This window comes from Paenacidovorax caeni, from assembly GCF_001298675.1.
Taxonomy (GTDB): Bacteria; Pseudomonadota; Gammaproteobacteria; order Burkholderiales; family Burkholderiaceae_C; genus Paenacidovorax; species Paenacidovorax caeni.
Genome location: NZ_CYIG01000005.1, coordinates 1 through 57538 on the forward strand (window position 1 = coordinate 1; position 57538 = coordinate 57538).

General features: G+C 67.8%; 42 protein-coding genes (1 of these 42 cut by a window edge). 14 read left to right on the top strand and 28 right to left on the bottom strand.

The features are described 5' to 3' along the window. A partial coding sequence (locus BN2503_RS02695; RefSeq protein ID WP_020207122.1) for a Tn3 family transposase occupies window positions 1-928 on the top strand: 928 nt, incomplete at its 5' end. Between the two features lie 267 nt (window positions 929-1195). Here the strand turns inward: BN2503_RS02695 and pssA are convergent. The 4 genes from pssA to BN2503_RS02715 form a co-directional block, all read right to left on the bottom strand. Next, window positions 1196-1816: a CDP-diacylglycerol--serine O-phosphatidyltransferase gene (gene pssA, locus BN2503_RS02700; protein WP_054255110.1), complete on the bottom strand. Its 621-nt coding sequence runs from the start codon at window positions 1814-1816 to the stop codon at window positions 1196-1198. A gap of 7 nt (window positions 1817-1823) precedes the next feature. After that, window positions 1824-3908, bottom strand: a complete 2085-nt coding sequence (locus BN2503_RS02705) for an acetoacetate--CoA ligase (RefSeq protein ID WP_054255265.1) — start codon at window positions 3906-3908, stop codon at window positions 1824-1826. A gap of 118 nt (window positions 3909-4026) precedes the next feature. Beyond that, window positions 4027-5445: an FAD-binding oxidoreductase gene (locus tag BN2503_RS02710; RefSeq protein ID WP_054255111.1), complete on the bottom strand. Its 1419-nt coding sequence runs from the start codon at window positions 5443-5445 to the stop codon at window positions 4027-4029. Between the two features lie 131 nt (window positions 5446-5576). Continuing rightward, window positions 5577-5789 carry a hypothetical protein gene (locus BN2503_RS02715; RefSeq protein ID WP_054255112.1) on the bottom strand — a complete coding sequence of 71 codons (213 nt, stop codon included), beginning with the start codon at window positions 5787-5789 and terminating at the stop codon, window positions 5577-5579. Window positions 5790-5980: 191 nt separating this feature from the next. Between BN2503_RS02715 and BN2503_RS02720 the strand changes: the two genes are divergently transcribed. Next, window positions 5981-6550 (top strand): cob(I)yrinic acid a,c-diamide adenosyltransferase, encoded by a 570-nt coding sequence (locus BN2503_RS02720; protein WP_054255113.1) that lies wholly within the window; start codon window positions 5981-5983, stop codon window positions 6548-6550. Window positions 6551-6714: 164 nt separating this feature from the next. Here BN2503_RS02720 and BN2503_RS02725 read toward each other — a convergent pair whose 3' ends face one another. Next, window positions 6715-7140 (bottom strand): hotdog fold thioesterase, encoded by a 426-nt coding sequence (locus BN2503_RS02725; protein ID WP_054255114.1) that lies wholly within the window; start codon window positions 7138-7140, stop codon window positions 6715-6717. 158 nt (window positions 7141-7298) lie between these two features. On the opposite strand from BN2503_RS02725, the gene BN2503_RS02730 reads away from it, so the two are divergent. Continuing rightward, on the top strand, window positions 7299-8435 hold the full coding sequence (locus tag BN2503_RS02730) for an ABC transporter substrate-binding protein (protein WP_054255115.1): 1137 nt from the start codon (window positions 7299-7301) through the stop codon (window positions 8433-8435). Window positions 8436-8497: 62 nt separating this feature from the next. Here the strand turns inward: BN2503_RS02730 and scpC are convergent, their stop codons facing one another. From scpC to ubiM, 6 genes are all read right to left on the bottom strand, one after another. Then, window positions 8498-10012, bottom strand: a complete 1515-nt coding sequence (gene scpC / locus BN2503_RS02735) for a succinyl-CoA:acetate CoA-transferase ScpC (protein ID WP_054255266.1) — start codon at window positions 10010-10012, stop codon at window positions 8498-8500. A 167-nt stretch (window positions 10013-10179) separates the two neighbouring features. After that, complete coding sequence (locus BN2503_RS02740) at window positions 10180-11466, bottom strand: solute carrier family 23 protein (protein WP_054255116.1); 1287 nt, start codon at window positions 11464-11466, stop codon at window positions 10180-10182. Between the two features lie 203 nt (window positions 11467-11669). Then, window positions 11670-12968 carry a methyl-accepting chemotaxis protein gene (locus BN2503_RS02745; RefSeq protein WP_054255117.1) on the bottom strand — a complete coding sequence of 433 codons (1299 nt, stop codon included), beginning with the start codon at window positions 12966-12968 and terminating at the stop codon, window positions 11670-11672. Window positions 12969-13064: 96 nt separating this feature from the next. Next, complete coding sequence (locus tag BN2503_RS02750; protein WP_175537904.1) at window positions 13065-14981, bottom strand: B12-binding domain-containing radical SAM protein; 1917 nt, start codon at window positions 14979-14981, stop codon at window positions 13065-13067. A 22-nt stretch (window positions 14982-15003) separates the two neighbouring features. After that, a complete protein-coding gene (locus BN2503_RS02755) occupies window positions 15004-16017 on the bottom strand; it encodes a sensor domain-containing diguanylate cyclase (protein ID WP_054255118.1) in 1014 nt (337 codons plus the stop codon). Between the two features lie 13 nt (window positions 16018-16030). Further along, complete coding sequence (gene ubiM / locus BN2503_RS02760; protein WP_054255119.1) at window positions 16031-17284, bottom strand: 5-demethoxyubiquinol-8 5-hydroxylase UbiM; 1254 nt, start codon at window positions 17282-17284, stop codon at window positions 16031-16033. Between the two features lie 554 nt (window positions 17285-17838). Here ubiM and dsrO point away from each other — a divergent pair. The 3 genes from dsrO (at window position 17839) to BN2503_RS02775 (ending at window position 22974) form a co-directional block, all read left to right on the top strand. Continuing rightward, entirely contained in the window at window positions 17839-18615 is a 777-nt protein-coding gene (gene dsrO / locus BN2503_RS02765) for a sulfate reduction electron transfer complex DsrMKJOP subunit DsrO (protein ID WP_054255120.1), read from the top strand. A 17-nt stretch (window positions 18616-18632) separates the two neighbouring features. Beyond that, window positions 18633-19679 carry an NrfD/PsrC family molybdoenzyme membrane anchor subunit gene (gene nrfD, locus BN2503_RS02770; RefSeq protein WP_054255121.1) on the top strand — a complete coding sequence of 349 codons (1047 nt, stop codon included), beginning with the start codon at window positions 18633-18635 and terminating at the stop codon, window positions 19677-19679. Between the two features lie 100 nt (window positions 19680-19779). Beyond that, window positions 19780-22974, top strand: a complete 3195-nt coding sequence (locus BN2503_RS02775; protein WP_054255268.1) for a tetrathionate reductase subunit A — start codon at window positions 19780-19782, stop codon at window positions 22972-22974. Between the two features lie 263 nt (window positions 22975-23237). On the opposite strand, the gene BN2503_RS02780 is transcribed toward BN2503_RS02775, so the two are convergent. The 3 genes from BN2503_RS02780 to BN2503_RS02790 all read right to left on the bottom strand — a co-directional run bounded on the left by BN2503_RS02780 (window position 23238) and on the right by BN2503_RS02790 (window position 31088). Further along, window positions 23238-26180 (bottom strand): DNA methyltransferase, encoded by a 2943-nt coding sequence (locus BN2503_RS02780; protein WP_054255122.1) that lies wholly within the window; start codon window positions 26178-26180, stop codon window positions 23238-23240. A gap of 643 nt (window positions 26181-26823) precedes the next feature. After that, complete coding sequence (locus BN2503_RS02785; protein ID WP_054255269.1) at window positions 26824-29406, bottom strand: ATP-dependent DNA helicase; 2583 nt, start codon at window positions 29404-29406, stop codon at window positions 26824-26826. After that, on the bottom strand, window positions 29403-31088 hold the full coding sequence (locus BN2503_RS02790) for a VRR-NUC domain-containing protein (protein WP_054255123.1): 1686 nt from the start codon (window positions 31086-31088) through the stop codon (window positions 29403-29405). The genes BN2503_RS02785 and BN2503_RS02790 overlap by 4 nt, the downstream gene beginning before the upstream one ends. Window positions 31089-31197: 109 nt before the next feature. On the opposite strand from BN2503_RS02790, the gene BN2503_RS02795 reads away from it, so the two are divergent. The 4 genes from BN2503_RS02795 to mnmA all read left to right on the top strand — a co-directional run bounded on the left by BN2503_RS02795 (window position 31198) and on the right by mnmA (window position 35086). Then, a complete protein-coding gene (locus BN2503_RS02795; RefSeq protein WP_054255124.1) occupies window positions 31198-31875 on the top strand; it encodes a response regulator in 678 nt (225 codons plus the stop codon). Then, entirely contained in the window at window positions 31872-33308 is a 1437-nt protein-coding gene (locus BN2503_RS02800; protein WP_054255125.1) for an ATP-binding protein, read from the top strand. The genes BN2503_RS02795 and BN2503_RS02800 overlap by 4 nt, the downstream gene beginning before the upstream one ends. Window positions 33309-33427: 119 nt before the next feature. After that, the gene (locus BN2503_RS02805; protein ID WP_054255270.1) at window positions 33428-33937 is read left to right on the top strand and encodes an NUDIX hydrolase; all 510 of its coding nucleotides are present in this window, start codon (window positions 33428-33430) and stop codon (window positions 33935-33937) included. Between the two features lie 24 nt (window positions 33938-33961). Beyond that, window positions 33962-35086 (top strand): tRNA 2-thiouridine(34) synthase MnmA, encoded by a 1125-nt coding sequence (mnmA, locus tag BN2503_RS02810; protein ID WP_054255126.1) that lies wholly within the window; start codon window positions 33962-33964, stop codon window positions 35084-35086. Between the two features lie 195 nt (window positions 35087-35281). Here the strand turns inward: mnmA and ssb are convergent, their stop codons facing one another. Beyond that, window positions 35282-35824, bottom strand: coding sequence for a single-stranded DNA-binding protein (gene ssb / locus BN2503_RS02815; RefSeq protein WP_054255127.1), 543 nt, complete (start codon window positions 35822-35824; stop codon window positions 35282-35284). A 166-nt stretch (window positions 35825-35990) separates the two neighbouring features. Further along, window positions 35991-37163, bottom strand: a complete 1173-nt coding sequence (locus tag BN2503_RS02820; RefSeq protein WP_054255128.1) for an MFS transporter — start codon at window positions 37161-37163, stop codon at window positions 35991-35993. A 209-nt stretch (window positions 37164-37372) separates the two neighbouring features. Between BN2503_RS02820 and uvrA the strand changes: the two genes are divergently transcribed. Next, window positions 37373-40387 (top strand): excinuclease ABC subunit UvrA, encoded by a 3015-nt coding sequence (gene uvrA / locus BN2503_RS02825; RefSeq protein WP_233494997.1) that lies wholly within the window; start codon window positions 37373-37375, stop codon window positions 40385-40387. A gap of 92 nt (window positions 40388-40479) precedes the next feature. On the opposite strand, the gene BN2503_RS02830 is transcribed toward uvrA, so the two are convergent. Next, entirely contained in the window at window positions 40480-42441 is a 1962-nt protein-coding gene (locus BN2503_RS02830; RefSeq protein ID WP_054255130.1) for a methyl-accepting chemotaxis protein, read from the bottom strand. A gap of 198 nt (window positions 42442-42639) precedes the next feature. On the opposite strand from BN2503_RS02830, the gene BN2503_RS02835 reads away from it, so the two are divergent. Beyond that, window positions 42640-43779: an NAD(P)/FAD-dependent oxidoreductase gene (locus tag BN2503_RS02835; protein WP_054255131.1), complete on the top strand. Its 1140-nt coding sequence runs from the start codon at window positions 42640-42642 to the stop codon at window positions 43777-43779. A 1-nt stretch (window position 43780) separates the two neighbouring features. Here BN2503_RS02835 and pyrF read toward each other — a convergent pair whose 3' ends face one another. The 8 genes from pyrF to def all read right to left on the bottom strand — a co-directional run bounded on the left by pyrF (window position 43781) and on the right by def (window position 50061). Then, window positions 43781-44605 (bottom strand): orotidine-5'-phosphate decarboxylase, encoded by an 825-nt coding sequence (pyrF, locus tag BN2503_RS02840; RefSeq protein ID WP_054255132.1) that lies wholly within the window; start codon window positions 44603-44605, stop codon window positions 43781-43783. A gap of 121 nt (window positions 44606-44726) precedes the next feature. Next, on the bottom strand, window positions 44727-45287 hold the full coding sequence (locus tag BN2503_RS02845; RefSeq protein WP_054255133.1) for a FlgO family outer membrane protein: 561 nt from the start codon (window positions 45285-45287) through the stop codon (window positions 44727-44729). Then, complete coding sequence (locus tag BN2503_RS02850; protein WP_054255134.1) at window positions 45284-45967, bottom strand: hypothetical protein; 684 nt, start codon at window positions 45965-45967, stop codon at window positions 45284-45286. Before BN2503_RS02850 ends, BN2503_RS02845 begins: the two co-directional genes overlap by 4 nt. A 213-nt stretch (window positions 45968-46180) precedes the next feature. Further along, on the bottom strand, window positions 46181-47374 hold the full coding sequence (locus BN2503_RS02855) for a phosphoglycerate kinase (RefSeq protein WP_054255135.1): 1194 nt from the start codon (window positions 47372-47374) through the stop codon (window positions 46181-46183). Between the two features lie 71 nt (window positions 47375-47445). Then, window positions 47446-47781 carry an AzlD domain-containing protein gene (locus BN2503_RS02860; RefSeq protein WP_054255136.1) on the bottom strand — a complete coding sequence of 112 codons (336 nt, stop codon included), beginning with the start codon at window positions 47779-47781 and terminating at the stop codon, window positions 47446-47448. Beyond that, on the bottom strand, window positions 47781-48593 hold the full coding sequence (locus tag BN2503_RS02865; protein WP_054255137.1) for an AzlC family ABC transporter permease: 813 nt from the start codon (window positions 48591-48593) through the stop codon (window positions 47781-47783). The genes BN2503_RS02860 and BN2503_RS02865 overlap by 1 nt, the downstream gene beginning before the upstream one ends. Continuing rightward, window positions 48590-49552, bottom strand: a complete 963-nt coding sequence (gene fmt, locus BN2503_RS02870; protein ID WP_054255138.1) for a methionyl-tRNA formyltransferase — start codon at window positions 49550-49552, stop codon at window positions 48590-48592. The genes BN2503_RS02865 and fmt overlap by 4 nt, the downstream gene beginning before the upstream one ends. Continuing rightward, window positions 49549-50061 carry a peptide deformylase gene (gene def / locus BN2503_RS02875; RefSeq protein ID WP_054255139.1) on the bottom strand — a complete coding sequence of 171 codons (513 nt, stop codon included), beginning with the start codon at window positions 50059-50061 and terminating at the stop codon, window positions 49549-49551. The genes fmt and def overlap by 4 nt, the downstream gene beginning before the upstream one ends. Window positions 50062-50251: 190 nt before the next feature. Here def and BN2503_RS02880 point away from each other — a divergent pair, with 190 nt between their 5' ends. Both BN2503_RS02880 and dprA read left to right on the top strand, forming a co-directional pair. After that, window positions 50252-51472, top strand: coding sequence for a LysM peptidoglycan-binding domain-containing protein (locus BN2503_RS02880; RefSeq protein ID WP_082366480.1), 1221 nt, complete (start codon window positions 50252-50254; stop codon window positions 51470-51472). Window positions 51473-51490: 18 nt separating this feature from the next. Further along, on the top strand, window positions 51491-52627 hold the full coding sequence (dprA, locus tag BN2503_RS02885; protein ID WP_054255141.1) for a DNA-processing protein DprA: 1137 nt from the start codon (window positions 51491-51493) through the stop codon (window positions 52625-52627). On the opposite strand, the gene BN2503_RS02890 is transcribed toward dprA, so the two are convergent. The 3 genes in view from BN2503_RS02890 to secD are tightly spaced (at most 26 nt apart) and all read right to left on the bottom strand, a layout consistent with a single transcriptional unit that may run on beyond the window. Continuing rightward, on the bottom strand, window positions 52620-54962 hold the full coding sequence (locus BN2503_RS02890; protein WP_054255142.1) for a DUF1631 family protein: 2343 nt from the start codon (window positions 54960-54962) through the stop codon (window positions 52620-52622). The two genes, dprA and BN2503_RS02890, sit on opposite strands and share 8 nt — an antisense overlap. A 26-nt stretch (window positions 54963-54988) precedes the next feature. Further along, window positions 54989-55945: a protein translocase subunit SecF gene (gene secF, locus BN2503_RS02895; RefSeq protein ID WP_054255143.1), complete on the bottom strand. Its 957-nt coding sequence runs from the start codon at window positions 55943-55945 to the stop codon at window positions 54989-54991. A gap of 14 nt (window positions 55946-55959) precedes the next feature. Next, on the bottom strand, window positions 55960-57538 hold the 3' portion of the coding sequence (secD, locus tag BN2503_RS02900) for a protein translocase subunit SecD (RefSeq protein ID WP_054255144.1). Its footprint extends 323 nt past the window's final position; only the last 1579 of its 1902 coding nucleotides appear in the window; its start codon lies off the right edge, out of view; it ends in the stop codon at window positions 55960-55962.

The following is a 57538-nucleotide window of genomic DNA, read 5'->3' on the forward strand; positions in this document are numbered from 1 at the left end:
CATGATGAGCATGGAGACCACCAAACGGGTGTGGCAAGCCCGGCTTGATCCTCGGCGCAACACACCTTCCATTGGAATCTACTCCCATGTAAAAGACCGGTGGGGCATCTTCCATGCGCAGCCCTTTGTGCTCAATGAGCGCCAGGCGGGCGTGGCCATTGAAGGTGTCATCCGCCAAGAAAAGCTGGAGACCAGCCAGCTTGCTGTGGATACCCATGGCTACACCGACTTTGCCATGTCACATGCCCGTTTGCTTGGTTTTGATCTTTGCCCGCGGTTGAAGGAACTCAAACAGCGCCACCTCTTTGTGCCACGCGGCACCAAAGTGCCCGCAGAAATCGCTGCGGTGTGCGAAGCCAATGTCGACGTCGCTTTGATCGAAAAGCATTGGGATAGTCTGGTGCACCTGGCAGCCTCGGTCATGAGCGGACATGCCAGTGCGGTGGCAGCTCTTGCGCGGTTCGGTTCTGCCGCCCAGGGCGATCCAATCTATGAGGCTGGCGTGCAATTGGGGCGGTTGCTGCGTACGGCGTTTTTGGCTGACTACTTTGTCAAGGACGCTTTCAGGAACGAGTTGCGCCGGGTGCTCAATCGGGGCGAGGCTGTTAACGCCCTCAAGCGCGCCATTTATACCGGCCGGATCAGCCCGGCGCAGGCCAAACGTGTCGATGAAATGCAGGCTGTGGCCGATGCGTTGAGCCTGATGGCCAACATCGTGATGGCGTGGAATACCTCACAGATGCAGGCGGTCCTGGATCGCTGGTCGAACCGCCGCCAGGTCATTCCACCGGAACTGATCGGGAAGATTGCGCCCACCAGGCTGGAGAGCATCAACTTGCGGGGTGTGTTTCGCTTCCCGGTTGACCGCTATGCTGACCAAATCCTGCCTTCGCGGCCAAATGCATCGATAACTGGCACCAATGGATGAAACCGACCACGGTTTGACGCCACGAATCGCAGATTTGAAAGTGAACAGGAAAGTCAATGAAATCAACGATCTACCAACACCACCTCCGCGCCAGTGCTAGCTTTTCGTACCGTCACTTATTGCACTGAAAACGAGGAGACCCCACGATGCACCCGTGACCATGAAAAATTCTGCCGCCGCCTCCGGCATGCCCGCCGCTGGTGATCGCGTAAATCATGTTCAGCCCTTTGCTATCAAGCGCCAGCAGCTCCATTAAAGAGAGCAAAGTCAGAACTTCGGGATGCGGATGCGGCTGATCATCAGCGCACCCGAGAGCGCGAACAGCAGCACCAGCGGGTGCAGCGTGAAGCCGCCGAGCATCACCTTGCCCAGCCAGAGCTGCTCGCGCACCGCGCCCGTGCCGGCGGCGAGCGCCAGCAGCCCCACCAGCACGATGGAGGTGGGGATGGGCGTGCCCTCGAAGTACTTGACCTTGCCGCTGTCGTCGGACAGGGTTTCGGCGGTGACGTTGAAGCGCGCCAGGCGCGATACGCCGCAGGCCACGAAGAAGGCCAGCACCACGCGGTCGTACAGCCCCTGCATGCCGCAGCCGTAGGCGATGACGGCGGGCGCCACGCCGAACGAGATCACGTCGGCCAGCGAGTCCAGCTCGCGCCCCATGGCCGAGCTTTTCTGGCGCCAGCGCGCGATGCGACCGTCGAGCACGTCGAACACCAGCGCCGCCAGCACCAGCGCGCAGGCGTAGAAAACGTGGCGCACGTCATGGTGCTCGATGTAGCTGAGGGTGGAAAACAGCGCCCCCACGCCGCACACCGCGTTGCCGAGCGTGAACCAGTCCGCGAGGTGGAACTCGCGGATCATCGAAAAGCGTTTCGGGGCGGGACTCATCCAGCCATTATGGAACTGTGCTCCTGGCGGTGCCCCCGGCGGCGCGGCGCGCGGCGAAGTCCACGTACCACGGCAGGCAGCCGGGGTTGGCCATGGCGTCGCGGTTGACCACTTTCTCCAGCGGCTGGCCCAGCAGCAGCTTCTTGATGGGCAGCTCCTGCTTCTTGCCGCTGAGGGTGCGTGGCACTTCGGGCACCTGCAGGATGTCGTCGGGCACGAAGCGTGGGCTGAGTGCCGTGCGGATGGCGCTGGCGATGCGCGCGCGCAGCGCGTCGTCGAACAGCACGCCCGGGCGCAGCACCACGAACAGCGGCATGTAGCTTTCGCGCCCGAGGTATTCCAGATCGACCACCAGGCTGTCGAGCACCTCGGGCAGGCCCTCCACGGCGCTGTAAATCTCGCTCGTGCCCATGCGCAGGCCGTGGCGGTTGATGGTGGCATCGCTGCGGCCATAGATGGTGCAGCCGCCCTGCGTGCCAATCTTCAGCCAGTCGCCGTGGCGCCACACCGCGCCCATCTCCGCCGGGCCGTCGCCGCCCCCAGGCTGGCGGCCGTGGCCTGGGGGGTACATGTCGAAGTAACTCGCCAGGTAGCGGCTGCCGTCCGTGTCGCCCCACAGGTACAGCGGCATGGATGGAATAGGCTGCGTGCACACCAGTTCGCCCACGGCGTCGTGCACGGGGCGGCCCTGTTCGTCCCAGGATTCGACGGCGGCGCCGAGCATGCGGCACTGCATTTCGCCCGGCACCATGGGCAGTTCGCGGTGGCCGCCGATGAAGGCGCCGCAAAAGTCGGTGCCGCCCGAGAGGTTGTTCCACCAGATATCTGGCGTGCCCAACGTGGCGAACTGCGCCGTGCCCCACGCCTGCACCTCGGGTGCCAGCGGCGAGCCGGTGCTGCCGAGCCAGCGCACGCGGCCCAGGTCGCCGCAGTCGGCCAGCTGCAGCCCGGCCTTCATGCAGTTGGCGTAAAAGGCCGCACCCGCGCCGAAGCAGGTCACGCCGGTCTCGGCGGCGAAGCGCCAGAGTACGCCCCAATCCGGGTGCTCCTTGCTGCCACCGGGGTTGCCGTCGTAGATCACGCAGGTGGTGCCGCCCAGCAGGCCGGCGACCTGGGCGTTCCACATCACCCAGCCGGTGGAGCTGTACCAGTGGTAGCGTTCGCCGAAGGAGTTGGGGGCATAGCTGGCGCCCACGTCGTTGTGCAGGGACTTGAGCTGCAGCGCCACCAGGATCATGCCGCCGTGGCCGTGCACGATGGGCTTGGGCAACCCGGTGGTGCCGCTGGAGTAGACGATCCACAGCGGGTGGTCGAACGGCAACCACAGCGGCTCAAAGGCTGCGACTTCGGCATCGTTTCGGGCTGTAGCGCTTGCGTAGCTTGCGCCATCAGCTATTTTTTTAGAAGCATCCAGGTTGTTCACCAGCAGCACGTGCTGTACCGTGGGCAGGGCTGCGCGCAGCTCGGCCAGCACGTCCATGCGGTCGATGTCGCGCCCGCCGTAGGTCACGCCATCGGCTGCGATCAGCACCTTGGGCGCAATCTGGCGGAAGCGGTCGAGCACGGCGTGCGTGCCCATGTCGGGGGCGCACACGCTCCACACCGCGCCCAGGCTGACCGTGGCCAGGAAGGCGACGACGGTCTCGGGAATGTTGGGCAGGTAGGCCGCCACGCGGTCGCCCGGCTGCACGCCTTGCGCGCGCAGGTGCAGCGCCAGCGCCGCCACCTGGCGGCGCAGCTCGGGCCACGCCAGTTCGCGCTGCAGGCCCTTTTCGTTGCGGCTGACCAGCGCGGGCTGGCCCGCCGCATGGGCCGGTGCCACATGGCGCAGCACCTGGCGCGCGTAGTTCACCTGCGCGCCGGGAAACCACTCGGCGCCCGGCATGCGGTTGCGCGCCAGCACGGCGCGGTGCGGGGTCGGGGATTCGATGGCGAAGTAGTCCCACACGCTTTGCCAGAAGGCATCGAGCTCGGTCACCGACCAGCGCCACAGCGCGTCATAGCTGGCGAATTCGAGCCCGTGGCGCTGGCGCAGCCAGTCCTGGTACAGGCGCAGTTGGGGAACGTAAGGGGGTGTTGTGCTTGTCTCCATGGGGCGCAGCGTAGCGCGCACGTCCCCATGGCGACGTCACCCGGTTGACAGGGCGCGCGCCGCGCGCAGCGGGCGGCGTGCGCGGACAGGGCGGGCGGGCCGAGGCCCGCCATGGCGCCTACCGTGCCGGGCGTGTGAAGATCTTCCCGGGGTTCAGAATGTTCTGCGGGTCCAGCGCCTGCTTGATGGCCCGCATCATGGCCACGGCCCCTTCCCCGGCCTCTTCCTGCAGGAAGTCCATCTTGTGGATGCCCACGCCGTGCTCGCCGGTGCAGGTGCCTTGCATGCGCAGCGCGCGCGCCACGAGCTGGTGGTTGAGCTGCTCGGCGCGTGTGCGCTCGTCGGGGCTGTCGGGGTCGATCAGGTAGCCGAAGTGGAAGTTGCCGTCGCCCACGTGGCCCACCAGGAAGTACGGGATGCCGCTGGCATCGGCTTCGGCCACCGAGTCCAGCAGGCAGTCGGCCAGGCGGCTGATGGGTACGCAGGTGTCGGTGCTGATGGCCTTGCAGCCGGGGCGGCTCTGCACCGCGGCGAAGTAGGCGTTGTGCCGCGCGGTCCACAGGCGCGTGCGCTCCTCGGGCGTGGTGGCCCACTCGAAGGCATTGCCGCCCCATTCGCGGGCGATGTCCTGCACCACTTCCGCCTGTTCCTGCACGCCCGTGGGCGAACCGTGGAATTCCATCAGCAGCAGCGGCTCTTCGCGCAGGTGCAGCTTGCTGTGCGCGTTGACCATGCGCACCGCGTTCACGTCGATCAGCTCCACGCGCGCAATCGGCACGCCGAGCTGGATGGTCTGGATCACGGTGCGCACGGCGGCCTCGATGCTGGGGAACGAGCAGATCGCCGCGCTCACCGCCTCGGGCAGCGGGTACAGGCGCACGGTCACTTCGGTGAACAGGCCCAGCGTGCCCTCGCTGCCCACCATCAGGCGCGTGAGGTCGTAGCCGGCGCTGCTTTTCTTGGCGCGCGTGCCGGTGCGAATGACGTCGCCGCTGGCCGTCACTACCTCCAGCGCCAGCACGTTTTCGCGCATGGTGCCGTAGCGCACGGCGTTGGTGCCGCTGGCGCGCGTGGCGGCCATGCCGCCGATGCTGGCGTCGGCCCCGGGGTCGATGGGGAAGAACAGGCCCGTGTCCTTGATGGCATCGTTCAAGGCCTTGCGCGTGATGCCGGGCTGCACCGTGACGGTGAGGTCGTCGGCGTTGACGGACAACACGCGGTTCATGCGTCCCAGGTCGATGCTGATGCCGCCCTGCACGGCCAGCAGATGCCCTTCGAGCGACGAGCCCGCGCCGTAGGGGATCACCGGCACGCCGTACTGCGCGGCCAGGCGCACGGCGTCCTGCACGTCCTGCGTGCTTTCGGCGAACACCACGGCGGCGGGCGGCGGCGCCTGGAGCGAGCCTTCGTCGCGCCCGTGCTGCGCACACACCGCGGCGGCCATGCTGCACTGCGCGCCAAAGCGTGCGGACAGCGCTGCCAGGAAGGCCGGCGGCACATCGCGTGCGGGAGAGGGCGTGGGGGCGTGGCTGTCCATGGCGAGAGGGGGTGGTGGGGCGGCGAAAAAGAATACCACCGCCAACGTGCGACGCCGTGGCCGGCGGCAAGCCGCGCCACGGCGTCGCTAAGGGGGCGGAATGTGCGGGTCAGGCGCGGGTCAGGCGCGGGTCAGGCCGAGGGGATGGGCGCGTCGTCGTCGTCAGAGCGATGGCGCTGCGGCGCTGGGCGGGTGTCGGGCTGCCAGGCGCGCAGCACCTGGGCCTTGCGGCCGGGCTCGGCAGAGTAGGCCCAGGCCGCTGTGCCCTGGCCCAGCGAGAGGGCGGCGAACAACAGCAGGCTCGCGGTTTCGAACGGGAACTGGGGACGTGGTGTGGCCTTCATCGGGGAGAGACTCCGTAGGAAAGTGGAACACGCACCCATTGCACCGCAGCGTGGAGGTGTCGGGCCAGTCTTTTTGCCTGCTGTTTCCCGCGCCAACATTTGCGAGCGTTATGTAAAGCCCTGGGCGCGCAGGGGCAATGGCGGCCCTCCGGGACAATTCGGCCCCCCCCTGCATTTCTGGAGACGACCCCATGGGCAACCGCCTGACACAGATCGCCACGCGCACCGGAGACGACGGCACCACCGGCCTGGGCGACAACACGCGCGTGTCGAAGAACAGCCGCCGCCCGCATGCCATGGGCGACGTGGACGAACTGAACTCGCACATTGGCCTGTTGCTGTGCGAGCCGCTGCCGTCCAGCGTGCGCGAGCTGCTGATCGACGTGCAGCACCAGCTGTTCAACCTGGGCGGCGAGCTGTCGATTCCGGGCTTTGCGCTGCTCAAGGACGATGCGCTGCTGCAGCTTGACCAGGCGCTGGCGCACTACAACGCGCAGCTGCCGCGCCTGCAGGAGTTCATCCTGCCCGCGGGCACGCGCGCCGCCGCGCAGGCCCATGTGTGCCGCACGGTGGCACGCCGCGCCGAGCGCGCCGTGGTGGCCTTGCAGGAGGCCGAGCCCATGCGGCCCGCGCCGCGCCAGTACCTCAACCGCCTGTCGGACCTGCTGTTCGTGCTGGCGCGCGTGCTCAACCGCATGGAGGGCGGCGACGACGTGTACTGGAAAAGCGAACGCCTGGCCCGCCAGGATGCTACTGAATGAATAGCTGCCAGCGCTTACCAGACAAGGGCCAGGAGCACATTGGGCTTGAAACCGGCGCGCCCCAGCCCAGCAGACGCCGCGCAAGGGCCGCCCCGCCGCGCTGGCGTCGTCCCCCTTCCCGTAGCGCGCAGCGCGTAGAGAGAAGGGGGAAGCGACGAAGTCGCTCAGGCGGTTGGTCTCAGGATCGCCATGGTGATGCGTGACACGCAGGTCAGTTCGCCGGCCTCGTTGACCATGTCGATCTGCCACACATGCGTGGTCTTGCCGATGTGTACCGGCCGCGCCGTGCCAGTGACCCAGCCTTGTGTGGCCGCGCGCAGGTGGTTGGCGTTGATGTCCAGGCCCACGGCGCGGTGGCCTGCGGGGCAGGCGCAGGCGGCGCCGACCGACCCCAGCGTTTCGGCCAGCACCACGCTCACGCCGCCGTGCAGCAGGCCGTAGGGCTGCTTGGTGCGCGCGTCCACGGGCACGCGCGCGCGCAGGAAATCGTCGCCGATCTCGGTGAATTCGATGCCCAGGTGCGATACCGCGCAGCCCTGGTTCCAGGCGTTGAGTTTGTCGAGGGTGAGGGGTTCGGTCCAAATGGCCATAGGGTCTCCGGGTCTTTTGCGAGGGACAGTTTCGCGTAATAGGGGCTTCCTAGAATCGCGCGCTTGTGTGGCCATTATTGGCCGCCAGGGGCCGCCCGCTGTTGCGCAGGCGACAGCGCGCCAGGCCCTTTCTGCCTGTTTTTGTGATTGTCCTGTCCATGCATCGCCGCCAGTTCGTATCCCTTGCCGCCCTTGCCGCACCCGCCTTCGTCCGCCAGGCCCTGGCCCAGGAGGCCGGCCTGACCGCCAAGACCCTCACCATCGGTTGCTCCGCTGCCACCACCGGGCCCCTGGCCAGCTCCGGCCTCGACATCCAGCGCGGCACCGAGGCCGCCATGGCCCAGATCAACGCGCGCGGCGGTATCCATGGCCGCGCACTGCAGCTGCTGATGATGGACGACGCGTACGAGCCCGAGCGCACCGCCGCCAACGTGCGGCAGATGCTCGCGCAAGGCCAGGTGTTCGCGCTGCTGTCGTGCTTTGGTACGCCGAACAACCAGGCCATCCTGCCGCTGGTGGAGGAGTCCGGCATTCCCTACGTGGCGCCGCTGTCGGGCGCGATGTCGCTGCGCAAGGGCACGCGCAACGTGTTCCACGTGCGCGCGAGCTACACCGACGAGATCGTGCGCCTGGTGCAGCGCCTGACCGGCATGGGCCTCAAGGGCATCGCCGTGGTTTACCAGGACAACGCCTACGGCCGCGAAATGCTGGACGACGCCACGCGTTCCCTGGCCGCACAGGGGCAGAAGCCGGCGCTGCAAGTGGCCGTGGCCACCGACGGCAAGAACCTGGCGGGCGCTGTGGCCCAGGTGGCCGCTGCCCGCCCCGCGGCGGTGCTGCTGGCCACGGCGGGCACGGTGTCGGTGGGGCTGGTGCGTGGCCTGCGCAAGAGCGCGCCGGGGGTGCTGCTCACCGGCCTGAGCCCGACGCTGCCCAGTGACAGCCTGCGCCAGCTGGGCGAGGACGGCAGCGGCATTGCGCTGTCGATGGTTGTGCCCGACCCGCACCGCGCCAAGCTGCAACTGGTGCGCGACTACCAGTCCGCCATGCGCGCGCAGGGGCACCAGGAATTCACCCCGGGCAGCCTGGAGGCCTACGTGAACACGCGCGTGCTGGCCGAGGGGCTGGAGCGCACCGGGCGCGACCCGTTGCAGGTGCGCCTGAACGCCGCGCTGGCCGCCATCCGTAATCTGAACCTGGGCGGTTTCATGGTGGACTACAGCGGCCAGACGCCGTTCGTCGGCTCGCGCTACCTTGATCTGGGGGTGCTGGGCAGCGCGGGGCGCTTCGTCTAGCGCGCTTCTTCTTTGATAGCTGCCAGCGCTTTTCCCCAAAGGGCTGGCAGCCTTTTCCCTTCTTATTTGCGCATGTCGCCTGTGTCCAGGCAGCGCTGGTGCCAGCTCAGCGCCTCGCCCAGCAGGTGCGGCGTGTGCTGCGCGCCTTGCTGGCGTGCGCGATCAAAATAATCTTGCAGCATGGGGCGGTAGTCCGGGTGGGCGCAGTGGTCAATGATGGCCTGCGCACGCTGGCGTGGTGACAGCCCGCGCAAATCGGCCAGGCCCTGCTCGGTGACGATGATCTGCGTGTCGTGCTCGGTGTGGTCCACGTGCGAGCACATGGGCACGATGCAGCTGATCTTGCCGTCCTTGGCCACCGAGGGCGTGACGAAGAACGACAGGTAGCCGTTGCGTGCGAAGTCGCCCGAGCCGCCGATGCCGTTCATCATGCTCGACCCCATGAGGTGGGTGGAGTTGACGTTGCCGTAGATGTCGGCCTCGATCATCGAGTTCATGGCGATGATCCCCAGGCGGCGCACCAGCTCGGGGTGGTTGCTGATCTCCTGCGGGCGCAGGATGATGCGCTCGCGGTAGAAGTCGATGTTCTTCTCGAAATCTTCATAGGCGCTGCGCGACAGCGAGATGGCTGTGGCCGAGGCGCGCTTCATCTTGCCGGCGCGCAGCAGGTCCAGCATGCCGTCCTGCAGCACCTCGGTGAAGCCCAGCAGGTTGTCGAACGGGCCGTGCAGCAGCCCTGCCAGCACGGCATTGGCCACGTTGCCCACGCCCGACTGGATGGGCAGCATCTGCTGCGGCAGGCGGCCGTGCTTCATCTCGTGCGCCAGGAAGTCGATGATGTACTCGGCGATGCGCTGCGAGTTGGCGTCGGGCTGCGAGAACACGTTGTCGCGGTCGCCGCTGTGCGTCTCCACCACGGCCACCACCTTGCGCGGGTCCACCTGCAGGTAGGGCTCGCCGATGCGGTTGTCGGCATGCGTCAGGCTGATGGGCACGCGCCGCGGCGGCAGGGCGGTGCCGTAGTAGATGTCGTGCATGCCTTCCAGGCGCAGCGGCAGCTTGGTGTTGACCTCCAGGATCACCTTGTCGGCAATCTCCAGCCAGGTCTTGTTGTTGCCCACGGCGGTGGAGGGAATCAAGAGCCCGTCGGCCGTGACGCCGACGATCTCGATGATGGCCACGTCCAGGCGCCCGAGGAAGCCGAACCACGCGTGCTGCGCCACGTGCGACAGGTGCATGTCGATGTAATCGATCTCGCCCGCATTGATCTTCTTGCGCGCCATGGCGTCGGAGTTGAAGGGCAGGCGCTGCGCCATCGCGTCGGCCGCGGCCAGCAGGCCATCGACCTCGGGCGCCGTGGAGGCGCCGGTCCACACGTTGATGCGGTAGGGCCGCCCGGCCTTGTGCTCGCTCTGCGCGTGCGCCGCGATGGCCTGGGGCAGCGCCTTGGGGTAGCCCGCGCCGGTGAAACCGCTCAGGCCCACGGTGGCGCCGTGCGCCACGTGCTGCGCGGCCTGCTCGGCCGTCATGCTGCGGGAAAGAAAGTCTGCGTGGCGCACGCGCTCAGCCAAGGCCATGGGAAGCATCTCCAGTCACGATGAAAAAAAGCCACCCTTCAAACGAAGGGCGGCTGCGGGCCCGGCCCGCGCCGCGCGATGGTAACGCGCGCGGCGCGCAAGGTTAGGGGTAAACCCTGAAATCCCGATGGCCGGACTCACACGTCAGGCCCACGTAATCCAGCGGGTTATGGGGCGCGCCGCAGCAGTGCGTGCAGCAGGATGGCGCCGAAGGTGGCGGTGCCGATGCCGCCGAGGGCGAAGTCACCGAACTTCAGCGTGAACTCGCCCGTGCCCAGGATGATGGTGATGGCGGCGACGATCAGGTTGGTGTTCTGCGAGAAGTCCACGCGGTTGTCCACCCAGATCTTGGCGCCGGCGATGGCGATCAGGCCGAACACGACGATGGAGACCCCGCCCATCACCGGCAGCGGAATGGCCTGGATCAGCGCGCCGAACTTGGGAGAAAAGCCCAGCAGCACGGCAATCAGCGCCGCCACCAGGAACACTGCGGTGGAGTAGATGCGCGTGGCCGCCATCACGCCGATGTTTTCGGCATAGGTGGTCACGCCCGTGCCGCCGGCCGCGCCGCTGACCATGGTGGCCACGCCGTCGCCGATGAAGGCCCGGCCCATGTACTGGTCCAGGTTCTTGCCGGTCATGGCTGTCACGGCCTTGATGTGGCCCAGGTTCTCGGCCACCAGGATGATGACCACCGGCACGATCAGCAGCATGGCCGGCGCGCTGAACACGGGCGCGTGAAACTGCGGCAGGCCGAACCAGGGCGCTGCGGCGATGCCCGACACGTCGATCGGCTTGCCCAGGCCCAGCCCGTTGGTCAGCACGGCGTAGGCGATGCTGGCCACGATCAGCCCGACCAGGATCAGCAGGCGCTGCACCATGCCCTTGGTGAACACGGCCACCAGCGCCACGCAGACGAAGGTGAGCGCCTGCATCCAGCTCTCGAAGTTGTTGGCGGCCATGTTCTTCACGGGGATGGCCGCCAGGTTCAGTCCGATCACCGCCACCACCGCGCCCGTGACCACGGGGGGCATGAAGCGCTCAATCCAGCCCGTGCCCACGGCCTGCACCACCAGGCCCACGGCGGTGTATACCGCGCCGCAGGCGATGATGCCGCCCAGCGCCACGCCGATGTTGGCGTTCGGCCCCTTGCCCGCGTAGGCCGTGGCGGCGATCACCACGCCGATGAAGGCGAACGACGACCCCAGGTAGCTGGGTACCTTGCCACCGGTGATGAGGAAGAAGATCAGCGTGCCGATGCCGCTCATGAAAACGGCCAGGTTGGGGTCGAACCCCATGAGGATGGGCGCCAGCACCGTGGAGCCGAACATGGCGATGACGTGCTGTATGCCCATCAGCCCGGTCTGCGCCCAGGGCAGCCGCTCATCCGGTCCGATCACGCCGCCACCCTGCAGCACCTGCGCCGGGCGCTCATTCCATTGCAAAAGGGCCATGGGGCTCTCCTTGTGTGAAAGCGCTGATTTTAGAGGTTAGATGGGCCTCTGGCGCTTGTGTAGCAAGCGCAAACAGCTATCAAATCAGGAGTGTGCCGGTGTGCGCTATCACCCAGGGGGGGCCAGACGGGCCCATCGCCGCCGGCCTGCCGAGCGTGGCGGGGCCGTTTTCTGCCGTCACGGGGCCCAGGTTTGCCAGGCCCTCAGCGCCCCGGCTTGCCGGTCTCGAGCGCGTGCAGCTCCTGCACCACGTCAACCACCTTGTGCGCGTCCTCGCGGATGCGCTCGATGGCGTCGCGCGCCTGGCGTGACAGCTGGGCGCCCTGCTCCACCGCCGCCACACCGCCCTGGATGTGGTCGATCATGGCCCGCATCTCCTGCAGCACGGCCTGGATGGTCTGGTGGATGTCGTTGGTGGCGGTGCGGCTGTCGCCGGCGAGTTTGCGCACCTCCTCGGCCACCACGGCAAAGCCGCGCCCGGCCACGCCGGCGCGCGCGGCCTCCACCGCCGCGTTGAGGGCCAGCAGGTTGGTCTGGTCGGCCACGCGGCGTATGCCCTGCACGCTGGCGGCGATGCTCTCGGTCTTGCGCCCGAGTTCGTGCACGCGGGCTGCGGTGTCCTCGAACAGCTGGGCGATCGACTGGATGCGCGCCGTGGCGTCGACGATGGTTTGCGTGCCTTCTTCGGAGAGCTGCTGCGTCTCCTGCGCCACGGCAAACGCCGTGTTCACGCCCTGCTCGCGCGCCTGCGCCTGCTGCACACGCGCGGTGATGTCGGTGGCGAACTTGACGATGTGGCTCACCACGCCGTCAGGGTCGAGCACCGGGTTGTACGTTGCCTCCAGCCACACCGTGCGCCCCCTCGCATCGACGCGCTCGATCTTGCCCTTGGAATACACGCCCGCGCGCAAATCGTCCCAAAAGCGTGGGTAGTCGCTGCTTTGCGCGAATGCGGGCGGGCACAAGATGCGGTGGTGCTGGCCCACCAGGTTCTGGCGGGTGTAGCCCATGGTGTGCAGAAAGTTGTCGTTGGCGCGCAGCACATGGCCTTGCAGGTCGAACTCGATCACTGCCATGGAGCGTTCGATGGCCTCCAGGATGGCATGGGCGCGCTGCGTCTGCTCCTGCGTGGCGGTCACGTCGTAAACCAGCCCCACGATGCGCTCCACCCGGCCGTGGGCATCGCGCACGGGGTAGAACATGCCCTGCACCCAGACCACGGTGCCGTTTTTGCAGCGGCGCTGCGCCATGCCTTGCACGAATTCGCCGCCGCACAGGCGCCGCCAATTGGCCTGAAAGGCAGGGCTGGCAACGTATTCCGGCGGATAGAAAATCGTTTGGGGCTGGCCGATCAATTCGGCACGCTGGTACCCCAGCAGGTCACAAAAACGCGCGTTCACTTCGCGCACCACGCCTTGGACATCCACTTCGACCACGGCTGCCTGCTCTGCAATGGCCTGCCAGCGCCCTTGTGCCGAAAAACGTTGCTGCTGCCACCACATAGGACACCTCGTTGCTCAGAAATACCGGGCGCCTAGTGTACGCGCGGTGAGCGCAAAGCATTGTGGGGAAAGCGCGACAAGCTATTAAAACAATAGCTAACGCGCCGCCAGGGCGCGCGCGATGCGGCCTGGCCGCACCGTGGTCTTGGGCACGTGGAAGGGGAACCACATGCGCACGTCCTGCTCCAGCCCGATGCCGTGCATGTAGTTGTAGATGGCCTTCTTCAGCCCGGCGCCCAGCGCGTCGTGGTCCACCCCCGTGGGGTCGATGAACGCCACATCGTTCTTGGCAAAACCGCCCGGCGGCAGCGGGGCCAGGGTCACGCCGTATTCCTCGGGGTTCTGTCCCACGGGCGAATGCACGGTGCAGGCAAAGCGGTGGAAGAAGCCGCTCTGGATGCAGCCGTTCTCGAACAGCTGGCGCACGTATTCCAGCGCGTCCACCGTGTCCTGCACGGTCTGCGTGGGAAAGCCGTACATCAGGTAGGCGTGCACCAGGATGCCGGCGTCGCTGAAGGCGCGGGTCACACGGGCCACCTGCTCTACCGAGACGCCCTTTTTCATCAGCGCCAGCAGCCGATCCGAGGCCACCTCCAACCCGCCCGAGATGGCGATGCAGCCGCTGTCGGCCAGCAACTCGGCCAGATCGGGCGTGAAGGTTTTCTCAAAGCGCACATTGCCCCACCAGCTGATGCCGGTGCCGCGCGCGATGAGCTCGGTGGCCAGGGCTTTGAGCGCCTTCGGCGGCGCGGCTTCATCGACGAAGTGAAAGCCCGTCTGCCCGGTCTCGGCCACGATGGCCTCGATGCGGTCAGCCAGCACCTGGGCGCTGGCGCCCTCGTAGCGGCCGATGTAGTCCAGGTTCACGTCGCAGAAGCTGCACTTCTTCCAGTAGCAGCCATGCGCCACGGTGAGCTTGTTCCAGCGCCCGTCGCTCCACAGGCGGTGCATGGGGTTGAGCATGTCCAGCAGCGACAGGTAGCTTTGCAGCGGCAGGCCGTCCCATGTCGGCGTGCCGACTTCGGCGAAGGCCACGTCGGCTTCCATCAGGTTTACGTAGCGCACTTCTCCACCAGCGTTGCTGCCCTCGCGTACGAAGGTGCGTACCAGCCGCTGGCGGCTACGCGCGCCGCGCAGGTGCTCCAGCAGCGCGAGCAAGGGCCGCTCGCCCGCGTCCAGCGTCACGTAGTCGAAGAAGTCGAACACGCGCGGGTCGCTGAGTTCGCGCAGCTCGGTGTTCACGAAGCCGCCGCCGAGCACGGTGACGATGTGCGGGTGCTGTGCCTTGATGGCCTGCGCGATGCGGAAGGCCCCGTAGACCGAGCCAGGAAAGGGCACCGAGAGCAGCACCACGTCGGGCGCATGGCGCGCCACGGCCTCGTGCGTGAGCGCGGCCAGGGCTTCATCCACCAGCGTGGGCGGCTGGGCCAGCGCATCGGCCAGCGGGTCGAACGTGGGCTGGCTGCCGGCCAGCTGCTCGGCGTAGCGCACGAACTCGAAGCGCGCGTCCACCGCATCGCGCAGTACGTCGGCCAGGTCGTTGAGGTACAGCGTTGCCAGGTGCTTGGCCTTGTCCGCCAGGCCCAGGGCGCCAAAGGCCCAGCCCAGCGGGTCGCCGCTGCCGTCGTCCTCGTACACGTCCAGGGCGGCAAAACGCGGCCCCTCGGGCAGCCAGGCGCGGCCCGCGATGCGGTGGGCCAGCGTGCCGTCGCGCCCCTGCAGGAAGGCGATCACCGGGCCGATGGTGGCCAGGTAGCGGTCCTGCTGCGCGAGGAACGACTGCACGGCGGGGCTGCGCCGTCTTTCTGGCAGCGCCTGCGCGCGTTCCCCGGTGCGTGCCAGCCCGTCGCGCGAGAGCAGCCGCAGCACCAGCGCGATCGCCAGGTCCTCCTGGAAGGCGGCCACGCCGCGCGAGCGCAGGAAGCCCGTGAGGTAGGCGGTGGAGGGGTAGGGCGTGTTGAGCTGCGTCATCGGCGGAATGACGGACAGCACGCGGGGCGTGGCAGCGGGCATGGAAAAAGCGCGGGGGGCAGGATTATTCCGGCACGGCGCGCGCGCAGCGCGCCTGCTTGACGGCGTACATGGCCTGGTCGGCCTGGCGCAGCGCCTCATCCGCGTCCAGGCCCTGGGCGGCGATCACGCCAACGCTGGCGCCGGGGTAGTCGATGGCGAAACCCGGCCAGGCAAAGTGGCCGCGCGTGGCCTCGGCCAGGCGCTGGCCGAAGGCCTGGCACGCGGGCTCCATGGGGGTGCCGGCAGCCGGGCCTGGGCCGATCACCACGAACTCGTCACCGCCGTGGCGCGCCGCGAAGTCCTGCTGGCGCAGCGTTTCGCGCAGGCGTGCGGCGATCTCGGCCAGGAAATGGTCGCCCGCGTCGTGGCCATGGGTGTCGTTGATGGCCTTGAAGCCATCCAGGTCGATGAAGGCCACGAGCACGAACGTGCCCTGGCGCTGGCCCTGTGCCAGCTGACGCTGCAGCACTTCGCGCAGTGCCCGGCGGTTGGGCAGTCCGGTGAGCTGGTCGGTGTGGGCGTAGGTGGCCAATTGGGCGTTGGCGTCCACCAGCTGCTGCACCAGCCGTTCGCGCTCCACCTGGTGGCCGATGAGGTAGGCAAACAGCGCCAGCGCCTTGGGCACGGCCTCGGCCAGCGGGTGCTGCTGTGCGCTGGCGGCGCACAGCGTGCCGTAGAGCGCCCCGTCCGTCATGCGCACGGGGGTGCTGATGTAGGTCTGGATACCCAGCGCGGCCGCGGCCTGCGAGTCGCCCCAGCAGGCGCCCACGTCGGCGGTGAAGGGGCGCCCTTCGTCGAGCGCGCGCTTGCACAGCGTGTCGCCCCAGGGCACGGCCAGGCCTTCGGGAATGCACATCCGGTGCGTGTTGCGCGCGTACAGGACGCGCTGCACACCGTGCTCCAGGTCGATCACCGTCAGGTAGGTCGACTCCATCCCGGTCACGGCCTCCAGCAGCTCCAGCAGCGGCCGGGTCAGCTCTTCGGTGGTGCGGGCTTGCGTGACGCAGCGGGAGAGCTGATCGAACAGGAGATCCATGCCTCGGCCCTCGCTATGGTGCAACGGTGGGCCACGCCGGGCGCCGCCCGGTGAGCTGGCTGACGATGGCGGCCTTCAGCGGCGGCAGGCGGCTGGAGCCCGCCAGGATGGCCTGGCGCAGCAGCTTGGGCAGGGGCCGGTCGTCGGTGTACAGGCGCACGATGGCGTTGGTGCCCTGGAACAGCGGCCAGGCGTGGCGGTGGTGGGCGCTGGCGTAGCGCTGCAGCACGCTGGCTGCGCCCAGGTCAGCGCCGTCGGCCTGGGCCGCAACCAGCGCCTGCGTCAAGCTCTCCACACCCGACAGGCCCAGGTTGTAGCCGTGCGCCGTGACTGGATGCATGCCCACGGCGGCGTCGCCCAGCAGCGCGCAGCGCGCCCCGGCGAAGCGGTGCGCGTACACGGCCACCAGCGGGTAGGCGTGGCGCTCGCCCACCAGGTGCATCTGCCCCAGGCGGTTCTGGAACTGCGCCTGCACGCGCGCAGTGAATTCCTCGGGTGGCAGCGCCAGCAGGGCCTGGGCCTGTTCGGCGCTGGCCGTGACCACGGCCGAGCACATGGGTGTGCCGTCGATCCAGTCGTTGGGCAGCGGCAGGATGGCCAGCGTGCGGTCATAGCCAAAGCACTCGTGCGCCGTCTCGTGGTGCGGCAGCTCGTGGCGCATGCGGCAGACGATGACCGTGCGGCCGAAGTCGGTCATGGCGGCGCCGATGCCGAGCTGGCGGCGCGTGGCGGAAAAGCGGCTGTCGGCAGCTACCACCAGCGGTGCCTCCAGTTGCTGGGCGTCGCCAGCGGCGTCGGTGTATTCCAGTGCGGCGTGGGTGGCGCTCACGGCCACGCGCGTGACTTTGGCGCTGCTGACGATCTGCACGCCCGCGGTGCGCGCGGCCACTTCGTAGGCCGTGCGGCGTAGTGCATGGTTGGGCACGATCCACCCCAGGTGCTGCACTCCCGTGCCGCCCGCGTGCAACTGCATGGCACTGCGTTGGCCCACGGGGCCGTCGTGCACCTGGGCTTCGCGCAGCAGGCCGACCTCGTGCTCGGCCAGGCGCTGCCAGCTGCCCAGGCGCTGCAGCGTGGCCACACTGGGATGGGTGAGTGCGATTTCACGCCCGTCGGGCGCAGGGGCAGCCAGCGCCTCTTCGGGCTGCTGCTCCACCAGGGTGGAGCGGAGGCCGGCCTGGGCCAGTGCGATGGACAGGGACAGACCGGCGGGGCCGGCGCCGACGATGAGCACGTCGCTGCTGCGGTTCATCTGCTGGGGAAGCATGCGGGGGGTTCCATTCTTCAAAGAGCGTGCACCGGGACGCGAAGCGCCCATTGTGCGACTGCCCTGTGGGGTGGGGTTTGTATTGTCTCAAGAATGCGAGCCCATGGCCTCCCCCTGGGTGCACCCGTGCCATCGCCAGTGGTGTGCGGGGCGCTCTGCCCCGGCGGCGCCGTGCACACAGCGCGCTGCGCCGTGTCGTTGTCGGGCCTTGGCACCACGCCGGCCGTTTGTTGGCCGTTTGCTGCAACCCAGGGCATTGACCGTTGCCCGGTCTCTGCGGGCGCAGCCCCCCAGGGGGCTGGCCGGCTTCATCGCATCGCTATGGGACGGAGCAGGCTATTTTCTATGGGTATAGGGATTTTCATTGAGGGAGTGAGGTAGCGATGTTGTATTTAATGCTCGGGATTTTTTAACATTCGCTTAATGTTTGTTATTTAATATTAAAGGTTTATTTAAAATAATAAGATTTAAATTGATATTTCAATTGATTTCCGTCAATTAAAAATATGGAGTTAAATCAATAATCAAATATCCAACAACAAATTCCCTGAGCCATGTCCAGATCCCTTCCTCCTTCAAGCCCCGCTGCCGTGGTGCAGGCGGGTAAACGCACTTTCTTGCAGGAACTGGTGGGCCTGGCGACCGCCTTTGGTTTTGCGTGTGCGGCCACACCGGCCATGGCGGGCTTTCAGCCGCCGCGCCGCCCCGGCATGGAGGGCAAGCGCTTTGGCATGCTGGTGGATTTGCGCAAGTGCATCGGCTGCCAGGCCTGCACGGTGAGCTGCTCGGTGGAGAACCAGCCGCCCATCGGCCAGTTCCGCACCACGGTGCTGCAGTACGAGATCAACAAGGACGACGGCAGCGCGCCCGCCATGGTCAGCCTGCCGCGCCTGTGCAACCACTGCGAGGAGCCGCCCTGCGTGCCCGTGTGCCCGGTGCAGGCCACCTTCCAGCGCACCGACGGCATCGTGCTGGTGGACAACGAGCGCTGCGTGGGCTGCGGCTACTGCGTGCAGGCCTGCCCGTACGACGCGCGCTTCATCAACCACGAGACGCAGACCGCCGACAAGTGCACCTTCTGCGAGCACCGCCTGGAGGCCGGCCTGCTGCCCGCCTGCGTGGAGAGCTGCGTGGGCGGCGCGCGCGTCATCGGCGACCTGAACGACCAGGGCAGCGAGATCAACCGCCGCATGGCCGAACACAAGGAAGACCTCAAGGTGCTCAAGCCCGGCATGAACACGGCGCCGCGCGTGTACTACATCGGCCTGCCCGATGCGTTCGTCAACGGCGTGGACGGCCAGGCCAGCGTGCGTCTGCTGTCCGACCACTGAACCCCAAGGAGCGCACCATGCAAATCATCGAACTCCTGACCCCGCACTACGAGGCGGCCTGGCTGCCCTGGGCCGTGCAGTACTTCTTCCTGGTTGGCGTGGCCACCGGCGCCGCCATCCTGGCCGCGCTGTGCGCCTGGGGCAAAGACGGCGGCACGCTGCAGCGCCTGCTGCCTGTGGCCGTGCTGACGCTGGCCGTCAGCGCCATCGCCGCCCCCGTGTCGCTGCTGGCCGACCTGCACCAGCCCGCGCGCTTCTGGCACTTCTATGTGCACTTCACGCCCTGGTCGTGGATGTCGGTCGGCGCGCTGCTGCTGCCCGTGTTTGTCACGCTCAGCGTGGCCATGTGCGCCGCCTGGTGGCTGGGCAAGACCGGCTGGATGCGCCTGCTGGCGCCGCTGCTCGTGCTCTCGGCGCTCACCATTTCGGTCTATACCGGCGCCGAGATGATGGTGGTGCGCTCGCGCCCGCTGTGGAACACCCTGTGGGTGCCCGTCAACCTGGCACTGACCGGCTGGCTGGCCACCGTGGGCGCGGCCTTCGTGCTGGAGCGCTTCCTGCCCGCCGCGCTGCGCCCCGGCGCTGAAGCGCTGCAAACGCTGCGCGCCATGGGCCTGGCGCTGGCCGGCGCGCTGCTGGTGGTGGCGCTGGCCTGGGCCGCGAGCGGCTTGGGCGGCGACAGCCCCTCGTTCAACGCCGCGCTGCGCCTGTGGAACGACTTCCCCGTGTGGCGCCTGACGATGATCGGCTCGGCCATCGGCGGTGCCGCCGTGTTGGGGGCGCTGCTGCGCGGCCGCCACCGCCTGCAGGCCAAGGGCTATACCCTGGTGCTGGGCCTGGGGCTGGCCGCCGCCGCCTGGGCCTTCCGCTGGGCGCTGTTCATGGGTGTGCAGGGCGTGCCCAAGTTCGGCGCGGGCCTGTACCTGTACCACATGCCCCTGGGCGGCGACGGGCTGCTGGGCATGGTGGGCGTGGCAGGCCTGTGCGTGGCACTGGTCGGGCTGGCGAGCTGGGCGCTGGAGCTGTTCCCGGCCCGCAGCGCGCCCGCAGCCCGCGCTGCTTGAAATTCATAGGCAAATAGGCTTCTAACCCAATACCAGCAAGCGCTAGCAGCTATCAAACTTGGGTTGATACGTGCTGGCGCTGCACGTGAAAGTGCAGACCATGACGGACAAGAAATCGCTTCCCTCCCCCGACACCGAGAACACCCCTGACACCAACCGCCGCCGCATGTTGCTGCGCGGTGGTGCCGTGGCCGGTGGCTTGGCCGCCTTTGCGGCGGGCTATGGTGAGACCGTGGCCAAGGGCGCCAAAGGCCTGATCCATGGCACCTCGGGCACCGCCACCAAGAGCGCCACGCGTGGCAATTCGCTCACGCCCGAGTTCCGCATCGACCCCGTGACCGGCCAGCTCACTACCCAGCCGGGCCAGGTGGTCAGCCCCAGCAGCTGCCTGGGCTGCTGGACGCAGTGCGGCGTGCGCGTGCGCGTGGACACCGCGCACAACAAAATCATCCGCATCGCCGGCAACCCCTACCACCCGCTGGCCACCACGCACCACGCACCCATGGAAACGCCCGTGCGCGAGGTGTACGCCATGCTGGGCGGCGACAACGGCCTGGAAGGCCGCGCCACCAGCTGCGCACGTGGCTCCGCCATGCTGGAGCACCAGACCGCGGCCCACCGCGTGCTCACACCGCTCAAGCGCGTGGGCCCGCGCGGCTCCGGCCAGTGGAAGAGCATCTCGCTGGAACAGCTGGTCAAGGAAATCTGCGAGGGCGGCGACCTGTTCGGCGAAGGCCACGTGGACGGCCTGGCCGCCATCCGCGACGTGCAAACGCTGATCGACCCCGAGAACCCCGAGTACGGCCCCAAGGCCAACCAGTTGCTGGTGACCGACGCCTCGAACGAAGGCCGCACGCCGCTCATCAACCGCTTTGCGCGCCAGTCCTTCGGCACGGTGAATGTGGCCAACCATGGCGCCTACTGCGGCCAGACCTACCGCGTGGGCACCGCTGCCGCCTTGGGCAACATCCCCGGCATGCCGCACGGCAAGCCCGACTGGAAGAACTCGCGCTTCGGCCTGTTTCTGGGCACGGCACCCGCACAGGCGGGCAACCCCTTCCAACGCCAGGGCCGCGAGCTGGCCGAGGCCCGCTCGCGCGACGACAACACCTACCGCTACGTGGTGGTGTCGCCCGTGCTGCCCATGTCGTCCAGCCACGCGGCGGGCGACAACAACCGCTGGCTGCCCATCAAGCCCGCCACCGACCTGGCGCTGGCCATGGCGCTGATCCGCTGGATCATCGACAACGAGCGCTACGACGCCAAGTACCTCACCCAGCCCGGCCCGGCCGCCATGGCCGCCGCCGGTGAGGCCAGCTGGAGCAACGCCACCCACCTGCTCATCAACGACCCCAAGCACCCGCGCTACGGCCAGTTCCTGCGCGGCGCCGACCTGGGCCTGCCCATGCCCGAGCCGGTGGACGAGAAAACCCCCGCCGAAGACGTGTACGTGGTGCAGGTGGCCGACGGCAACGGCGGCTTCAAGCTGGTGCCCCACACCGTGGCCGAGCCGGCCGAGCTGGTGGTGGAACGCGAATTCACGCCCCTGAAGGCCGCGGGCGCCACCGAGGAGCCCGCGCCGATCGCCGTGTGCACCTCGTTCGTCAAGCTGCGCGAGGAAGCGCGCCGCAAGACGCTGCAGGAATACTCCGACCTGTGCGGCGTGCCGGTTAAAGACATCGAAGACCTGGCGCGCGAATTCACCAGCCATGGCAAGCAGGCCGTGGCCAACTCGCACGGCGGCACCATGAGCGGCTCGGGCTTCTACACCGCCTACGCCATCGCCATGCTCAACAACCTGATCGGCAACCTGAACGTCAAGGGCGGCTGGGTGCTGGACGCCGGCCCGTTCGGCCCCTTCGGCCCCGGCCCGCGCTACAACTTTGCGCAGTTCGAGGGCGCGGTCAAAGCCACGGGCGTGGCGCTGTCGCGCACGCGCTTTCCGTACGAAAAGACCAGCGAATTCAAGCGCAAGAAAGAAGCCGGCCAGAACCCCTACCCGGCCAAGGCACCGTGGTACCCGGCGCCTGGGGGCCTCTCCAGCGAAATGCTGGCTGCCGGCCTCATGGGCTACCCCTACCCGGTGAAGGCGTGGATCAACCACATGAGCAACCCGGTGTACGCCATCTGCGGCTTTGAGAACACGCTGGTCAGCGCCCTCAAGGACCCGAAGAAGCTGCCGCTGTTCGTCTCGGTCGATCCGTTCATCAACGAGACCTCGGCCCTGGCCGACTACATCGTGCCCGACACCGTCACGTACGAAAGCTGGGGCATCGGCGCCCCCTGGGCCGACGTGATCGCCAAGAGCAGCACCGTGCGCTGGCCCACCGTGGAGGCCGCCACCGCCAAGACCGCCGACGGCAAGCCGGTGAGCTTTGAGAGCTTCGTCTTCGCCGTGGCCAAGCAACTGCAGTTGCCCGGCTTTGGCAAGGGAGCGATGAGCACCAAGGACGGCGAGCCGCTCGACCTGGAAAGCGCCGAAGACTTCTACCTGCGCGGCATGTGCAACATCGCCTACCAGGCCGGCAAGCCCGTGCCCGAAGCCAGCGACGACGACATCGCCCTCACCGGCGTCACCCGCTGGATGCCCGAAGTGGAAAAGCGCCTCAAGCCCGAGGAAGTGCGCCGCGTGGCCATGGTGATGAGCCGCGGCGGGCGCTTCGACAAGATCGAAGACGCCTGGAAGGGCGAGCAGATCAAGGCCGCCTACAAGTTCCCCGTGCAGCTGTGGCACGAGGGCCTGGCCAAGATGCGCCACTCCATGACCGGCGAGCGCTACGTGGGCTGCCCCACCTGGTTCCCCACCCGCTTTGCCGACGGCAGCAGCATGCGCGAGCGCTTCACCGAGCAGGAATGGCCGCTGACCATGAGCAGCTACAAGTCCAACCTGATGAGCAGCATGTCGATCGCCGCCTCGCGCCTGCGCCAGGTGCACCCGCACAACCCCATCAGCCTGAACAAGGACGACGCGGCCAAGCTGGGCATTACTAACGGCGACCGCATCGAGGTCAGCACCCCCGGCGCCAAGCTGCAAGGCGTGGCCCTGGTGCGCAGCGGCATCGCCCAGGGCGCCCTGGCCATCGAATACGGCTACGGCCACAAGCAGCTGGGCGCCGCCGTCCACACCGTGGACGGCAAGCCCATGGCCCATAACCCGCAGCACGGCAACGGCGTGAACCTGAACACGCTGGGCTTTGCCGACCCCACCCGTCCCGCCAAGGACAACGTGTGGATCGACTGGGTGTCGGGGGCCGTGGTGCGCCAGGGCTTGCCCGTGAAGGTGCGGAAGGTGTGATGCCTGCCAGGTGCTGAGCACCGGGCGCTTGCGGGCGCAGGTGCTGCAGAAGCAAAAAGCCCATCGCATCCGCGATGGGCTTTTTTTTGTCGGCGGCTTTCGACCCACTGCCGACGTTCGAACCTTGTTGGCCTAAGTCAGCGATGTGGCGGGTTGCGGTCCTTCAGTTTGCCGGACTCAGCGCCTCGAAGCTGCCGCTCAACGTCTAAGTTCAGTGGTCGGCGAAGCGTCCGCTGCAGCGAACAGAGCAAATTGACTTGAGCTCAAGTGCTGAAGCAGTCGCTTGAGATGAGGTTCGACGGATTCTTGTACGAACTTGGCACGCCAGGCCCGAGCACGGGCTCCCCCTTGGCGCTCCTGTCAGCGACTTTTAGGTTGAGGTCGAGCAGCTGCTGGAGGATGGGCTTTTTGGCGGCGAAACCGTAGGCCTTCATGACGGCCGCGTTGAGCACCTCATGGGCCTCGCGCAAAGGATTCTTCCCTGGCAAGTCCAGCGTCCGATAGAGTGCCCTAAGGCCGATGCCTTGTTTCTCAGCAGCCTCAGCTCGGAGCGTGCGCACCGCCTTGCCGGCATTGGCGATGGCGGTGACCATCGCCGCCGTCGGAGCCTGTGGCCACGGGAAGGTGTGGAACACGGAGTCGCCGTTGTATCGCGGGCGCTCAGTGAGCTTGCCGCACTTGGCGATGAACCACTGCCAGTGGACGTCGGACTGCAGGATCCCGAAGCTGTAGTCGTCGGCGAGCGCGAAAACCTGCATGGCGTCGCCTGGCTTGATGGCGGAGTCGACGAAAAAGAATATGGGGCGCTTGGTGACCCGTGAGCAGGCCAGGTAGCGCGGGATGCTGGCGACGGCCTCAGAGAGCTTGGGGCGACCATAGGAAAGTTGCCACCACTTTGCCAGAAAGGCTTGATGGTGGGCACGGCCTTTCTTGACCTCGTCCTCGTCACCATCGTCGTTACCCTGGGCATCTTCATCTCTGTCCGGCAAGGCTTTGGCCTTCTCCATGCGGTCTGGCAGGACCTGGTCTTGGATGCGCTTGAGGGGCACCGGGTAGGCCTGGGCTTCAACGATTGTTTTGCGCTCGAAATCTAGAAGCCACCTGGCGGGTTTGCCTGTGGACAGGGCGTCATCGCCAATCATGTAGGGATGGATGACGTCGGCGTTTTTCTTGGAGGCAGCCATCAGGGTCCCGCGCTCTTCGTCGGTTAGCACGAACGCGGAGTGCCCAGGCGTGAGGCCCTGTCCGACCACGGCCGTGGCATTGATGGCCAGGGCTTTGGCGCCGGTGACGTCGGTCAGGTCGGACAGAGACGAGTTAATGAATGGCACCTCCCTCATGTCGAGCTCGTAATCAGCCGGATTCTGGTCTCCTGCTTGCGGCTTGGCTTTCGCTCCCTTGACGGGATCGACCTTGAACCAAAGGCGCCGGGTCTTGGGAAGCAATGTTGCCTGTTCGGTCTTGATCCAGTTGGCGATGGAGACGTTGACGTTGGCCTCGCCAGACCAAGGCTGGTTCTCCACGGCTTCGATAATGGCGCCGCTGGCAACGATCTGGTCCAGGCCACCGAGACGGGAAGCATTGCTCCGGACGGCCTGGGTGCCGACCAGGCCGGCGCGACCAGCGAAAGGGTCGGCCGAAGTGCAGGGCTTGAGGTTGTCGTTGGCACGGCGGAACCAGTAGACGCAGAAGTCGGCCATGCCGGGGACCTCCGGGTAGGCCTTGCGCAGCCGGTTGACGTAGCTGGTGCCGAGCATTCGCTTGACAAGCTTGGAGCCAAGGAATGGCGGGTTGCCGACGATGACGTCGGTTTCGAACCACTCCGTGCGAGTGCCGTCGGCCTGCACCAGGGCATCGCCGACCTTGAAGTTGGCGTCCAGGTTGTCTAGTGGCAACGCAGACTCAGAGATGTGAAGCTCGTCGATGGCGAGCTTGTGGGCCAGCATCATGGTTGCCTTGGCAATATCGACGGCGAACGGGTTGACGTCCATGCCGTAGAAGTTGGCCGCGGAGACGAAACCGAAGGGACGCTGATTGGGATCGACGGATTTGTATTCGGTCGCCATTCGCTCGTAAATGCGGGCCTCCAGACGCTTGAGCTCGCGGTAGGCGACGTAGAGAAAATTACCGCTGCCGCAGGCGGGGTCGAGCACCGTGAAGCTCTCGATTCTGGCCAGGAGCTTCTTGAGGCCGTCCAAGGTGCTTGTGGTTTCGATGCGCTCGGTCCATGGCGCCACGATGGTGGGGCCGACGACTTTCATGATGTCGACCGGGCTGGTGTAGTGGGCGCCCTGCGCATGGCGCTGCTCTTTGCCGAGCGAGTGCTCGAAGATGGTCCCGAAGATTTCGGGGCGCACCTTGGACCAGTCGAAGTCGGATGCAGTTCTGAGGAGAGACTTCTCCGTGTCGGTGAGTTCGATCATGGCCGGCTGCGCGAAAAGGCCGCCGTTGAAGTAGGGAACGCCCTTAAATCGGCCGCCCTTCACGCCGTTTGTATTCATGGCGGTGAAGAGGCCGCCGAGCAGGTCATAAGTGTCCTGTGGGGTCTTGCAGTCGTCGAGAAGCCTGGTGACGACGTATTTGTCCAGGAGTCCAATGTCTTCCGAAAAGAGCGCCATGAGCATCTGGAGGATGAACCGCTGGGCCAGCGGCTGATCGACCTTGCGTGCGATCAGGGAGTTGAAGCAAGCGGCGAGCTTGTCTGCGGCCTTGCGGGTGACCGTCTCCTGGTGGTTCCCAAAGATCGGCTTGACGTCCTCCGGGAACATGAAGTTCAGGGGGCCGAACCTCGTAGGGAGATCCTTGAGCAGAACCTTGTCGACCGGGGTGTCTAGTTGGGTTTCGAAGTCGTAAATCCAGAACTCGTCGAAGTTGCAGAGAATGGCGAACCGAGGTCGGTTCGGTACTAGCCTGGTCCAGTAGGTGAAGGCTTGGCTGTAGTGCTTGTTCAGGTCGGTGCCACGCTTCTTCATCTCGATGACGACGACCGGCTTCCAGACCAAATCGGCGAAGGAGGTTCCACCGTTGGTGTTCTTCACCCTGAGTTCGCAGAAGGCGTTGGCTTCCTTGAAGCCCTCCCATCCGAACCCCTGGAACAAGCGGTCAAGGAAGACCTGGGCCTCGCCTTTTTCGTCGCCGGTAATGTGCTTTGCGGCCCATTGAACGAACGTCTTAAGGTTTGCTGTCTTCTCTGCGGATCCGACCATGCAGGCTCCCTCTAATTGGTCAGTTGTTGACCCAGAGTCTTGGCATCAGCCTCTCGCTGAGCCCCCCGGCTTTTATGAGGCAAAGTCTACACGCGGAAGCCCCTGCACGGCCGGTGAATTCCGCCGTCGCGAAGAAGACGGCAGCTAGGGTTAAAGGCAATAAGCAGGTGCTTTAGGAAACGGCGTGCGAAAGGCGTCGCGCACTCAACGCAGAATCGCCGACCGTCGCCTAGGCGAGACTGCACTGAAGGCTGAACAAGCTGCCCCTTTTCAGCGGTTTGGCGTAGTTAACGCACGACCCGCTCCTATCACCGCACGCCGCGTGGTTCAACTGAGCGGACGTTGGTGAGCGGCCGGAATCAGCCTCCAAGAGCCGTTCGGTTTTGCACGGCGGACGGCCGCTCTTGGCCGCAAGCTGCCCCACAGCCTTTGAAGCGCGGTCTTTGCTCAGCGCCTTCTGAGCATTTCACTGAAAAATCAGCTTTCCCTTCAAGCCGATTCGGGGAATTAAATCCTGCCGGCCTATCAGTTAAATAGGCCGCTAAGGCGCTTTAGATAAGCGCTAGCAGCTACCAAATTCATAGCATCCAGCGCTTTTCGGTATCACGGGCACGCGTGCTGCCCCACATCCGAACCAAGCCCCTCACCCCACCCGCCACCACCGTGGCAACAACGCGCGCACCTCTGCACGCTGAAAGCGGTCGTCCATCAATACCACCACGCCCTGGTCGTGCTCGGTGCGGATCACGCGGCCGGCGGCCTGCACCACCTTGCGCAGGCCGGGGTAGAGGTAGGTGCAGGCATAGCCCTGACCAGGGCCCATCACTTCGTCCAGCGCACATTGCATGGCGTCGTTCACCGCGTTCACCTGCGGCAGGCCCAGCGTGGCGATGAAGGCGCCGATGAGGCGGGTGCCCGGCAGGTCCACGCCTTCGGCAAAGGCGCCGCCCAGCACGGCCAGGCCCACGCCCTGGCCGCCCTCGGTGAAGCGGGCGAGGAAGGCGGCGCGGCTGGCGTCGTCCATCTCGCGCGTTTGCTGCCATTGGGGCACCTGCGGGTGGCGCTGGGCCAGGGTGGCGGCCACGCGCTGCAGGTAGTCGAAGCTGCTGGCAAAGCACAGGTAGTTGCCGGGCTGGCGCGCGTACTGCGCGGCCACCAGATCGGCGATGGGGGCGAGCGAGGCCTCGCGGTCGCGCCAGCGGGTGGAGATGTGCGGGGCCACGCGCACCTGCAGCTGGTGGGCGGCAAAGGGGGCGGCCACGTCCAGCCAGGCGGTGTCGGGCGGCAGGCCCAGCAGGTCGCGGTAGAACTGCGGCGGGCTGAGCGTGCCCGAGAACAGCACCGTGGCCTGCGCCGCCGCGTGGCGCGCCGCCAGGTGCGGTGCGGGCATGACGTTGCGGATGCACAGCGTGGTGGCGGGTGCGCGGGCCCGGCCGTTGCGGCTGCTGGGCGCGGCAGCGACGCGCTGCAGGTCGAACAGCGCATGCGGGCCAAACTGCTCGGCCAGGGCCTGGAAGTGCAGCAGCGACCAATAGAACACCAGCACCGCGTCGCCCGGCGGCAGGGGCTGGTCGGCCTGGGCCTCTGCCATGGCGCCCACGGCGCGCTGCACCGCGCCTAGCAGCGCGGGCGGCACGGTGGCGTGGGCCTGGTAGCTGGGCGTGGCGGCGATGGGGGGCGCCGGTGCGGTGGTGCCGGTGTGCAGTGCGCCGGGTGGGCCCGGCGTGTCAGCGTCTTCTGCGGCCTGGCCCAGGGTCTTGTTCAGCGCATTCCACAGGCGGTGCAGGGCGTCGAGTGCCTTCTTCACGGGGCCGGTGGCGGCCTGGCGTGCGGCGGCCAGCTCGAAGGGCGAGAGCGGCGCGGTGTACATGCTGCGTGCGCGCTCCAGCAGGTTGTGGGCCTCATCCACCAGCACGGCCACGCGCCAGCCCTGCTGCTGCGTGAGGGCGTAGAGCATGGCGGCGCTGTCGTAGTAGTAGTGGTAGTCGGCCACCACCACGTCGGCCCAGCGCACCAGCTCTTGCGACAGGTAGTAGGGGCAGATGCCGTGCTGCAGCGCCACGCCGCGCACGGAGGGGGCGTCCCAAGGCGCGGGCTGCTGCACGGCGGCGGCGCGGGCGGCGGGCAGCCGGTCAAAGAAGCCGCGCGCCAGCGGGCAGGCATCGCCATGGCAGGCGCTGCCGGGGTGTTCGCAGGTTGTGTCGCGCGCGTGCAGGTCCAGCACGCGCAGCGGCGTGCCGGGCGCGTGCGGGGCCAGCGCGCCCTGCAACTGGGCCAGCGCGTGCAGCGCCAAGCCGTGGCCCGTGCCCTTGGCCGTGAGGAAAAACAGCTTGTCCAGGCCGCTGGGCAAGCGTGGCGCGCTCTCTTTTTTGATGGTTTCCGTGTCCCCGTTGGCCACCGCATCGGCGGCGGTGCCGGATGCGGCATCAGCCGGGGCCAGCCCGCCCTGCCCTTGCGTGGTGATCGCCGGGGGCGCCATCGCCGGGGGCGCCATAGCCGGGGGCGCCATCGCCTTGAGCAGCGGGAACAGCGTGCCCAGGGTCTTGCCGATGCCGGTGGGCGCCTGGGCCAGCAGGCAACGCCCGGCGGGGGCGCTGGTGCCCTCTGCGTTGGGGTGTGCGGTGCGGTACACGGCCACGGCCAGCTCGCGCTGCCCGGCGCGGAACGCGGGCAGCGGAAAGCACAGCCGCGCCAGGGCGGCGTTGCGCTGCTGGCGGTGCGCGGCCTCGCTGTGCGCCCAGGCCAGATAGCGCTGGCACTGCGTGGCAAAGAACGCCTGCAGCGCGGCGGCGGTGTGTTCCTGCACCAGCACGGTCTCGGCATGGGTGGTGGCGTGCACGTAGACCAGCGCAAGCTTGAGCCCCACCAGCCCGCGCGCCTGGCACAGCAGGTGGCCGTACACCTGGGCCTGGGCCCAGTGCAGCGCGCGGTGGTGCGGGCGCACGCTGTCCAGCGTGCCGCGGTAGGTCTTGATTTCTTCGAGCTGGCCCAGCGCCGCGTTCCAGCCATCGGCGCGGCCGCGCACCGTCAGGTGGTCGTACGTGCCGGTCAGCGGCACCTCGGCCTCGTAGCCTGCGCCGCGGCGCTGCTGCACCGCGCGGTGGCCCTCCATGCCTTCGAGCGCGCTGGGGGCGGGGGTGAAGCGCAGGTCCAGGTCGCCCGTGCGGGCCGTGAACTCGCACAGCGCGCGCACGGCCACGACGTGGGAGCGCGGGGCGGGCGTCATGCCGGGCCGCACCACTGCACGTGGCACACCTGCACCGGAATGCCCTGCGCCACGCAATACGCCAGCCAGCGGATCTGGTTGTCCTGCAGCTTGTCGCCGGGGGCCTTCACCTCCACCAGCGCATAGCGCTCGGCCCCGGGCGGGCGGCCGGGCCAGAAGCGCACCAGGTCGGGCAGGCCGGTGCGGTTGGCCTGCACGTCGCGCAGCAGCCGGGCAAACAGCCGCTCCAGGTGCGCGGGCGGAATGCAGTCCAGCGCCAGCGCCAGCAGCTCGGCGCTCAACGCGCCCCAGGCCACGAAGGGCGACTGGGTGCCGTGCTTCTCTTCAAAGCGCTGCAGGATGGTGGCGCGGTAGCGGCCGTCGTGCAGTTCGGCCAGGCAGGCGTCGAACAGGGCCTGGCGGCGCGCCACGAAGTCGGGCGCGGCCAGGTCGGCCGGCCCGCTCTGGAACGGGTGGAAGAACGCGCCGGGCAGGGGTGCAAAGATGGCCGGCCAGCACAGCAGGCCGAACAGCGCGTTGACGAGCGTGTTCTCCACATAAAACACCGGCGCCTCCGCGCAGTGCCAGTGCGCGCGCAGCGCGTGCTCCACCGACTGGGGTGGCGTGGGCGCGGGCAGTTCCACGTCCATGCGCAGAGCGGCCACGGCCGGGGCCAGCGCGGGCCGGCGCGGCCCGCCGCCCTGCCCCAGGCTGCGGCGCAGGCGCGGCAGCATGCGCGCCACGCGCTGGTGTTCTTCTTCACTTTCAGGAGCAGCCAGCGCTTGATGGGCAAGGGCTAGAGCCTGATCGGAGCATTGCATGCGCTCCAGCACGCGGATATGGCGGTGGCGCGCACCAGGGGCGCGGCTGGCGGCGTAGGCCTGGGCGGCCAGCGGCCAGTCGCGCGCGCGCTCGCAGGCCTGGCCCACGCGCAGCAGGACCCGCGCGCGGCGCTGCTCCAGCCACGGCGTGGCGCTGTGCGCGGCGGCCAGGGCCTGCAGCAGCGCAGCGGCATCGGCGCCCTCCGCGTCCAGCGCCTGGCGGCAGGCGCTGAGGGCAAGGTAGGTGTCCACATCGGCCTGATGCTGGAAGGCGCGCGAGGCAGCGTCCAGCGGCACGGCCTCGTAGCGGAACACGCCCAGGTCGGCCAGCACGAACTCCGCCCAGCTCTGGTGCAGGTTGCCGAAGAACATGAGCCGCAGCCGCTCGCAGCGCGCGCCCACCGTCACGTGCCAAACGGGCTCGTCGGCGTGCGGGTGCCACGCGGCGTAGGGCTGCCGCAGGTCAGCGCGGTCGGCCAGGGCCTGCAGCATTTCGGCCTTGCGCATGGTGGAGTGCAGCGCAGTGCCCTGCAAAATCTGTAGCAGCTCGCGCTTGGTGTGCAAGGCGAACAGCTCCGATAGACCCAGAGGCGCATCGGCGCACAGCCAGCCCCGCGCCAGCAGCGGCGCGGCGGCGTCGCGCGTGTCGGGAATCTCGTCATAGGCCAGCTTGCTCGCGCGAAACCACGGCCCGCGCCGCATCACCATGCGCACCAGCAGGGCCTGTGCGGCCTGGGGCAGTTGCCGAAAGTCGGTGAGGAACTGCAGGTCGTCCACACCGAGCAGGTCGCCATAGCGCGTGTGCAGCCAGTCCAGCGCACGCTGGAAGTTGTGCAGGTAGTAAAAGCGGTGCGGTGCGGGCGCAGGGCCGGGCTGCGGCATACAAAAGACTGTGCGTTTATACAGTCAATGATACCGACGCAGCGGGTGCGCCGTTAATGTGGGGATAACGCGCCGTTCCTAGAATGCGGGCTTTTGCCAAGCGGGCCGCATGCACATCCTGATCGTCGAAGACAACGCACTGGTGGCCAGCGGCATCCAGGCCGGGCTGGAGTTGCACGGCTTCACCAGCGACACCGCGGGCAGCGTAGCGCAGGCGCAGGCCCACATGACTAGTCGCCAGTTCGATGCCTGCGTGCTGGACTTAGGCCTGCCCGATGGCGACGGCGTCAGCCTGCTGCGCCAGTGGCGCGGCAAGGGGTTGGCGCTGCCGGTGCTGATCCTTACCGCGCGCAGCACCATCGAGGACAAGGTGGCCGGCTTTCAGACCGGCTCCGACGACTACCTGACCAAACCCTTCGACCTGCAGGAGCTGGTGCTGCGCCTGCGCGCCCTGCTGCGCCGCGCGGGCGGGCGCACCAGCGACCTGCTGGCGCTGGGCGACTGCCAGGTCAACATGGCCACCGGCGAAGTCACGTGCAACGGCGTGGCGATAGATATCTCGCGCCGCGAGTGGGCTTTGCTGCAGGCCCTGCTGCAGGCGCACGGGCGCGTGCTGAGCGCGGCGCAGCTGCATGACAGCCTGTACGGCCTGGACCAGGACGTGGGCAGCAACACCGTGAACGTGCACGTGCACCATCTGCGCAAGAAGCTGGGCGCCGATGTGATCGACACCGTGCGCGGCCTGGGCTTTCGGCTGGGCGCGCGCTACTGCGGCGGTGCGGCATGACGGCACGACCGGTGCAAAGCCTGCGGGTTCGGCTGGTGCTGGGCCTGAGCCTGACCATTTGCCTGGTCTGGAGCGGCGTGGCGATCTGGCAGTTCACCAACATGCAGCGCGAGCTGCGCACGCTGCTGGACGACCGCCTCATCGCATCGGCCCGGATGGTGGTGGGCATCGTGCAGCAGTTCCAGCAGGCCGAGCTGGCGGCAGCGCCGCGCGCCAGCAACGATGCGCTGCTGTCGGTCATTGGCCGAGATGGCGTGGCCTGCGAGGTGAGCCTGGTGCGCAGCGAAGTGGACATCCTGCCCATCGCGCGCACCAACAACATCCCGGACATGGCCTCTGCCGGCAGCGCGGGCTTTGGCCAGATCACCAAGGGCGGCAAGCAGTGGCGCACCTATGTGCTGGAGGACAAGGGCGTGCGCGTGGCCACCGCCGACCGGCTGGATGTGCGCGACCAATTGGTGCAGACCTTCGTGCGCACGCTGGTGCTGCCCTTCGCGCTGGCGCTGGCCGGCGTGCTGCTGCTCACCTGGTGGATCAGCACGCGCAGCCTGCGGCCACTGCGCTACCTGCGCGAGGAGCTGGCACGGCGCCCGCCGCATGACCCCACGCCCGTGCACGCGGGCCGCGACACGGTGGAGCTGGCGCCGCTGGTGGACAGCCTGAACGGCCTGCTTGCGCGCATGGATGCCGCCATCGCCCACGAACGCCGCTGGACGATGGACGCTGCCCATGAGCTGCGTACCCCGCTCACCGCCATCAAGACGCACGTGCAGGTGGCACAGCTGGTGCTCGACCAGGCGGGCCCGCCCGCGCAGGCGGGCGACGCGCTGCGCCAGGCCCAGGAGGGTATCGGCCACATGCACGCCACGCTGGAGCAGCTGTTGCAGCTGGCGCGGTTAGAGAGTGCCAGCGCCCCGGGCAGCGCCGAGGGCGCGCAGGGCGAGGCCATCGTGCAGGCGTTCGCGCTGGCCGTGCGCCAGTCGTGCCAGCGTGCCGCGCACGAGGGCCGGGTGGTGCCCGCTGTTGCGGTGCAGGTGTTGCCCGCGCCGGGCGAAGGCCCCACGCCCTGGGCGCAGGCGGTTTTGCCCCTGCCGCCAGCGCTGCTCACCGGCGCCGTCTCCAACCTGCTGGACAACGCCTTGCGCCACCACCAGGGCGAGGGCCCGGTGCTTGCCACGCTGCAGTGGGCGGAAGATGCCGCTGGCGCAGCCGTGGAAATCCGCGTGCGCGACCAGGGGCCGGGCCTTTCGCCCGCGGAGTGTGCGCAGGCCGCGCAGCGCTTTTGGCGCAAGACCGCCAGCGGGCCGGGCTGCGGCCTGGGGCTGACCATCGTGCACCGCATCGCCGAGAGCGTGGGCGGCACGCTGGTGCTGGCCCCCGCGCATCCGGGGCTGGAGGCACGGCTACATCTGCCGCTGCACCCTGCGGGTTGAAGGGCTTTCGGCCTTCCAGGGCATGCTGGGCAAGCGCTGGAAGCTATCAATTAAAGAGCGTTGCGGCCATGGTACACGGCGTCATCTTCGCGGCATGGCGCGCAGCCATAATGCGCGCCATGCCCAACCGCTGGAAACCCAACGTCACCGTAGCGGCCATCGTCGAGCACGAAGGCCGCTTTTTGCTGGTGGAAGAAGACACTGCCGACGGCCTGCGCCTGAACAATCCGGCCGGGCACCTGGACCCGGGCGAATCGCCGCTGCAGGCCTGCGTGCGCGAGGTGCTGGAGGAGACGGCCTACGACTTTGAGCCCGAGGCGCTGGTGGGCGTGTACCTGAACCGCTTCACGCGCACGCGCACCGGCGACGACATCACTTACCTGCGCTTCGCCTTTGCCGGGCGCGTGGGCACGCACCACGGCTGGCGCACGCTGGACGATGGCATCGTGCGCGCGGTGTGGCTCACCCTGCCAGAGATCCGCGCCTGCGCCGAGCGCCACCGCAGTCCCCTGGTGCTGCAGTGCCTTGAGGACTACCTGGCGGGCCGGCGCGCTCCGCTGGAGCTGGTGCACACCGATGCCAGTGTGCTGCAGGTGCCGGGGCATACCCGCCGCACCGCGCTGACATAGGGTGGCTGGGATAATCCCAGCCCTATGAAAAAACAGCGCGTCGTCGTGGGCCTGTCGGGCGGGGTGGACTCCGCCGTCACGGCCCACCTTCTTAAAGCAATGGGCCACGAGGTGGTCGGCATCTTCATGAAGAACTGGGAGGATGACGACGACAGCGAATACTGCTCCAGCCGCCAAGACTTTTTGGATGCCGCCAGCGTGGCCGACGTGCTGGGCATCGAGATCGAGCACGTCAACTTTGCCGCCGAGTACAAAGACCGGGTGTTTGCCGAGTTCCTGCGCGAGTACCAGGCGGGGCGCACGCCCAACCCTGACGTGCTGTGCAACGCCGAGATCAAGTTCAAGGCCTTTCTTGACCACGCCATGCGCCTGGGCGCGGAAAAAATTGCCACCGGCCACTACGCGCGCGTGCGCCAGAACCCGGCCACCGGCCTGTTCGAGTTGCTCAAGGGGCTGGACCCCTCCAAAGACCAGAGCTACTTCCTGCACCGTCTGAACCAGGCCCAGCTCTCCAAGACACTGTTCCCCGTGGGGGAGCTGCACAAGACCGAGGTGCGCCGTATCGCCGAGGAGATCGGCCTGCCCAATGCCAAGAAAAAGGACTCCACCGGCATCTGCTTCATCGGCGAGCGGCCGTTTCGCGAGTTTCTGAACCGCTACATCTCCAAGGAGCCCGGCCCCATCCTCGACGATCGGGGGCGCAAGCTGGGCAGGCACGTGGGCCTGTCGTTCTACACCCTGGGCCAACGCCAGGGCCTGGGCATTGGCGGCGTCAAGGAGAAGGGCGCGGCGCGCGGCGCGGGCGAGCACGCACCCTGGTTCGTCGCGCGCAAGGAGTTGGACAAGAACGTGCTGCGCGTGGTGCAGGGGCACGACCACCCCTGGCTGCTGTCGCACCGCCTGGTGGCGCAGGATGTGAGCTGGTGCGCGGGTCACGTCCCAGCCGCCGGGGCATACGCCGCCAAAACACGCTACCGCCAGCAGGATGCGGCGTGCACGCTGCAGGCCATGCCAGAGGGCTTTGCCCTGCAGTTCCCCGAGGCCCAGTGGGCCGTCACCCCGGGCCAGAGTGCCGTGCTGTACGACGGCGAGGTCTGCCTGGGCGGCGGCGTGATTGCCACGGCCCAGGCCTTGTCTGGTGGAATCTAAGAAAAATAGGCCCTAGCCCTTGTGTAGCAAGCGCTGCAAGCTATCAAAAATAGAGCTCCGGAGGGGTTTCGGGCTGGCTGGGGGCAAAGGCTCTCAAGCGTTCCTTCCCGAAAGATCTGCAGCGGCGTGCTTCGTAGCAAAAAGGGCGCCCGTGGGCGCCCTCTGTACCAGTACTTGCCGCAGCGGCAAGTTGCCTCAGAACGGAATGTCGTCGTCCATGTCGTCAAAGCCCGAGGCCGCGCGCGGCGGCGGGGCCATGGGCGCGGGGGCTGGTGCCGGGCGCGGTGCTGGCGCAGGGCGCTGCTGCATGGGGGGCGGTGCGGCGCGGCGCGGTGCTTCGTAGCCGCCGCCATCGCCGTAGCCGTCATCGGGGGCGCCGTAGCCGCCACCGCCGCCCTGGCCTTGGCGGCTGCCCAGCATTTGCATGGTGTCGGCGCGGATCTCGGTGGTGAACTTCTCCACGCCTGCCTGGTCGGTCCACTTGCGCGTGCGCAGGCTGCCTTCCACGTAGACTTGCGAGCCCTTGCGCAGGTACTGGCCGACGATTTCGGCCAGGCGGCCGTTGAACACCACGCGGTGCCACTCCGTGGCCTCTTTGTTCTCGCCGGTGTTCTTGTCGCGCCAGCGGTCAGTGGTGGCGATGGTGACGTTGGCCACCTGGTCGCCGCTGGGGAAGGTGCGCATCTCGGGGTCGCGGCCCAGGTTGCCGACGATGATTACTTTGTTCACGGAAGCCATAAAAATTCCTTTGGCAGTAGCCCGGAAGGCAGTGGGAGTGTTTCCGGGCCAGACGAGCGAATGAAACGGCCTCGCGCGAGGCCGCCGGTGCGCAGCATAACGGGGTTGCGGGTTGGCTGGTGCGGCCGTATTCAAAAAGCCTACACATGCCCTGCAAGGCTGCGCGTCAGTGCCGTCCCACGGGCCGCAGCGGCCAGGTTAGCACCAGCCACAGCGCGGTCAGCAACGCCGTGGCGGTGAACAGCCCGCCCGTGCCGGCCCACTTGGCCAGCAGCCCGCCCAACGCGCCGCCAGCGAACAGGCCCAGCGACTGCAGCGTGTTGTATGCCCCCAGCGCGGCGCCGCGCAGCGCGGGCGGCGCCATGCGCGAGACCAGGCTTGGCTGCGTCGCTTCCAGCGCGTTGAAGCCGCAGAAGAAGACGAACATCACCACCGCCAGCCAGGCCAGCGCGGGCGGCTGGCCGGTGGTGGCCATCAGCCCCAGGGTCACTTGCACCAGCAGCACCAGTGCGATGGCCGCCAGCAGCGCGGCGCGCAGGCGCCCGCGCCGTTCCATAGCAAACAGCCCGCCCATGGCCAGGAAAGACAGCACCACCGCAGGCAGGTACACATGCCAGTGCGCGCTCTTGGCCAGGCCCGCCTGCACCAGCATCGCGGGCACGGCCACCCACATGGCCATCTGCACCGTGTGCAGCACGAACACGCCCAGGTTCAGGCGCAGCAGGTCGCCATGGCGCCACAGGTCGGCCAGGCGGCCACGCGGTGCATCGGCGTGGCGTGCGGGCTCAGGCGGCACCACCCACAGCACGATGGCCACACCCGCCAGCGCCAGCGCGCAGGTGAGCCCGAACAGCCCCGGCAGCCCGACAGCCGCCGCCAAGGCCGGCGCCGCCACCAGCGCGATGGCGAACATCAGCCCGATGCTGCCGCCCACCAGCGCCATGGCCTTGGTGCGCACGGCGTCGCGCGTCTGGTCGGCCAGCAGCGCGGTCACGGCCGCCGAGACCGCCCCGGCACCCTGCAGTGCGCGGCCCATGACCAGCCCGGTGAGCGAGTCCGCCAGCGCCGCCAGCAGGCTGCCCGCCGCGAACACCAGCAGCCCGGCGACGATCACGCGCTTGCGTCCAAGACGGTCCGAGGCCAGGCCCAGCGGCAGTTGCAGCACCGCCTGCGTGAGCCCGTAGATACCCATGGCCAAGCCGACCAGCGCGGGATCGTCTCCGCCAGGGTACTTGCGCGCCTCCAGCGCAAACACGGGCAGCACAAGGAACAGGCCCAGCATGCGCAGCGCGAAGATCAGCGCCAGGCTGAAGCTGGCGCGGCGCTCCAGCGCGGTCATGCGGGTCGGGACGGGTGCGGAGGCGGCCGAGGAAGGGGGCAAAGTGGTGTCCGGCACGGAAGGCAGAGGCGTAGTCGGGGAAAGGCGCGATTCTCTCCCATCGGCCTTTGTCCTGTTTCTGGTCACAGCCTTTGGCCGCCGAGGGGGCAGCGGCTGGCTATCATGGCAGGTTCCCCTGAGTGCCAGCAGCCGTGACTTCATCCTCCTTTATCCCAGACGATTCGAGTGGCCGGTTGCTGGGTGCCGGCCCGCGCGAGCAGCGCATCAGCATCCGTGGCGCGCGCACGCACAACCTCAAGAACATCGACCTGGACCTGCCGCGCAACCAGCTGGTGGTGATCACCGGGCTGTCGGGCTCGGGCAAGTCCAGCCTGGCGTTCGACACGCTGTATGCCGAGGGCCAGCGGCGCTACGTGGAGAGCCTCTCAAGCTATGCGCGCCAGTTCCTGGGGCGGCTCGACAAGCCCGACGTGGACCTGATTGAGGGCCTGTCGCCCGCCATCAGCATCGAGCAGAAGGCCACCAGCCACAACCCGCGCTCCACCGTGGGCACGGTGACCGAGATTCACGACTACCTGCGCCTGCTCTACGCCCGCGCTGGTACGCCGCATTGCCCTGAGCACGGCCTGCCGCTGGCCGCGCAGACCGTGAGCCAGATGGTGGATGCCGTGCTGGCCCTGCCCGAGGACACGCGCCTGATGCTGCTGGCCCCGGTGGCGCGGCAGAAGAAGGGCGAGTTCACGGAGCTGTTTGCGCACATGCAGGCGCAGGGCTACGTGCGCTTTCGCGTCGATGGCCAGATCTACGAGCACGAGAGCCTGCCGCCGCTGAAAAAGACCGAGAAGCACGACGTGGACGTGGTGATCGACCGGCTGAAGGTGCGCGCCGACGCGCAGCAGCGCCTGGCCGAGAGCATCGAGGCCGTGCTGCGCGTGGGCGGCTCGGAGGGCCATGGCCGCGTGCTGGCGCTGGAGATGGACACCGGGCGCGAGCATCTTTTCAGCAGCAAGTTTGCCTGCCCGGTGTGCAGCTTCTCGCTGCCCGAGCTGGAGCCGCGCCTGTTCTCGTTCAACTCGCCCTCGGGCGCTTGCCCGTCCTGCGACGGGCTGGGGCAGCAGGAGGTGTTTGATGCCGCGCGCGTGGTGGCCTTTCCCTCGCTCAGCTTGGCCAGCGGCGCCATCAAGGGCTGGGACCGGCGCAACGGCACCTATTTCGCCATGCTGGAGAGTCTGGCGCGGCACTACGGCTTTGACGTGGAAACGCCCTTCGAGCAACTACCCGCCGCCGTGCAGCAGGTGGTGCTGCACGGCTCGGGCACGCAGGAGATCGCCTTCACCTACCTGCTTGACAGCGGCGCGCGCAAGGGCCAGCCCATCGTGCGCCACCATGCGTTCGAGGGCATCCTGCCGAACATGACGCGGCGCTACCGCGAGACCGACTCTGCCGTGGTGCGCGATGACCTGGCGCGCTACCGCAGCACCCAGCCCTGCCCCGAGTGCCACGGTGCGCGCCTGCGCCGCGAGGCGCGCCACGTGCGCGTGGGCGAGGGGGCGGCGGGCTGCGCCATCCACGACGTGAGCCAGATGACGCTGCAGGCTGCGCGCGACTGGTTCGCGGCGCTGCGTCTGCCGGGGGCCAAGGCGGAGATTGCCGACAAGATCGTGCACGAGATCGTGGCGCGCCTGACGTTCCTGAACGACGTCGGCCTGTCGTACCTGAGCCTGGCGCGCAGCGCCGAGACGCTCTCGGGCGGCGAAGCCCAGCGCATCCGCCTGGCCAGCCAGATCGGCAGCGGCCTCACGGGCGTGATGTACGTGCTCGACGAGCCCAGCATCGGCCTGCACCAGCGCGACAACGACCGATTGATTGCCACGCTCACACGCCTGCGCGACCTGGGCAACAGCGTCATCGTGGTGGAGCACGACGAAGACATGATCCGCGCTGCCGACCATGTGGTGGACATGGGCCCAGGCGCGGGCGTGCACGGCGGGCGCGTGATGGCGCAGGGCCGCTGCGCCGATTTGTGCGCCGCGCAGGATTCGCTCACCGGCCAGTACCTGTCGGGCGCACGCACCATCGCCGTGCCGGCGCGGCGCACGCCCTGGCAGCCGGTGCTGGCGCAGCCGCCCGCACCGGGGAAAAAGGGGGTGGAGGGCCCGGCGCGCTTCGCCCCGGCGGCGCGTGCCACGGACCAGCCCGCCGCCGCAGCGCCTGGCGCGCTGCAGACGCTGCATGTGGCAGGTGCCTGCGGCAACAACCTGCGCAACGTGAGCGTGGACTTCCCCGTGGGGCTGCTGACCTGCGTCACCGGCGTGTCGGGCTCGGGCAAATCGACGCTGGTCAACGACACGCTGCACAAGGCGGCGGCGCGCGCCATCCACCGTGCGCACGACGAGCCCGCGCCGCACGAGGCCATTGAGGGGCTGGAGTATTTCGACAAGGTCATCAACGTGGACCAGTCGCCCATTGGCCGCACGCCGCGCAGCAACCCGGCCACCTACACCGGGCTGTTCACGCCCATCCGTGAGCTGATGGCCGAGACCACCACCGCCCGTGAGCGTGGCTACGGCCCGGGGCGCTTTTCCTTCAACGTCGCGGGCGGGCGCTGCGAGGCCTGCCAGGGCGACGGCGTGGTGAAGGTGGAGATGCACTTCCTGCCCGACGTGTACGTGCCCTGCGACGTGTGCCACGGCCAGCGCTACAACCGCGAGACGCTGGAGGTGCAGTGGAAGGGCCGCAACATCGCGCAGATCCTGGACCTGACGGTGGAAGACGCGCACGCCTTCTTCAAGGACGTGCCCGCGATTGCGCGCAAGCTGCAGACGCTGCTGGAGGTGGGCCTAAGCTACATCCGCCTGGGCCAGAGCGCCACCACGCTCTCGGGCGGCGAGGCCCAGCGCGTGAAGCTGGCGCAGGAGCTGAGCCGGCGCGACACTGGGCGCACGCTCTACATCCTGGACGAGCCCACCACCGGCCTGCACTTCGCCGACATCGACCTGCTGCTGCGCGTGCTGCACCAGCTGCGCGACGCGGGCAACACCATCGTGGTGATCGAGCACAACCTCGACGTCATCAAGACCGCCGACTGGCTCATCGACATGGGCCCCGAGGGCGGTGCGGGCGGCGGCACCGTGGTGGGCACGGGCACGCCCGAGACGCTGGCGGCCAACCCGGCCAGCCACACCGGGCGCTACCTGCGGCGGTATCTGGCGCTCCCTTCTTGATAGCGGCTAGCGCTTGCCTGGCAATCGATTCAGGGTGTTTTTTGCTTTAAATCGTTGCCAGGAAAGCGCTGGAAGCTATTGAATCAATAGCGTCAGGCCGGCAGCCCAAGCCGCTGCGCCCTGCCATCCGCCGCCAGGTGGAACACCGCCACGCCCTGCACCAGCTCCTGCGCCTGGCCGTGCAGGCTGCTCGCGGCAGCCGCCATCTGCTCGACCAGGGCGGCGTTCTGCTGCGTGGTCTGGTCCATTTGCGTGATGGCCTCGCCCACCTGCGCCACGCCCTGCGACTGCTCGCGGCTGGCGGCGCTGATCTCGCCCATGATGTCGGTCACGCGGCGCACGGCCGCCACCACCTCTTGCATGGTGTGGCCCGCGCGTTCCACCAGCGCGTTGCCCTGCGCCACGTTCTGTGCGCTCTCGGCGATCAGCGCCTTGATCTCGCTGGCCGACTGGGCCGAGCGCTGCGCCAGCTGGCGTACCTCGCCGGCCACCACGGCGAAGCCGCGGCCCTGCTCGCCGGCGCGAGCGGCTTCCACGGCCGCGTTCAGCGCCAGGATATTGGTCTGGAAGGCGATGGAGTCGATCACGCCGATGATGTCGGCAATCTTCTTGCTGCTCGTGTCGATGCCCTGCATGGTCTGCACCACACGTGCCACCACATCGCCGCCCTGCTGCGCCACCTGGCTGGCGCTGGCCGCGAGCTGGCTGGCCTGGGCCGCGCTGTCGGCGTTCTGGCGCACGGTGGCGGTCATCTGCTCCATGGCGGCGGCGGTTTCCTCCAGCGCGCTGGCCTGGCTTTCGGTGCGCGCCGACAGGTCCTGGTTGCCCTGGGCGATTTCGGCGCTGGCCGTGGCCACGCCTTCGGCGCCGTGGCGCACGCGTGCCACCACCTGGGTGAGCTGGCGGCGCATTTGCAGCAGCGCGGCGGTGAGGCGGCCCACCTCGTCGCTGCCGTGGGCGATGTCGGCGCCCGAGAGGTCGCCCTGCGCCACGGCATGTGCCAGGTCCATGGCCTGCCCCAGCGGCTGGCGGATGGAGCGGGCGAACGCCGCGATCAGCACGCCACCCAGCGCCAGAATCAGCGCCATGGCCAGCGCCTGGGCGATGAGAATGCGGCGCAGGTTGGCCTGGCGCTGCTGCAGCGTGGCGTCCAGGCTTTCCAGCGCCTTGGCGTTCAGCGCGTAGAGCGCGTCGATGGTGCGCGTGAAGGTGTCGAAGTAGTCCTGCGGTGCCAGTTGCAGCGTGGCGGCCTCGGTCACTTCCTTGGTGGCCAGCGCCAGCGCCTGGGTCACGAGGGCGTGGGCCGCCTCGGCCGAGGGGCCGAGCGCCGCGCGGTAGCCGGCATCGCGCTGCATGGCGCGCTCGAACTGGCGGAAGGCGTCGCCCTGCAGTTCCTGCGCGCGCTGCTGCAGGGCCATCACCAGCCCCTTGTTCACCGGCGGCAGCTCGCGCCGCGCCAGGAAGCCCGAGCCCTGCGCGCGCAGGATGCCGAGCTTCTCGCCCAGCACCGGGGTGTGCACCAGGGCGGCCTGGATCAGCGCGTAGGCGTGCTCCGACTCTTCGAGCTGCAGGCCGTAGGCATTGAGCAGCTCCTCGCTGATGCGCATGACCGAGGCAATCAGCGCCGTGTGCTGCGCCGTGCTCTGCGCCTGCTGCACCTGGCGCTGGTCCACGCTGGCCTCCAGCGCCTGCCAGGTCTGGCGCGCCTGCTGCCAGGCCGCGAGCTGGTCGGCGGGCACCTGGGCCGTGGCCAGGCGGGCGCTGGCGGCTTCCACGGCCTGGTTCACCAGGTCGCGCGCGGCGGGGCGGCGCGCCGCCAGGGCCGCATCGCCCCCGAGCATGCCGGAGGACAGGCCACGGTGCACCTGCATGCGCTGCACCACCAGGCTCAGCGCCGTCAGCGGAGCGGCCCCGCTGGCTTCCAGGCGCGCGCGTTCCATGGTGTGCAGCGCGTCGCGCACGTACAGGAACGTGGGCAGCACACTCACGAGCACGCCAATGAGGGCCAGAATGGCGAATTTTTGCAGCAGGCTGATTCGGGAAAGCAAGGCCATAACGGGGAATGCGCGGTAACGCATGCAAAGCGGGGCTAAAAAGGGGCGGCAGACCACCCACTGTGGTTACACGCTGGGCGCATGGTTTTGACGGAAATCAAGAACCGTGGCGCACGGCATAGGGCGGAAATAACGCATCAAAATTCATGCCAGCGCTTGTGTGGCAAGCGCTGCAAGCTATCAAAACAGGAGTAAACGATGACGGCATGGGACTATGCAGTGGTCGGCGCCGGCATGGCGGGCGCCAGCGTGGGATGGCAGCTGGCGCAGGCTGGCGCGTCGGTGCTGGTGCTGGAGCGTGAAGCCCAGCCCGGGTACCACAGCACCGGGCGCTCGGCGGCGCTGTTCATGGAAACCTATGGCACGCCTGCGATCCGTGCCTTGACGCGCGCCAGCCGTGCCTTCTACGCCGCGCCGCCGCCCGGCTTCGCCAGCGCGCCGCTGCTCACGCCACGCGGTGTGGTGTACCTGGCCGGGCCGTGCCAGGAGGACTTGCTCGAACGCACCTACGCTGAGCTGCACCCGCATGCACCCGGCCTGGAGCGCCAAAGCTATGCGCAGCTGCAGGCGCGCCTGCCCTGCCTGCGCGCGGATGCGGTGGTCGCGGGCCTGTGGGAGCCTGGCGCGGCGGATATCGATGTGCACGCATTGCACCAGGGTTACCTGCGTGGCCTGCGCCAGCGCGGTGGTGCGCTGCGGACAGGGGCCGAGGTGCGGGCCCTGGCGCGGGAGGATGGTGGCTGGCGTATCGCCCTGGCGGGCGGCGACACGGTGCGGGCGCGCCACATCGTCAATGCGGCTGGCGCCTGGGCCGACGGGGTGGCGCAACTTGCCGGCGCAGCGCCCGTGGGCCTGACGCCGTGCCGCCGCACGGCTTTCACTTTCGCGCCGCCGCCGGGTGTGGACGTGCAGGCCTGGCCTGCCGCCATGGGGGTGGACGACAGCTACTACTTCAAGCCCGACGCGGGCCAGCTCATGGGCTCGCCGGCCAATGCCGATCCGATGCCGCCGCACGACGTGGTGCCCGAGGAGCTGGACGTGGCCACGGGCATCTGGCGTATCGAGCAGGCCACGACGCTGGCAATCCGCCGCCCGTCGCACACCTGGGCGGGGCTGCGCTCGTTCGTGGCCGACGGCGATTTCGTCATCGGCTGGGATGACGGTGCGCCGGGCTTCTTCTGGCTTGCCGCGCAGGGTGGCTATGGCATTCAGAGCGCGGCGGGCTACGCCTTGCTGGCGCGCAACCTGCTGTGCGGCGAGCCGCTGGACGCGGCCCTGGCCGCGCAGGGCCTGGGTCCGCAAGCCGTGGCGGCCCTGGCGCCGGGGCGTTTGCGCTGAATCAGGCGCGCGCTGCGTTCAGTGTGTCGCGCGTGTGCTGCGCGGCCTGGCGCGCGGCCTGCGCGAAGTCCGCACCCTGCGCGGCATAGAGGATGGCGCGCGAGGAGTTGACGATGATGGGCCCCTGCGCGCGCAGCCCGGCGCGCACCGTGGCCACGGCGTCGCCGCCCTGGGCGCCCACGCCGGGAATCAAGAGCGGCAGCGTGGGCGCGAGGGCGCGCACGCGTTCAATCTCGTGCGGGTAGGTGGCGCCTACCACCAGGCCAAGCTGGCCGTTCTTGTTCCATGGGCCCTGCGCCAGGGCGGCGATGTGCTCATACACCAGGGGCTGGCCGGGCACGCTGGCCAGGCGTTGTGCCTGCAGGTCGTCGCCGCCGGGGTTGGAGGTGCGGCACAGCAGGAAGGCACCCTTGCCGTGGTATTCGAGGTAGGGTTGTACCGAGTCCCAGCCCATGAAGGGCGAGAGGGTCACGGCGTCGGCGCCGTAGCGCTCGAAGGCCTCGCGCGCGTACTGCTGGGCTGTGGAGCCGATGTCGCCGCGCTTGGCATCCAGGATCACCGGGACGTGCGGCGCGTTGCAGCGCATGTGCTGCATCAGCCGTTCGAGCTGGTCTTCGGCGCCGTGCGCGGCGAAGTAGGCAATTTGCGGCTTGAAGGCACACACCAGGTCCGCCGTGGCATCCACGATGGCGGCGCAGAAGTCGTAGATGCGGTGCGGGTCGCCGCGCATGCCCTCAGGGAAGCGCGAGGGTTCGGGGTCCAGGCCGACGCAGAGCATGGAGTCGTTGCGCGTGGTGGCGTCGCGCAGCATGTCGAGAAAGGTCATCCGGCGATTTTAGGTCTGCACACGGCAACGGCATCGGGCCAGGCGTGTGGCACGCCGCCACCTGGGGTGCGGAAAAAAGAAAAGGCTGCCGGGGGCAGCCTTGGCGCGATGCGATGCCGCGTTAGCGGGGCGTGGCCAGCAGGCGCTGCACGTCGCGGTCGTTGGGCAGTGCGTAGTCGTGGCCGCGGATGATGCGGCTGTCCTCGGTGCGCACCAGCTTCAGGCTCACGTAGGTGAAGTTGGCGGCCGGCGAGTAGGTGCCCACGAGCACCAGCGAGGCGTTGTAGCTGCGCGCGATGTCCTTGATCTCGCGCGACAGCAGCAGCTCGCCCGCACCTTCCTTGACGAAGATGTCGCCGCGCAGCTTGACTTCCTTGACGTTGAAGCCGAGGGCGGCCATCTGCGATGCGTACTGCTCCGACAGCGTGCGACCCAGCGGAGCCGAGCGGCTCAGGTCGTTGACGTTGACCACGGTGGCCACAAGCACGGGCCCGCCGCCCAGCGCGTTCAGGTCAAACCCGGCCGTCAGCTTGCTGACGGCCTCGCGGCTGTTCTGCAGCAGCGGTGCGGTGGCTGCCTCTTGGTAGGTGGGCTCGGTGCGCCCCACGTTCTGTGGCGCGCTGTTGCAGCCTGCCAGCACGGCCGCGGCGGCCAAGGTGGAGAGGATGGCCAGGGTCTTCATTGCGACACCACCTTCAGGTTCATGGGACGGTATGCGGCGCCGCGCATGAACAGCGGCGTGTCGGCGTTTTCGAGGTAGTACACGTCGGTCTTGCGTGCCACGTACTGGCCGTTACGCGAGACGGTGGTCGTGAGGATCATCTCGGTGTTCGTCGGGCCGCCAGAGTTGATGCTGTTGGCATAGTCGGCGGCAACAGCCAGGCCCAGGCCGGCCAGGATCTTAGCGTCCACATGCTCGTGGCGCAGGCCGTAGGCGGCGCCTACGCCGGCCGCCAGCATGGTGAACATGCCGGGGATGAAATGCGGGCGGTCGCTGTTGTGGCGCACCACCTGGGCTTCGTAGGTCACGTCCAGGGTCTGGCCCGGGGCCTGCATCACGGGCGTGCCGCTTTGCACGAACTGGGTGATCAGGAAGTCGCGGAAGGCGTAGTCAAACGCGCTGGGGTTCGGCGGCAGGGCCACGTACAGCGGTGCGCCCGCGGCGCCCGCCTGGTTGAGCGTGCCCAGCGTCTGGGCCACCACGTCGCGCGAGACCAGTTCCCAGTGGCCGGCAGAGCGCACCTTCTGCTGGCTGGTGTATTGGAAATTCTCCGCCACGGGGATGGGTGCGTTGGCGCAGCCCGTCAGCATGGCAGCGGTGCCGACCAGAACGGCCGCGCCGATGGCCTTGGAAATGGACATGGTTCCCTCCTACGGAATTGGAAATGGGTGTGTCGGGGCCGGATAACGCCGCGACATTGGCGAATGATTTTGGGTGCGAGACTCGCCAAAAAACAAGAGAAAACTACGCTAACTGCGCCAGCCGCTTGGCATTTGTTGTTTTTGGCCCATGGGAATGGCGATCGGGCGGCATTTTTGTTGCCAGATGTATATGCCGCCCGGGGTGGCGCATTTTCAATGGCTGGCGCGGCGCTCCAGAATTTCAAATGCCGGCAGGGTTTTGCCTTCCAGCACTTCCAAGAATGCACCGCCGCCAGTGGAGATATAGCCCACCTGCTTTTCGATACCGTATTTGGCAATGGCCGCGAGCGTATCGCCACCGCCGGCAATGCTGAAGGCGCTGGATTGGGCAATGGCCTGGGCGATGGTGCGCGTGCCATTTTCGAACGCCGCGAACTCGAACACGCCGACCGGGCCGTTCCAGACGATGGTGCCGGCCTGCAGGAGCTGCTGTGCCAGTCGGGCGGCGGTTTCGGGGCCGATGTCGAGGATCATGTCGTCGTCGGCCACTGCGGTGGCCGGCTTGACGGTGGCGGGCGCATCGGCCGCGAAGGTTTTGGCGACCACCACGTCGGTGGGGATCGGCACTTCGGCGCCGCGTGCGGCCATGGCGTCGATCACGGCCTTGGCTTCGCCCACGAGGCCGGGTTCGGCCAGCGATTTGCCGATGTTCAGCCCGGCCGCCAGCATGAAGGTGTTGGCGATGCCACCGCCGACGATGAGCTGGTCCACGTTACGCGCCAGCGATTGCAGGATGGTCAACTTGGTCGAGACCTTGGAGCCCGCGACAATGGCGGCGAGCGGGCGCTTGGGGCTTGCCAGCGCCTTGGTGATGGCGTCGATCTCGGCCGCCAGCAGCGGGCCGGCGCAGGCTGTCTTGGCGTACTCCGCGATGCCGTAGGTCGTGCCCTCGGCGCGGTGCGCAGTGCCGAAGGCATCGTTCACGTAGATGTCGCACAGCGCGGCCATCTTCTGCGCCAGCTCGGGCTTGTTCTTCTTCTCGCCGGGGTTGACGCGGCAGTTCTCCAGCAGCACCACCTGGCCGGGCGCGACCTGTACGCCATCGACCCACTGCGCCACCAGCGGCACAGCGCGGCCCAGCAGCTCCGACAGGCGCTGCGCCACGGGGGCGAGCGAGTCTTCGGGCTTGAATTCGCCCTCGGTGGGGCGGCCCAGATGGCTGGTCACCATCACAGCGGCGCCGGCGTCAAGCGCCATCTGGATACAGGGCACGGAAGCGCGGATGCGGGTGTCCTCGGTGATGCGGCCCGCATCGTCCTGGGGCACGTTGAGGTCGGCACGGATGAAGACGCGCTGGCCCTGGACTTTGCCCTGGGCGCACAGGTCGGAGAAACGCAGAATGTTCATGGCGGGAGGTATGGCAAAAAAGCGCGCACATTGTAGGCGGCGCTGGCCCCGGCCTCCCGTCCCGCTGGCTGCTACCAGCCGAGTCCGATATGCAGCGGCAGGTACACCGCCATGCCCACGACGATGGTGCCGAGGATGCCGCGGCGCCAGAAGTAGTAGCCCGTGGCACACAGCACGGCTGGCCAGCGCGCGTCCTGCAGCGTTTGGATGAGCGCGCCCTGCGTCATGAAAATCTCGGGCGCAATCACGGCGGTGAGTGCGGCCAGCGGCGCGTACTTGAGGCCGCGCTTGAGCCAGTCGGGCAGCGGCAACTCGCGCTCCGGAATCATGAAGAACGCGCGTGTGACGACGGTGATCACCGCCAAGCCCAGGGTGGCAAGCACGGGTTCGAGCCAGCCGTGGTCCATCATGGATGGCGCTCCTCGCGCAGCGGCACCTCGTCGCCTGCCGCGACGCGCTGCAGTTCGTCTTCAGGCAGGGCACTGTCGGCGGGCACCAGCACCACCTCGGGGTGGTGGCGGCGCCGGTCCACGGCTTCCATCAGCAGGCCCGCTGCGATGGCGGCGGCGATGGCCACGAGGATGTTGAGCTTCAGTGGCAGCGCAAAAGCCGCAATGGCGGCCGTGGCTGCCACGCCCGTGGCCAGCCAGGTGGCGCGGTCGAACAGCAGCGACAGCAGCACGCCCAGCAGCGCCAGCACGCCCGCGAAGCCCAGTCCCCAGGACAGCGGCACCCAGTTGGCCAGCAGGATGCCGGCGATGGACGGCACTTGCCAGGCCAGCCAGTTGACGCTGGCGGCACCCCAGAAGTACGGCACCTGGCTCGGCTCTGGCTGGGGCTTGGGGTAGCGCTTGAGGAAGGCGACGAAGATCACGTCTCCGCTGAAATAGCCGAGGGTGAGCCGCTGGCGCAGCGGCAAGGGCGCGAAGTAGCTGCGCCACATGTTGCTGAAAATAACGAAGCGCAGGTTCACGCAGGCCGCGGTCAGCCACACAACCCACAGCGGAGCTCCCACGGCCAGCAACGGCAGCACAGCCAGTTGCGCGCTGCCCGCGTACACCAGCAGCGACATGAGCAGCGCCAGCGCCACCGGCATGCCCGTCTTGACCATGGCCACGCCGGTGACCAGTCCCCAGGCGCCCACGCCCAGACCGGTGCCCAGCATGTCGGTGACGCCCTGGCGGAAGGCCGGCTGGCGCAGCAGGGCGGCGGCGTTCATGCGCCCAGCACCAGCCCCTGCGGCAAGGCGAAGCCGCGCAGGAACTCGGCGGCGCGCAGGCGCTTGCCACCGGCGCGCTGCAGCACCGTGAGCCGTAGCACGCCCTGGCCGCAGGCCACGCGCACGCCGGCATCGTCTATAGACAAAATCTGGCCCGAAGCCGCATCAGGCAAGCGCGGGAAGCTATCAATTTCACAGCTCCACAGCTTGATCGCCTCGCCCTGGGCCTGCGTGCTGGCCCCCGGAAAGGGGTCGAAGGCGCGGATGCGCCGCGCGATGGCTTCGGCTGGCAGCGCCCAGTCGATGAGCGCCTCGTGCTTGTCGATCTTGTGCGCGTAGGTGACGCCCTCGGCAGGCTGCGGCGTGGCGGTGAGTCCGGTGCCGGCCGCCAGGTCGAGGGCCTGCACGATCAGCCGCCCGCCCATGGTGGCCAAGCGGTCGTGCAACGTGGCCGTGGTGTCGGCTGCCGCGATGGGCGTACTTTCCGCCAGCAGCATGGCGCCCGTGTCCAGGCCTGCGTCCATCTGCATGATGGTCACGCCGGTTTCGGCGTCGCCCGCCTCGATGGCGCGATGGATCGGCGCCGCGCCGCGCCAGCGCGGCAGCAGGCTGGCGTGGATGTTCAGGCAGCCCAGGCGTGGCAGGTCGAGCACCCACTGCGGCAGGATCAGCCCGTAGGCCGCGACGACCATGGCATCGGGCCGCGCTGCCTCCAGCGCCGTGCGTGCCGCGGCGGCGTCCGCGGGATGTTTGCCATCCAGGCGCAGGCTCAGCGGCTGCGCCACGGCAATGCCGTGCTGCAGCGCGCACTGCTTGACGGGTGAGGCCTGCAGTTTCATGCCCCGGCCAGCGGGGCGGTCCGGCTGGGTCAGCACCAGGGGAACCTCGTGGCCCGCCTGCAGCAACTGCGCCAGTGCCACGCGGGCGAATTCCGGCGTGCCGGCGAAGACCAGCCTCATGCGCGTGTGGCCTCGCGCTGCTGCTTGAGCATCTTGGTTTTGATGCGGTTGCGCTTGAGCGGCGAGAGGTAATCGACGAACACCTTGCCCAGCAGGTGGTCCATCTCGTGCTGCATGCACACGGCCAGCAGGCCCTCGGCCTCGATTGTGCGCGCGACGCCTTTTTCATCGAGGGCGCGTACGTGCACGGCACTGGAGCGCTCCACGCCGTCGTAGATGCCGGGGACGGAAAGGCAGCCTTCGTCGCCCACCACCTTCTCGGCGCTGGCCCAGACGATCTCGGGGTTGATCAGCACCAGCGGCTGGTCGCGCTCCTCTGAGGTGTCGATGACCACCACGCGCTCGTGAACGTCCACCTGGGTCGCGGCCAAGCCGATACCCTGCGCGTCGTACATGGTGGCCAGCATGTCGCTGACCAGCGATTGGATGCGCGCATCGACAGCTTGCACGGGCTGGGCGACTTTGTGCAGGCGCGGATCGGGATAACAAAGAATCGGAAGAATTGCCATGGCCGAATGGAGAATATGTCGTTATTTTCGCCACTTTTACCAAGGCTTGCAGATGCGATTTTCAATAAGCGTTGCCCAATCAAGGCCTTGAGCAGAGAATCTGAGATGATTTGTTATGTATTCAACCGCCATGCTCGCCCTGCCGGGCATTCCGTGCGGTGCCAGTGAGACAGTGAGAGGGCGTTTTTCCATGCATCAACCAAGCAAGCACAAGGCGGCTGGCGCGTACGCACGCGCGCTGTGCCTGTTGGCGGCATTGGCCGCCACGGGTGCGGCCACGGCGCAGCAACCGTCGTATCCCGTGACCGCCGCCCAGCGAGCCACGGCCCAGCAGACGGCGCAAAACGGCATCCCCGTGGCTGAATTGGCCGCCAACGCGCCGGAAACCTACGTGGTCAAGCGCGGAGACACCCTGTGGGGCATTGCCGGCATGTACCTGCAACGCCCCTGGCGCTGGCCCGAGCTGTGGGGCATGAACCTGCAGGCCGTGGCCAACCCGCACCGCATCTACCCCGGGCAAACGCTCTACCTGGACCGGCAGGGCGGTTATGCCCGGCTGTCCACTACGCGGCCGGGCTCGACGGAGCCCGAGACGGTGCGCCTCTCGCCGCGCACGCGCACCGAGAGCTTGGCAGATTTGGCCTTGCCCACGCTCAAGCCGCATTTGATTGAGCCTTTCCTGGTTGAGCCCATCGTGGTGGATGACGGCACCTTTGCCCATGCACCGCGCATTGTGGCCACCACGGACGAGCGCGTGCTCATGGCCAGCGGCGACCGGGCTTATGTGCGTGGTGAATCTGGCAAGCCGCTGCTGCGCGAGCCTGGGGAGCCCCGCCGTTTCCAGGTCTACCGCGATGCGGTGGCGCTCAAGGATCCGCTGACGGGTGACATACTGGGCTACGAGGGGCAGTACCTCGGCAAGGCAGAGCTGATCAAGGGCGAGGGCCTGGAAGAGTCCTCCGATGGCCGGGGGCATACCGTCGCGGAATACGTTCCGGCCACGGTGATGCTGACCAACACCAAGGAGGATGTGCGGGCCGGGGATCGGCTGTTGCCCGCGCCTGAGCGCACTTTCTCTAGCTATGTGCCGCATGCGCCGGAAATGGAAGTGGATGCGCGCGTTGTGTCGATTTACGGCAGTACCAAGGTGCGCTACGCCGCCCAGAACCAAGTGGTGACCATCAACAAGGGAATCGCCGACGGTATCGAGCCCGGCCATGTGCTGCAGATCGTGACCCAAGGCGACCGCATTCTCGACCAAACCGACCCTGACCGGGCCACGATCAAGCTGCCCAGCGAGCGCAATGGGCTGGCGATGGTGTTCCGCACCTTCGATCGTGTCTCGTACGTGCTGCTGCTGCAGCTGGGGTCGGGCGTGCGCGTCGGCGACCGGCTCATCAACCCGAACTGATCGTTCCAGGCGCTTGCGATGGAGCGCAGCGAACTGGACGCCTGGCTGCGCCTGACCCTTACGCCAGGGGTGGGCAACCACACGGTGCGCCGGTTGCTCGCGCTGTGTGGGTTGCCCGAGCAGGTGTTCCAGCAGCCTGCGCTATGGCATGGCCATGTCACTGCGGCCCAGGCGCGTGCGTTGGCCGTGGAGCCCGAGGGGCTGGCTGCGCTGGCCGAGACCACGTGGCAATGGCTGCACGGCGCGGCCGATGGTGTGGGGCGCAGGGTCCTCACCTTGGCGGATGCTGCATACCCGGTGCTGCTGCTGGCAACGGAAGACCCGCCGCCGCTGCTTTACGTGATGGGGCCAGAGCAGGTACTGGACCGCCCCTTGTTTTTCCCAGACCCGTGCTTGGCGGTGGTGGGCAGCCGCAGCCCCACCGCCCAGGGGGCCCTGCATGCACGTCAGTTTGCCAAGGCGCTTCGGGAGGCTGGGCTGTGCATCGTTTCCGGCATGGCTTTGGGCGTGGATGCTGCAGCGCATGAAGGTGCGCTGGAGGACGTGCCCGAGGGTTGCCTGGCGACCATCGCGGTTGTGGGTACCGGGCTCGACCGGGTCTATCCCAGCCGGCACCGCGCCTTGGCGCACCGCATCGCGCGCCAGGGCCTGCTGGTTAGCGAGTACCCTTTGGGTACGCCACCGCTGGCGGCCAATTTTCCCAAGCGCAACCGCATCATCGCCGGGTTATCGCAGGGCACGCTGGTCGTCGAGGCGGCGCTGCAATCGGGCTCCCTCATCACCGCCCGCCTGGCGGCTGAGCAGGGGCGCGAGGTGTTTGCGATCCCCGGATCCATACAGTCGCCGCAGGCCCGCGGGTGCCATGCCCTGATACGCCAGGGGGCCAAGCTGGTGGAGACGATCCAGGATGTGCTGGAGGAGTTGCAGCTGCAGGTTCCTGCAGCGGTGGCGCTGCCGACCGCCGCCGCAGAGGCCCCGCAGAGCGACGAACCACTGCTGTCCGCCATGGGCTGGGATCCGATAGGACTGGATGCACTGATCGCCCGCACGGGCATGGACGCTCCCGCCTTGCAAGTGGCGCTGCTGGAGTACGAACTCGCGGGCCGGGTCGCGCGCCTGCCTGGGGGGAGTTTTCAGCGCATGGCGCTTAGTTGAGTAGCCGCTCGGGGTTGGCGTCAATTTTTGCCAGCGCGTCGCGCGTGGCGCGTACCGTCAGACCTTCCTCGTCTTGTGGCACCAGCAGGCCGGCCTGCAGATAGGCACCCAGGCGGCGCAACTGGATCAGGTAGCAGGAGCCATCAATGGCGGCGAACAGGTGCAGTCGCTTGCGCTCGCTGCGCCACGCGTATTGCACCTGTGCGGAAGCACCGTTGTGGTCCAGCTGGTACCAGGCGCCCAAGGGCAGCTCCTGGGCCCAGGCCACCATGTCTTCCTGAACCGGTGCCCCGGTATCGGCAATCACCTGGATGGCCGATGCGTCGATGCCCAGCATCATCTCGATGTTGTCGTTCGACAGCGGCATGTCCCCCAGCGTGGCGTCGCCAATAAAGTCTTCTAGGTTGGCCAAGCGCTTGGCCATGGCGTCGATGTGTGCCTGTGGAATGGCGGCGGTCTTTGCCAGGAAGGCTTCAGCCAGTGTGTCGGTCAGTGCCTTGATCTGCGCATCCTGGGCCTCGCCCTCGACGCCGAGCAGCGCCAGCCCCTGGCGCAGGCGTTGCAGCAGTCCCGGCAGGCTCTGGATCACCTGGGCGCGGTCGCTGCGATGGGGTTTGGCGCTGGCCGCCCACACCAAGTCTGCGGCCGTGTGTTTGTAAGCCAGCGTGTCCGCGTGCTGGGCGCCGTCACGCACTGCGGACAGGGCCAGCACCTCGGCCCAGGTCTTGAACAGAAACTCACGGATTTCATCCCGCACCGGCATGTCTTTCAACAGGGTGCGCAGCTCAATGGTGTACTGGATTGCCAGCGTCTCGCGCTGTTCCACCTGCTGTGCCACGCTGACCAACTTCGCCGTGGCCTGCCCCTCGGTCAGGAATTTGGACAGGAACTTCTCAAACTCGTCATAGACGAGCTGGAACACGCGCCGCCCAGTTTCCGGGTATTGCTCGATCACCTGCACGATACGCCGTACTTCGGCTTCAAGCGCATTGCCGTTGATGGAAGAGGCATCGAACCCCATCACGCAGGCACCCATGCGGTCAATGAGGCGCCGCGCCGGGTGGTCGAGGTTGCTGAAGAATTCAGGCTCCGCCAGCGCCACGCGCAACACCGGGACCTGTAGGCGCGCGAACCAGACACGCACGGCGGAAGGAATGCGGTCTTCCGTCAGGATGCTCTGGAACATCAACGCAACCACCTCGATGATGGCTTTCTCGCTCGCGGTAGCGGCCTTTTTCTTGAGTTCGGTCGACTGTTCGCGCACCTGGCCTACGAGCTGAACCACGGCCACCGGGCCAGCATCGGGCGCCATCGCGCCCAGGTTGCTATAGAAGGTGCTGGCCTGTACGCGCTGGGCGGCCAGCGCCTGGGTCAGAGCCTGCGTGGCGGGCGGGGCCTGCACCATGTCGTAGCCGGTGACCGGCTGAACCAGCAGGCGCCTCAGCTGGGTCATCACGTTCTGGGCGCGCTGGCGTGCGCGCACCAGTGGCGCTGCCCCCATGCCCATGCCTGCCATGGGCATGCCGGGGCCGTGTGGGGCGTAGCCAGAGTGGGGGCGCAGGTGTGGCGCAACGCCCGCATGCGCGAGCGCCTGGGCCGTCATGCCGCTGGTGCTGCCCTGGCCTGTGTCCAGGCCGCCTGCCATGCTGCTGCCGGTGGACGGGCCGGAGCCAGAGGGCGACGCCGCCCGGCGCACCCGTGCGCGCAGGTCGGTCTGCACCACCACGCCCCGTTCGTCGTACAGCGTATTCAGCGCCTGGTACTGAGATTGCAGCAGCTCGGCCACAGCGCGTTGCAAGGGATCGAGCACGGCCTGCAGGTCCGCGCGCAGCAGCTTGGAGCCTACCCACTGCTCGACCAGCAACTGGCAGCAGGCTTCCGGGCGCAGGATGTCCTGGCTGGAGAGTTCCTGGCCTTCGAGCTGCTGGGTGCGTTCGCGTACCGGATCGAAAACGCTGCCCACGGACTCCATCACGGCGAGTGCCATGCGGGAGGCAACGATCTTGTTCTCCACCACGTCGTCGTCCACCAAAGCCAGGGTCAGTTCTGGCCCGCTGGCCAGCGTCTGCCCCATGGGGGCAGCGGGCGCGTTCAGCGCCTTTTGCCATGCACCCGCCACGGCGCGGGCCCAGGCCTGGCGCTGGTCACGGTAGCGCTGCCAGGTATCGCGCCGGTCTTGCATCTCGCGCGTCGAGCCGGTCTGGGCAATGAGCGCGTCGAGGAATGCCAGCAGGCTCTTGTCGAGCTGCGGAATCCCGCCGCACAGCCCTTGGACAAAGCGCTGGCGCGCCAACGTGGCCAGCGGGTGTGAGGGCGGGTTCGGAGGGAGCGGCATGGCCGGTGATCCTGGCTGTTAATGCATCAGACGACGGCGCCTGCGTTGGGATCGTTGGGGTCGCCGCCCTCTTCCTTTTTGCCGGTCTTCACCAGATCCTCGCGCTTGACGCCCAGCCACATGGCAATGGCTGCCGCCACGAACACCGAGGAGTAGATACCGAACAGGATACCGATGGTCAGCGCCAGCGCGAAATAGTGCAGGCTCGGGCCACCGAAGAAGAACATGGCGAGCACCATCGCCTCGGTCGAGGCGTGGGTGATGATGGTGCGGCTCATGGTGGAGGTGATGGCGTGGTCGATCACCTCGGACGTGCTGAGCTTGCGAAACTTGCGGAAGGCCTCGCGGATACGGTCGAAGATCACCACCGACTCGTTCACCGAGTAGCCCAGCACGGCCAGCACACCCGCCAGCACCGACAGCGAGAACTCCCACTGGAAGAAGGCGAAGAAGCCCAGGATGATGACCACGTCGTGCAGGTTGGCGATGATGGCCGCGACGCCGAACTTCCACTCGAAGCGCAGCGCCAGGTAGATCACGATGCCCAGCACCACCATGCCCAGCGCCATCAGACCGCCGTGCACCAGTTCCTCGCCGACCTGTGGGCCAACGAATTCGGTGCGGCGCAGCTGCACGCTGTCATCCTGCGCCTTGAGCGCGGCCAGCACCTGCTCGCTTTGCTGGGCCGAGGTCACGCCCTTCTGTACCGGCAGGCGGATCATCACGTCGCGCGAGGTGCCGAAGTTCTGCACCACCACATCGGAGTAGCCCAGGCCGGCCACCGTCTCGCGCACCTTGCCGACGTCGGCCGTCTGCGTGTAGGCCACTTCCATCACGGTGCCCCCCGTGAATTCGACCGACAGGTGCAGGCCGCGTGTGACGAGGAAGAACACCGCCAGGGCAAAAGTGATGAAGGACACCGCGTTGAGCACCAACGCGTACTTCATGAACGGGATGTCTTTTTTGATGCGGAAAAACTCCATGGCTTTCCCCTTCTTCAGTTATTGCTGCCGCGTGCAGCCACGGAACGCAGCTCGGAGGTGTCCTCAGGCTTCCACACCTGGCCGATGGCCACGCTCTTGAGCTTCTTGCGGCGGCCATACCAGAGGTTGACCAGCCCGCGCGAGAAGAACACGGCCGAGAACATGCTGGTGAGGATGCCGATGCAGTGCACCACGGCGAAGCCGCGCACCGGGCCGGAGCCGAAGGCCAGCAGCGCCAAACCGGCGATCAGCGTGGTCACGTTCGAGTCCAGGATGGTGGCCCAGGCGCGCTCGTAGCCGGCGGCAATCGCCGCCTGCGGCGTCACGCCGGCACGCAGCTCCTCGCGGATGCGTTCGTTGATGAGCACGTTCGAGTCGATGGCCACCCCCAGCGCTAGTGCCATGGCGGCAATGCCGGGCAGCGTCAGCGTGGCCTGCAGCATCGACAGGATGGCGATCAGCATCAGCACGTTGACCGACAGCGCGATGGTGGAGAACACGCCGAACAGCATGTAGTACACGCACATGAACGCAGCGATCGCCACCATGCCCCAGACCACCGAGTTGATACCGCGCGCGATGTTGTCGGCGCCCAGGCTCGGGCCAATGGTGTATTCCTCGATGATCTCCATCGGCGCCGCGAGCGACCCGGCGCGCAGCAGCAGCGCTGTGTCGTTGGCTTCCACGGTGGTCATGCGGCCCGAGATTTGCACGCGACCGCCGCCAATCTCGGAGCGGATCACCGGCGCGGTGACGACCTCGCCCTTGCCCTTCTCGAACAGCACGATGGCCATGCGCTTGCCGACGTTCTCGCGCGTAATGTCCTTGAAGATGCGCGAGCCCTTGGCGTCGAGCACCAGGTTCACGGTCGGCTCCTGCGTCTGGCCATCGAAGCCAGGCTGGGCATCGGTGAGGTTCTCGCCCGTCAGCACCACCTGCTTCTTCACGATCACGGCCATGCCGTTGCGGTCGAGGTATTTTTCGTCGCCGAACGGCACCGGGCCGCTGCCCAGCTCGGCGGCGCGCGCTTCGGTGGATTCGTCCACCATGCGCACTTCCAGCGTGGCCGTGCGGCCCAGGATGTCCTTGGCCTTGGCCGTGTCCTGCACGCCGGGCAGCTGCACCACGATGCGGTCCAGCCCCTGCTGCTGGATCACCGGCTCGGCCACGCCCAGCTCGTTGATCCGGTTGTGCAGCGTGACCATGTTCTGCTTCAGCGCCTGCTCCTGCACCTTGCGCAGGGCCTCGGGCTTGATGGTGGCGCGCAGCTTGAAGCCGTCGCCATCCGGGCCGGTGGTGGCTACCAGGTCGGGGAACTGGTCGGCCACCAGGTTGCGTGCGGCCGTCAGCGTGGCCTCGTCGCGCACCTTGATTTCTACGGACTGGCCGTCGCGGCTGATGCCGCCGTGGCGGATGTTCTTCTCGCGCAGGCTGGTGCGCAGGTCGCCGGCGAAGGACTCGGCCTTCTTGGTCAGCGCCGCTTGCATGTCCACCTGCAGCATGAAGTGCACGCCGCCACGCAAATCCAGGCCCAGGAACATGGGCTGCGCGTGCAGGGCCTTGAGCCAGGCGGGCGAGCGCGAGACCAAGCCC

What these genes read in the sequence shown, in the direction of transcription:
- BN2503_RS02835 (WP_054255131.1), top strand. Translation starts at nt 42,640, where the DNA reads ATGACGGCATGGGACTATGCAGTGGTCGGCGCCGGCATGGCGGGCGCC.
- pssA (WP_054255110.1), bottom strand. Translation starts at nt 1,816, where the DNA reads ATGAGTCCCGCCCCGAAACGCTTTTCGATGATCCGCGAGTTCCACCTC.
- BN2503_RS02780 (WP_054255122.1), bottom strand. Translation starts at nt 26,180, where the DNA reads ATGGTCGGATCCGCAGAGAAGACAGCAAACCTTAAGACGTTCGTTCAA.
- BN2503_RS02845 (WP_054255133.1), bottom strand. Translation starts at nt 45,287, where the DNA reads ATGAAGACCCTGGCCATCCTCTCCACCTTGGCCGCCGCGGCCGTGCTG.
- BN2503_RS02745 (WP_054255117.1), bottom strand. Translation starts at nt 12,968, where the DNA reads ATGTGGTGGCAGCAGCAACGTTTTTCGGCACAAGGGCGCTGGCAGGCC.
- BN2503_RS02725 (WP_054255114.1), bottom strand. Translation starts at nt 7,140, where the DNA reads ATGGCCATTTGGACCGAACCCCTCACCCTCGACAAACTCAACGCCTGG.
- BN2503_RS02705 (WP_054255265.1), bottom strand. Translation starts at nt 3,908, where the DNA reads ATGGAGACAAGCACAACACCCCCTTACGTTCCCCAACTGCGCCTGTAC.
- BN2503_RS02820 (WP_054255128.1), bottom strand. Translation starts at nt 37,163, where the DNA reads ATGACCGCGCTGGAGCGCCGCGCCAGCTTCAGCCTGGCGCTGATCTTC.
- ssb (WP_054255127.1), bottom strand. Translation starts at nt 35,824, where the DNA reads ATGGCTTCCGTGAACAAAGTAATCATCGTCGGCAACCTGGGCCGCGAC.
- fmt (WP_054255138.1), bottom strand. Translation starts at nt 49,552, where the DNA reads ATGAGGCTGGTCTTCGCCGGCACGCCGGAATTCGCCCGCGTGGCACTG.
- BN2503_RS02800 (WP_054255125.1), top strand. Translation starts at nt 31,872, where the DNA reads ATGACGGCACGACCGGTGCAAAGCCTGCGGGTTCGGCTGGTGCTGGGC.
- BN2503_RS02710 (WP_054255111.1), bottom strand. Translation starts at nt 5,445, where the DNA reads ATGGACAGCCACGCCCCCACGCCCTCTCCCGCACGCGATGTGCCGCCG.
- BN2503_RS02785 (WP_054255269.1), bottom strand. Translation starts at nt 29,406, where the DNA reads ATGACGCCCGCCCCGCGCTCCCACGTCGTGGCCGTGCGCGCGCTGTGC.
- BN2503_RS02830 (WP_054255130.1), bottom strand. Translation starts at nt 42,441, where the DNA reads ATGGCCTTGCTTTCCCGAATCAGCCTGCTGCAAAAATTCGCCATTCTG.
- BN2503_RS02795 (WP_054255124.1), top strand. Translation starts at nt 31,198, where the DNA reads ATGCACATCCTGATCGTCGAAGACAACGCACTGGTGGCCAGCGGCATC.
- dsrO (WP_054255120.1), top strand. Translation starts at nt 17,839, where the DNA reads ATGTCCAGATCCCTTCCTCCTTCAAGCCCCGCTGCCGTGGTGCAGGCG.
- def (WP_054255139.1), bottom strand. Translation starts at nt 50,061, where the DNA reads ATGGCAATTCTTCCGATTCTTTGTTATCCCGATCCGCGCCTGCACAAA.
- mnmA (WP_054255126.1), top strand. Translation starts at nt 33,962, where the DNA reads ATGAAAAAACAGCGCGTCGTCGTGGGCCTGTCGGGCGGGGTGGACTCC.
- BN2503_RS02790 (WP_054255123.1), bottom strand. Translation starts at nt 31,088, where the DNA reads ATGCCGCAGCCCGGCCCTGCGCCCGCACCGCACCGCTTTTACTACCTG.
- BN2503_RS02775 (WP_054255268.1), top strand. Translation starts at nt 19,780, where the DNA reads ATGACGGACAAGAAATCGCTTCCCTCCCCCGACACCGAGAACACCCCT.
- BN2503_RS02890 (WP_054255142.1), bottom strand. Translation starts at nt 54,962, where the DNA reads ATGCCGCTCCCTCCGAACCCGCCCTCACACCCGCTGGCCACGTTGGCG.
- BN2503_RS02865 (WP_054255137.1), bottom strand. Translation starts at nt 48,593, where the DNA reads ATGAACGCCGCCGCCCTGCTGCGCCAGCCGGCCTTCCGCCAGGGCGTC.
- scpC (WP_054255266.1), bottom strand. Translation starts at nt 10,012, where the DNA reads ATGGCCTTGGCTGAGCGCGTGCGCCACGCAGACTTTCTTTCCCGCAGC.
- BN2503_RS02715 (WP_054255112.1), bottom strand. Translation starts at nt 5,789, where the DNA reads ATGAAGGCCACACCACGTCCCCAGTTCCCGTTCGAAACCGCGAGCCTG.
- BN2503_RS02805 (WP_054255270.1), top strand. Translation starts at nt 33,428, where the DNA reads ATGCCCAACCGCTGGAAACCCAACGTCACCGTAGCGGCCATCGTCGAG.
- BN2503_RS02720 (WP_054255113.1), top strand. Translation starts at nt 5,981, where the DNA reads ATGGGCAACCGCCTGACACAGATCGCCACGCGCACCGGAGACGACGGC.
- pyrF (WP_054255132.1), bottom strand. Translation starts at nt 44,605, where the DNA reads ATGACCTTTCTCGACATGCTGCGCGACGCCACCACGCGCAACGACTCC.
- ubiM (WP_054255119.1), bottom strand. Translation starts at nt 17,284, where the DNA reads ATGCTTCCCCAGCAGATGAACCGCAGCAGCGACGTGCTCATCGTCGGC.
- BN2503_RS02860 (WP_054255136.1), bottom strand. Translation starts at nt 47,781, where the DNA reads ATGGACCACGGCTGGCTCGAACCCGTGCTTGCCACCCTGGGCTTGGCG.
- BN2503_RS02755 (WP_054255118.1), bottom strand. Translation starts at nt 16,017, where the DNA reads ATGGATCTCCTGTTCGATCAGCTCTCCCGCTGCGTCACGCAAGCCCGC.
- BN2503_RS02880 (WP_082366480.1), top strand. Translation starts at nt 50,252, where the DNA reads ATGCATCAACCAAGCAAGCACAAGGCGGCTGGCGCGTACGCACGCGCG.
- BN2503_RS02730 (WP_054255115.1), top strand. Translation starts at nt 7,299, where the DNA reads ATGCATCGCCGCCAGTTCGTATCCCTTGCCGCCCTTGCCGCACCCGCC.
- nrfD (WP_054255121.1), top strand. Translation starts at nt 18,633, where the DNA reads ATGCAAATCATCGAACTCCTGACCCCGCACTACGAGGCGGCCTGGCTG.
- BN2503_RS02740 (WP_054255116.1), bottom strand. Translation starts at nt 11,466, where the DNA reads ATGGCCCTTTTGCAATGGAATGAGCGCCCGGCGCAGGTGCTGCAGGGT.
- BN2503_RS02850 (WP_054255134.1), bottom strand. Translation starts at nt 45,967, where the DNA reads ATGTCCATTTCCAAGGCCATCGGCGCGGCCGTTCTGGTCGGCACCGCT.
- BN2503_RS02855 (WP_054255135.1), bottom strand. Translation starts at nt 47,374, where the DNA reads ATGAACATTCTGCGTTTCTCCGACCTGTGCGCCCAGGGCAAAGTCCAG.
- BN2503_RS02750 (WP_175537904.1), bottom strand. Translation starts at nt 14,981, where the DNA reads ATGCCCGCTGCCACGCCCCGCGTGCTGTCCGTCATTCCGCCGATGACG.
- secF (WP_054255143.1), bottom strand. Translation starts at nt 55,945, where the DNA reads ATGGAGTTTTTCCGCATCAAAAAAGACATCCCGTTCATGAAGTACGCG.
- dprA (WP_054255141.1), top strand. Translation starts at nt 51,491, where the DNA reads ATGGAGCGCAGCGAACTGGACGCCTGGCTGCGCCTGACCCTTACGCCA.